The organism is Rufibacter glacialis, assembly GCF_008271745.1.
GTDB lineage: Bacteria > Bacteroidota > Bacteroidia > Cytophagales > Hymenobacteraceae > Nibribacter > Nibribacter glacialis.
On sequence record NZ_VKKZ01000001.1, the window covers coordinates 115344 to 173014 of the forward strand.

45 protein-coding genes and 1 pseudogene (2 of these 46 cut by a window edge) are annotated in these 57671 nt (G+C 51.8%); 25 read left to right on the forward strand and 21 right to left on the reverse strand.

Going from position 1 to position 57671, the window contains the following annotated elements; all coding sequences use genetic code 11:
- A protein-coding gene (locus FOE74_RS00505) for a TPM domain-containing protein (protein WP_149096653.1) crosses the window boundary here: on the forward strand, positions 1-209 show its final stretch. The gene continues 577 nt to the left of window position 1, outside the view; only the last 209 of its 786 coding nucleotides appear in the window; its start codon lies off the left edge, out of view; it ends in the stop codon at positions 207-209.
- Between the two features lie 556 nt (positions 210-765).
- Here FOE74_RS00505 and FOE74_RS00510 read toward each other — a convergent pair.
- The gene (locus FOE74_RS00510) at positions 766-2175 is read right to left on the reverse strand and encodes a hypothetical protein (protein WP_149096654.1); all 1410 of its coding nucleotides are present in this window, start codon (positions 2173-2175) and stop codon (positions 766-768) included.
- A 95-nt stretch (positions 2176-2270) separates the two neighbouring features.
- Between FOE74_RS00510 and rbfA the strand changes: the two genes are divergently transcribed.
- The 5 genes from rbfA (at position 2271) to FOE74_RS00535 (ending at position 9340) form a co-directional block, all read left to right on the forward strand.
- A complete protein-coding gene (gene rbfA, locus FOE74_RS00515) occupies positions 2271-2723 on the forward strand; it encodes a 30S ribosome-binding factor RbfA (protein WP_149096655.1) in 453 nt (150 codons plus the stop codon).
- Positions 2724-2777: 54 nt separating this feature from the next.
- Positions 2778-3590: a class I SAM-dependent methyltransferase gene (locus FOE74_RS00520; RefSeq protein WP_149096656.1), complete on the forward strand. Its 813-nt coding sequence runs from the start codon at positions 2778-2780 to the stop codon at positions 3588-3590.
- 731 nt (positions 3591-4321) lie between these two features.
- Positions 4322-4795, forward strand: coding sequence for a GNAT family N-acetyltransferase (locus FOE74_RS00525; protein ID WP_149096657.1), 474 nt, complete (start codon positions 4322-4324; stop codon positions 4793-4795).
- A gap of 155 nt (positions 4796-4950) precedes the next feature.
- Positions 4951-6174 carry an ABC transporter permease gene (locus FOE74_RS00530; RefSeq protein WP_149096658.1) on the forward strand — a complete coding sequence of 408 codons (1224 nt, stop codon included), beginning with the start codon at positions 4951-4953 and terminating at the stop codon, positions 6172-6174.
- Between the two features lie 229 nt (positions 6175-6403).
- The gene (locus FOE74_RS00535) at positions 6404-9340 is read left to right on the forward strand and encodes a DEAD/DEAH box helicase (RefSeq protein WP_149096659.1); all 2937 of its coding nucleotides are present in this window, start codon (positions 6404-6406) and stop codon (positions 9338-9340) included.
- A 110-nt stretch (positions 9341-9450) separates the two neighbouring features.
- Here FOE74_RS00535 and FOE74_RS00540 read toward each other — a convergent pair whose 3' ends face one another.
- From FOE74_RS00540 to FOE74_RS00550, 3 genes are all read right to left on the reverse strand, one after another.
- The gene (locus FOE74_RS00540) at positions 9451-11529 is read right to left on the reverse strand and encodes a glycoside hydrolase family 3 protein (protein WP_149096660.1); all 2079 of its coding nucleotides are present in this window, start codon (positions 11527-11529) and stop codon (positions 9451-9453) included.
- 28 nt (positions 11530-11557) lie between these two features.
- Positions 11558-12934 carry a M20 metallopeptidase family protein gene (locus FOE74_RS00545; protein WP_225840581.1) on the reverse strand — a complete coding sequence of 459 codons (1377 nt, stop codon included), beginning with the start codon at positions 12932-12934 and terminating at the stop codon, positions 11558-11560.
- 315 nt (positions 12935-13249) lie between these two features.
- Positions 13250-14431 carry a DcaP family trimeric outer membrane transporter gene (locus FOE74_RS00550; protein WP_149096661.1) on the reverse strand — a complete coding sequence of 394 codons (1182 nt, stop codon included), beginning with the start codon at positions 14429-14431 and terminating at the stop codon, positions 13250-13252.
- 572 nt (positions 14432-15003) lie between these two features.
- Between FOE74_RS00550 and FOE74_RS00555 the strand changes: the two genes are divergently transcribed.
- Positions 15004-15765, forward strand: coding sequence for an SDR family NAD(P)-dependent oxidoreductase (locus FOE74_RS00555; RefSeq protein WP_149096662.1), 762 nt, complete (start codon positions 15004-15006; stop codon positions 15763-15765).
- Between the two features lie 63 nt (positions 15766-15828).
- Here the strand turns inward: FOE74_RS00555 and FOE74_RS00560 are convergent, their stop codons facing one another.
- From FOE74_RS00560 to ureA, 6 genes are all read right to left on the reverse strand, one after another.
- Positions 15829-16482: an urease accessory protein UreD gene (locus FOE74_RS00560; RefSeq protein WP_262713736.1), complete on the reverse strand. Its 654-nt coding sequence runs from the start codon at positions 16480-16482 to the stop codon at positions 15829-15831.
- Positions 16483-16965: 483 nt separating this feature from the next.
- On the reverse strand, positions 16966-17655 hold the full coding sequence (locus tag FOE74_RS00565; protein WP_149096664.1) for an urease accessory protein UreF: 690 nt from the start codon (positions 17653-17655) through the stop codon (positions 16966-16968).
- A 369-nt stretch (positions 17656-18024) separates the two neighbouring features.
- A complete protein-coding gene (locus tag FOE74_RS00570; RefSeq protein WP_149096665.1) occupies positions 18025-18453 on the reverse strand; it encodes a hypothetical protein in 429 nt (142 codons plus the stop codon).
- A 332-nt stretch (positions 18454-18785) separates the two neighbouring features.
- Entirely contained in the window at positions 18786-20507 is a 1722-nt protein-coding gene (ureC, locus tag FOE74_RS00575) for an urease subunit alpha (protein ID WP_149096666.1), read from the reverse strand.
- Complete coding sequence (gene ureB, locus FOE74_RS00580; RefSeq protein ID WP_149096667.1) at positions 20504-20878, reverse strand: urease subunit beta; 375 nt, start codon at positions 20876-20878, stop codon at positions 20504-20506. Before ureB ends, ureC begins: the two co-directional genes overlap by 4 nt.
- Before the next feature lie 19 nt (positions 20879-20897).
- A complete protein-coding gene (gene ureA, locus FOE74_RS00585) occupies positions 20898-21200 on the reverse strand; it encodes an urease subunit gamma (protein ID WP_149096668.1) in 303 nt (100 codons plus the stop codon).
- A gap of 709 nt (positions 21201-21909) precedes the next feature.
- On the opposite strand from ureA, the gene FOE74_RS00590 reads away from it, so the two are divergent.
- Complete coding sequence (locus FOE74_RS00590; protein WP_149096669.1) at positions 21910-22419, forward strand: DUF421 domain-containing protein; 510 nt, start codon at positions 21910-21912, stop codon at positions 22417-22419.
- Positions 22420-22572: 153 nt separating this feature from the next.
- On the opposite strand, the gene FOE74_RS00595 is transcribed toward FOE74_RS00590, so the two are convergent.
- Both FOE74_RS00595 and FOE74_RS21660 read right to left on the reverse strand, forming a co-directional pair.
- On the reverse strand, positions 22573-23934 hold the full coding sequence (locus FOE74_RS00595; RefSeq protein ID WP_149096670.1) for an FAD-dependent oxidoreductase: 1362 nt from the start codon (positions 23932-23934) through the stop codon (positions 22573-22575).
- A 123-nt stretch (positions 23935-24057) separates the two neighbouring features.
- Positions 24058-24288: pseudogene (locus tag FOE74_RS21660) on the reverse strand (alcohol dehydrogenase catalytic domain-containing protein); the annotation flags it as partial.
- A gap of 529 nt (positions 24289-24817) precedes the next feature.
- Between FOE74_RS21660 and FOE74_RS00605 the strand changes: the two are divergent.
- The 12 genes from FOE74_RS00605 to FOE74_RS21345 all read left to right on the forward strand — a co-directional run bounded on the left by FOE74_RS00605 (position 24818) and on the right by FOE74_RS21345 (position 40133).
- The gene (locus FOE74_RS00605) at positions 24818-26518 is read left to right on the forward strand and encodes an arylsulfatase (RefSeq protein ID WP_149096671.1); all 1701 of its coding nucleotides are present in this window, start codon (positions 24818-24820) and stop codon (positions 26516-26518) included.
- A 12-nt stretch (positions 26519-26530) separates the two neighbouring features.
- The gene (locus tag FOE74_RS00610; protein ID WP_149096672.1) at positions 26531-27424 is read left to right on the forward strand and encodes a bile acid:sodium symporter family protein; all 894 of its coding nucleotides are present in this window, start codon (positions 26531-26533) and stop codon (positions 27422-27424) included.
- 62 nt (positions 27425-27486) lie between these two features.
- Entirely contained in the window at positions 27487-29253 is a 1767-nt protein-coding gene (locus FOE74_RS00615; RefSeq protein WP_149096673.1) for a SulP family inorganic anion transporter, read from the forward strand.
- A 191-nt stretch (positions 29254-29444) separates the two neighbouring features.
- Complete coding sequence (locus FOE74_RS00620; protein WP_149096674.1) at positions 29445-31217, forward strand: SulP family inorganic anion transporter; 1773 nt, start codon at positions 29445-29447, stop codon at positions 31215-31217.
- Between the two features lie 311 nt (positions 31218-31528).
- Positions 31529-32320 carry an SDR family oxidoreductase gene (locus FOE74_RS00625; protein WP_149096675.1) on the forward strand — a complete coding sequence of 264 codons (792 nt, stop codon included), beginning with the start codon at positions 31529-31531 and terminating at the stop codon, positions 32318-32320.
- Between the two features lie 60 nt (positions 32321-32380).
- Positions 32381-32947, forward strand: a complete 567-nt coding sequence (locus tag FOE74_RS00630; RefSeq protein ID WP_149096676.1) for an NADPH-dependent FMN reductase — start codon at positions 32381-32383, stop codon at positions 32945-32947.
- A gap of 157 nt (positions 32948-33104) precedes the next feature.
- Positions 33105-34568, forward strand: a complete 1464-nt coding sequence (locus tag FOE74_RS00635) for an MFS transporter (protein ID WP_149096677.1) — start codon at positions 33105-33107, stop codon at positions 34566-34568.
- A 42-nt stretch (positions 34569-34610) separates the two neighbouring features.
- The gene (locus tag FOE74_RS00640) at positions 34611-35771 is read left to right on the forward strand and encodes a M20 aminoacylase family protein (protein WP_149096678.1); all 1161 of its coding nucleotides are present in this window, start codon (positions 34611-34613) and stop codon (positions 35769-35771) included.
- A 569-nt stretch (positions 35772-36340) separates the two neighbouring features.
- Entirely contained in the window at positions 36341-38119 is a 1779-nt protein-coding gene (locus FOE74_RS00645) for a SulP family inorganic anion transporter (RefSeq protein WP_149096679.1), read from the forward strand.
- 135 nt (positions 38120-38254) lie between these two features.
- On the forward strand, positions 38255-38791 hold the full coding sequence (locus FOE74_RS00650) for a peptidase dimerization domain-containing protein (RefSeq protein ID WP_225840583.1): 537 nt from the start codon (positions 38255-38257) through the stop codon (positions 38789-38791).
- A 210-nt stretch (positions 38792-39001) separates the two neighbouring features.
- Positions 39002-39646 carry a trimeric intracellular cation channel family protein gene (locus tag FOE74_RS00655; protein WP_149096680.1) on the forward strand — a complete coding sequence of 215 codons (645 nt, stop codon included), beginning with the start codon at positions 39002-39004 and terminating at the stop codon, positions 39644-39646.
- A gap of 313 nt (positions 39647-39959) precedes the next feature.
- A complete protein-coding gene (locus FOE74_RS21345) occupies positions 39960-40133 on the forward strand; it encodes a hypothetical protein (RefSeq protein ID WP_188687144.1) in 174 nt (57 codons plus the stop codon).
- Here FOE74_RS21345 and FOE74_RS00660 read toward each other — a convergent pair.
- From FOE74_RS00660 to FOE74_RS00680, 5 genes are all read right to left on the reverse strand, one after another.
- A complete protein-coding gene (locus FOE74_RS00660) occupies positions 40092-41315 on the reverse strand; it encodes a porin (protein WP_149096681.1) in 1224 nt (407 codons plus the stop codon). The genes FOE74_RS21345 and FOE74_RS00660 overlap by 42 nt on opposite strands.
- 292 nt (positions 41316-41607) lie before the next feature.
- Positions 41608-43200 (reverse strand): hypothetical protein, encoded by a 1593-nt coding sequence (locus tag FOE74_RS00665; RefSeq protein ID WP_149096682.1) that lies wholly within the window; start codon positions 43198-43200, stop codon positions 41608-41610.
- Positions 43201-43849: 649 nt separating this feature from the next.
- Positions 43850-44479, reverse strand: a complete 630-nt coding sequence (locus FOE74_RS00670) for a DUF2939 domain-containing protein (RefSeq protein ID WP_149096683.1) — start codon at positions 44477-44479, stop codon at positions 43850-43852.
- A 239-nt stretch (positions 44480-44718) separates the two neighbouring features.
- Positions 44719-45378 (reverse strand): hypothetical protein, encoded by a 660-nt coding sequence (locus FOE74_RS00675; protein ID WP_149096684.1) that lies wholly within the window; start codon positions 45376-45378, stop codon positions 44719-44721.
- A gap of 110 nt (positions 45379-45488) precedes the next feature.
- Positions 45489-46166, reverse strand: a complete 678-nt coding sequence (locus FOE74_RS00680) for a hypothetical protein (RefSeq protein ID WP_149096685.1) — start codon at positions 46164-46166, stop codon at positions 45489-45491.
- Between the two features lie 102 nt (positions 46167-46268).
- On the opposite strand from FOE74_RS00680, the gene FOE74_RS00685 reads away from it, so the two are divergent.
- From FOE74_RS00685 to FOE74_RS00700, 4 genes are all read left to right on the forward strand, one after another.
- The gene (locus tag FOE74_RS00685; RefSeq protein ID WP_149096686.1) at positions 46269-46718 is read left to right on the forward strand and encodes an SRPBCC family protein; all 450 of its coding nucleotides are present in this window, start codon (positions 46269-46271) and stop codon (positions 46716-46718) included.
- Positions 46719-46896: 178 nt separating this feature from the next.
- Entirely contained in the window at positions 46897-48384 is a 1488-nt protein-coding gene (crtD, locus tag FOE74_RS00690) for a 1-hydroxycarotenoid 3,4-desaturase CrtD (RefSeq protein ID WP_149096687.1), read from the forward strand.
- Between the two features lie 175 nt (positions 48385-48559).
- Positions 48560-49972: a hypothetical protein gene (locus FOE74_RS00695; RefSeq protein WP_149096688.1), complete on the forward strand. Its 1413-nt coding sequence runs from the start codon at positions 48560-48562 to the stop codon at positions 49970-49972.
- A 236-nt stretch (positions 49973-50208) separates the two neighbouring features.
- Positions 50209-50820: a TetR/AcrR family transcriptional regulator gene (locus tag FOE74_RS00700; protein WP_149096689.1), complete on the forward strand. Its 612-nt coding sequence runs from the start codon at positions 50209-50211 to the stop codon at positions 50818-50820.
- Positions 50821-50888: 68 nt separating this feature from the next.
- Here FOE74_RS00700 and FOE74_RS00705 read toward each other — a convergent pair whose 3' ends face one another.
- Together FOE74_RS00705 and FOE74_RS00710 are read right to left on the reverse strand one after the other, a co-directional pair.
- Positions 50889-51131, reverse strand: a complete 243-nt coding sequence (locus FOE74_RS00705; RefSeq protein ID WP_149096690.1) for a DUF6952 family protein — start codon at positions 51129-51131, stop codon at positions 50889-50891.
- Between the two features lie 7 nt (positions 51132-51138).
- Positions 51139-51456 carry a thioredoxin family protein gene (locus FOE74_RS00710; protein ID WP_149096691.1) on the reverse strand — a complete coding sequence of 106 codons (318 nt, stop codon included), beginning with the start codon at positions 51454-51456 and terminating at the stop codon, positions 51139-51141.
- 205 nt (positions 51457-51661) lie between these two features.
- Here FOE74_RS00710 and FOE74_RS00715 point away from each other — a divergent pair, with 205 nt between their 5' ends.
- Complete coding sequence (locus FOE74_RS00715; RefSeq protein WP_149096692.1) at positions 51662-54379, forward strand: MG2 domain-containing protein; 2718 nt, start codon at positions 51662-51664, stop codon at positions 54377-54379.
- Positions 54380-54391: 12 nt separating this feature from the next.
- Here FOE74_RS00715 and FOE74_RS00720 read toward each other — a convergent pair whose 3' ends face one another.
- Positions 54392-55087, reverse strand: coding sequence for a hypothetical protein (locus FOE74_RS00720; RefSeq protein ID WP_149096693.1), 696 nt, complete (start codon positions 55085-55087; stop codon positions 54392-54394).
- Between the two features lie 321 nt (positions 55088-55408).
- Positions 55409-57671 carry the 3' portion of a M16 family metallopeptidase gene (locus FOE74_RS00725; protein ID WP_149096694.1) on the reverse strand. The gene runs 611 nt beyond the window's last position, so 2263 of the gene's 2874 nt are visible here — the last part of the coding sequence; its start codon lies beyond the right edge, outside the window; the stop codon is at positions 55409-55411.

Genomic DNA, 57671 nt, shown 5'->3' on the forward strand with positions numbered 1-57671 from the left:
TCATTAGTCGGCGCGGTGGTGGCGGAAGAGGTGGCCGCCGGGGCATGCGTACCCTGGGCGGACCTTTCTTCCCACCAGTGATCTTCGGGGACTTCTCCGGCGGACGCGGCATCTTTGGTGGCGGAGGGGGTGGCTTCGGCGGCGGAGGCGGTTTCGGAGGCTTCGGTGGCGGCGGCTTCGGTGGCGGCGGGGCTGGTTCCAGCTGGTAACAGCCCACCCAGATCAGCTTAGTTCACCTAAACATTCTCAAGCGTTTCAGGACTGTTTTACCAAAAACTGGCCTGAAACGCTTTTTTTCTTCCCTTTTCAGCTTTTTTTTTCTCAGCCCCAAGCAGCAAAGTTGTGAGCACTCCACTGATCTTCCTATGGCGCGGAAGCTATTTCCGTACCTCGCAATTTCTGGTTGGCAGGCGTCTTTGCTAGTACGTGTGGCTCTTTTCTTCCCTTGTTATCCCTTCCGTGGCGGCTTATCTTATAGGTGTTGGAGTTCTTCCCAGCCCCTGGAATTAGGTTTGCGATGTCATATTTAGAGGGGGAATGGCTTCTCAGGGTCAGACCGGCTGAAGGAATGGGGTAAAGGTAGGAATGCGTGGGAAGACAAGGCATGCCTTGTCTCTACGGGACCACCGCCACGGGGCTGATCTCGATCACCTTCCTGCCAATTTCTTCCTTTCCTACTACTTTCAATACCAGTAAATCACAAGGATAGAGATTATCAGATTTGTGCCTCTTTTTCAGAAAGCAAGCCTAAAACAGCCGCACTTCTTACCGGACGCGGCGGTAAAAGGGTCCGTTCTCTACCTTTTCATACCGCTGGAACACGGTGGGCAGCTTGTATTGCAGCTCAGGCATGAGGTTCTGCTGGTCTACAATATAGGTAGGAGGGTCTTTGCGCAAATCCTGCATGATGGTGAACAGGGCTTCATAATAGTTCAGTCGGCCAAAATAGGGTTTTGCTAAATCCCAGCGCAGGTACGGTGAGCCCAGGCTGTTTTGCTGGTAATAATTCAAATCGGGGCCTAAAACCAGTAACCGTTCCCCTTGTATCTGCCGGTATTTGGGGTGGTCTTTCACCTGCACCCGCTCCGGCTCAATCTGGAGGGCCGGATACACCAGCCCCAAGGGGTTGAACCGCATGGCCATCACGCCCGCCACCACCACTAGGAAAAGAAGTTCGGCTATCCAGAGGCGGTTCCCCCACCAACTGAACAGGAAGATCCCAAAGTAGGCGAGCAGGGGCAACAGCAGCACCAGGCCTTTCACAGAGCCATCGTGCCCACTAATGAGTACCAACACCACCACAATGGCCCAGATGAGCATAAACTGCAGGAACCGCGCCTGGTAGTTCAGCCCCAGCGTCACCAAGGGCAAACTCAGGAAAGACAGCACCAGAAAGCCCAGGGGCAGCGCGGCCACGGTCAACACCTGGCTCAGCGGCAGGCCAAAGTCAAAGGAAAACTGCCAGGACCACGTCAGGCCCAGCTCCAGGAACGGCCCCAACGAGTTCTGGTACAGGAAATAGGTCAGCAACACCGTAAACGGGAACACCAGCCCCGTGAGCATTAAGAGCGTGCTGCGGAAGGCCCCCGAGGCAAAATAGATGATGGCAAAGAAGCCCAGCACCAGAAACCACACCAGCGGCAGGTAGCATAGGGCAGCCAGCCCCAGCATGAAGCCCGCCTTGAACAGGCGGCCCGCGTTGGAGGCTTCTTTGGAGATGGCCGTGAGGCTGAATACCGCCAAGAGAACAAACGTGTGGCCCAGCAGCAGGGGAGAGAGCACATCCAACTCAAAGAAGATACTGCCAAACAGCAGGAACAGCAAGGCCGGCACGTAAGACTTGAAGGGGTGTACCTGGTTTCGGTTAAAAATAGAATTCAGCAAAAACGCCTGGTAGCCTATCAGAAACGTGGCCAGCAACCGGTGCGCCAGCACAGACCGGGGCGCCACCATATCCAGGAACCAGTACACCGCCGCAGAAAGCGGGGCCGTGGTGTCATACACATCTTGGTACAGCGTGAAACCCTGGTGCAGGCGCTCGCCAAGCAGCAGGTGGTGCAACTCAGAAAGCGTGGTAGGAAGCCCAAAAATGAGCAACGGAAGCCGGATGAGGAGAAACAGCAGTACCAACACCACCCACCTGGACGGAAACAAACTGCGGAAGAATCGTATCAAGCAATGCGCGGCTTAGCCTTCTCTCTGGCCCAATGGCAAAGAGGACGGCGGTTTGTGGGGTAAAAATGTGAAATTAATACGATATTTGCTGAACCATGGAAAGTAAACGCCAACAAAAATTCGCCCGCCTGATTCAAAAGGAACTTGCTGAGATCTTTCAGCGCGACGTTTCGCACTTGTTTCAGAGCAGCTATATATCCGTGAGCGGAGTAGCCGTATCACCAGATCTGGGCGTGGCCAAAGTACATTTGAGCCTGTTGCTCAACCCTAACGGGCGCGACATGCTCAATGAGATCAAGGTCCACACTAAGACCATTCGGCATGAACTGGCCAAGCGCATCAAGAACCAGGTGCGCGTGATTCCTGAGTTGATCTTTTATCTGGATGACACCGCTGAGTACGCCGCCAAGATGGACAAGATCATCGCCGGGCTGGACATTCCCTCAGAATCAAAGGAAGACCCTACCAACCCTTTCCGTACCGAGGAAGATTATTATTTATCTGATGAAGACGGAGAAGATACGGAGGAAGACGCCGAAGAGCGTTAATCTCAAGGGCCCTTTTCCACTTCCCGTCACGCAAGCCAGCCACTAGACCCACCCATGCAGTACGACCCCATCAAACGCGTTCTGGGGGAGGCGTTCAACAAGACGCCTTTCCTACGCAAGCTCTTCTACCACCTCCTAGACCTGCTTCTGCTGCGCACGTGGCACATCCACAAGGAACTGCGGGCCTGGGCCAAAGGCAAACGCCAGCAGCCCGTGCAGATCCTGGACGCCGGCTCAGGCTTTGGCCAATACAGCTACTACCTCTCTGGCATGAGCGACAAATGGCGCATTCTGGCCGTAGACGTGAAAGACGAGCAGATCGCTGACTGCGCCAACTTCTTCCAGAAGATTGGGCGCCACAACGTGATGTTCCGGAAGGAGGACCTGGTCACCTACCAGGAGCCGCAGCCTGCCTTTGACCTGGTGCTGTCTGTAGACGTGATGGAGCATATTCTGGAAGACGTGGAGGTGTTCAGGAACTTCCACGCCTCTATGCGGCCGGGTGGCATGCTGCTGATCTCCACCCCCTCAGACCAGGGCGGATCAGACGTGCACGGCGACGAGGAAAGCTCTTTCATTGAAGAGCACGTGCGTGATGGCTACAACATCCAGGAAATTCAGCAGAAACTGAAGAGCGCCGGCTTTAGCCGTACCCAGGCGCATTACTCCTACGGTACCCCAGGCAAAATCTCCTGGCGCCTGAGCATGAAATATCCTATTCTCATGTTGGGCACCACCAAGCTGTTCTTTCTTATTTTACCATTTTACTACCTATTGGTGTACCCGTTCTGCCTGGTGCTGAACTGGTTAGACACCCACGGCAAACACGCTACCGGCACGGGTCTGATTGTGAAAGCCTGGAAATAGAGGAAATCCCTTCAAACAAAAACGCTGGTTGCCCTTCATCTTTGGTAAAAATCAAGATAATGGACAGCCAGCGTTTTTTGTTACTTTACTTTCTGCCTTTGCTCTGGTTTGCTCCTGCAGGGAGAAGGAAGGTAGACCCAGCAACCTATTGCCATCCAAGACCTGGAGACGTGCTTTATTGGATAAACATGTGGCGACAAGCCCCGCAGATAGGTTGGCTATGATTTGGTGGCAACCTGTCAAAGAGATGATACCTACAGCGCCAACGGAACATTGACCACACGGCAGGGTCCCATAAAATGCAGCCGCCGCCAGCCTTTTACCTAGGCCGTTCCTTATTCGATAAAAACACTAAGCAATTAGTGATTGCCAGCCACACGTACGCCACGGCTGAAGAATCTAGCAGCCAGATAAAATATTATGCAGTTACCGCTCCTGGTTCCGGCTACGGCAGACTGATCTTTCTTCTGGAATAACGGTTAGCCACAAAGGGAAAGAAAACGGCATTGGAAGGCTGCAAATAGCTGCTCAGGCCTAGCGTAAAGGTATTTTCCAACCTCAGGCGCTCTCTTGGGGGCGCTGCACCAAAGAAGAGGAGAGAAGGTTTTAGAATTACCGCTAGCTTTAAAAAACCAGCCTCAGAACGGTCTCATTATTTGCACTTTGACAATCTCACAAGAACAGCTACCTTCACCGGAAAGATACTTGTCACCAGTAGCTATTCCATGCATATGATAGAGTTAGTCAGAACAGATTCAACCAATCATAATTTTGTAGAGCTTGTTTCCCTTTTAGACGCTGATCTTCACGTAAGGGACGGAGATGACCATTCGTTTTACGCCCAGTTTAATAAAATCAATGCCATAAGGCACGTGGTGGTAGCTTATGACAACCAATTGGCAGTAGGCTGCGGTGCCATTAAAGCGTATTCATCAGATACCTTGGAAGTAAAGCGCATGTTTGTGCTACCTGAGTTTCGGGGGCAGGGAATTGCCAGGATAGTTCTGGCAGAACTGGAGCAGTGGGCGGCAGAACTGGGCTATGCCTCCCTGATTCTGGAAACCGGCAAAGCACAGCCAGAGGCCATCACGCTGTACACCAAAAGCGGCTACCAGGTGATCCCCAACTTTGGGCAGTATGAGAACATAGAAAACAGCATCTGCATGCGCAAGCCCGTTGCCCAACGGGCCGCGAATGAACGATAAGCTTGGGATAACCTCTAAAAAGACGTAGATTCGGGCTTTCTTGGGCAGAAAACAGAACCCTTCTGCCTGAGAACAGTAAAGGTGACCTGAACGGGGAAAGCGAAATCTCCCCTCTGGCACCCTGGTCCATCCCTTATTCACTCATTCCCACGTAAATGAATGTTGCCCTTTTTATCGCCCGGCGGTACTTTTTCTCCAAGAAGAAGCGCAACATCATCAATATCATCTCCATCATTGCCATGATTGGCGTGGGGGTGGGCACCATGGCCCTCATTGTGGTGCTCTCGGTGTTCAACGGCCTGGAAGACCTGATACGGTCCCTGTACGGCAAGTTTGACCCTGAGATCAAGATCACCACCGTAGAGGGCAAGTCCTTTGAGACCAACGCCCAGCTTTTGGACCGCCTCCGGAAAACCCCGGGCGTGGCCTTGCTCACCGAGGTCATTGAAGACAACGCCCTGCTCCGCTACAATGACCGCCAGATGGTGGTGAAGGTGAAGGGCGTGAGCGACAACTTCTTCCAGCAGAACCAGATTGACTCCGCTATTGTGGACGGGGATTACCGCCTCATCCGCGACGGCAAGCAGTTTGCCCTCATTGGCCGCGGCGTGCAGTACCAACTCTCCATCAGGCCAGAGAACCCCTTTTCGCCGCTGCAGTTCCTGTACCCCAAGGCCGGCAAGAAAACCATCATCAACCCAGAGAACGCTTTCCGGCAGTTAGGTATCCAGGCGGGGGGCATCTTCGCCATTGAGCGCCAGTATGATGACCAGTACGTGTTTGTGCCCCTGGCCTTCGCCGAGGAACTGTTGAGCTACGGCAACAAACGCACGTCCCTTGAGATCAAGGCAAAACAGGCCAAAGACATTGACCAGGTCAAGGCCGCGCTGCAAGACGTACTAGGCCCGGGCTTCAAGGTGCAGAACAGCGAGGAGCAGCACGTGAGCCTGCTGCGCGCCGTGAAAGTAGAGAAGCTCTTCGTTTTTGTCACCTTCACCTTTGTGCTGCTCATTGCCTCCATCAACATTTTCTTCTCGCTCTCCATGCTGGTGCTGGACAAGCAGAAAGACATCGCCATTCTGTCGTCGTTGGGGGCAGACCCGGCCACCATCAGGCGGGTATTCCTGCTGGAAGGCGCCATTGTGGCCTTCTCAGGGGCTGTAGTGGGCCTGGTAGTGGGGTTCTCCATCTGCTGGTTGCAACAGACGTTCGGGTGGGTGTCTATGGGGATGAGCACCTCGGTGGTAGAGGCGTACCCGGTTCTCATGCGCCCCATTGATTTCCTGCTCACCGCCGTAGCCATTATCCTTATCACGCTGCTGGTGTCCATCAGGCCAGCCCGCAAAGCGGCGGCCCTCTCTATCAGAGAGAATCTGTAGACTGCTTTTCCGGCTTCTTTTCCATGAAATAGCCCTGGCGCAGGTGTACCCCGGTATACTACCTGTCTTTTGCTTTTTAAGCCAATTTTTGCGGTAGATTTTTAAAAAGTGGCAGGAAAACGCCCCTCTATATGTTAAATATTTCATTTTGAGGGAAATTTTATGTCATTTCCTTCGGTGAGAAAAAGATTTTGTTGTACTTTCAATATTGGGATAGGACGCATTGGCCATGAAAGTATACACCACACAGCCTTTTCAAATTATTTATTCTCTCTGTGAGCATGAATATCTAGGCTATTTGTTTCAGTCTTTTGTGGTGCAGGTCAACTCCAAGCGCCAGCTCACCCTCCAGCACCAGAACATCTCCACTAAAAACGCAGAAGAGTTCTCTTCCCGGCTCAATGAAACGGATTTCCAGCTCATTGAGCTCATGGACCAGATTCAGCAAGATGCGGTGCTCAAGAAGTTCTCGGTGAAGAAAACCACCCTCGCTGACTTCTTCTTCAAGACCTATGATCCCGTCAAGGGAGACAAGCCGCTTCAGGAGAACATTGAGCACTACGTGCAGAGCCGCATGGCCAGGATCATGGAGCTGCTGCAAGACAAGATGGTGTTTGTGATGGGCAAAGACGGTGAGCCTACCTGGAAGCGCCTTAAAATGGCCTCTGAGAAAGCCACCGTGCTGTTCCATTTCAGAAGGAACGATGACAACACCCACTATTTCCCCACCCTCAAATACAAAGGCGAAAAGCTGGAGTTCCAGTACCAGAATGCGGTGCTGGTGTGCAAAGAACCCGCGTGGCTGCTTCTGAATGATGTGCTCTATAGCTTTGAGAAGCAGGTAGACGGCAAGAAACTGCAACCCTTCCTCAACAAGAGGTTCATTGTGGTACCCCGAAACGTAGAGGAAAGCTATTACCGCAAGTTCGTGGCGCCTTTGGTAGAGCAGTTTGACGTGTATGCCAAAGGCTTCGAGATCAAGTCAGAGCGCTTTGTGCCGGAGCCGCAGCTGCAGTTCTCAGAACTGTTGGTCACGGAGCCCACCCCGGCCCTTTTTGCCACCGCCGGGGAAGACGATGAGGAAGAAATCACCCCGCCGTCTGAGGGCGACAAAATTGTTTTCCAGCTGAATTTCAAATACGGCACCTATACCGTAGGCACCCAGGAGTCCCGGAAGATCAGCGTGAGCGTTGAGAAAACCCCGGATTCTTACGTGTTCCACCGGCTGCACCGAGACCTGGACCGCGAAACCTTCTTCCTGCGCGAGCTTTCCAGCCGTGGCCTGGAGATCAGGAACGGCAAAGCGGTCATGGACAAGCACCAGGCGTTTGGGTGGCTCAACAGCTACGCCAGGGCTCTGGAAGAACTGGGCTTCACCCTCAAGCAGAGCCAGTCAGAGAAGAATTACTTTATTGGCGAGACCAGCGTGAACGTGGGCATCACGGAGACCAATGACTGGTTTGACATTTACGGCACCGTGCGGTTTGGCACTTATGAGATTCCCTTCATCAAGCTGCGCAACCACATCCTCACCAAACGCCGCGAGTATAAATTACCCAACGGCCAGATCGCTATTATTCCCGAGGAATGGTTTACTCAGTACCTGGAGCTGTTCGCCTTCTCTGAGGGTGATGACGAGTTGAAGCTGCGCAAGCACCACCTTTCTTTGGTGAGTGATCTGCAGAACGGCAACCTGGCGCACGTGACCATGAGCCGGAAGCTGGAGAAGCTGCGCGAATTTGAGGCCGTGGAAGACAAACCGTTGCCTGCCGGTTTCAAAGGGGAACTGCGGCCTTACCAGAAAGCAGGCTACAACTGGCTCCATTTTGTGCAGGAATACCACTTTGGCGGGTGCTTGGCAGATGACATGGGCCTGGGGAAAACCGTGCAGACGCTGGCCATGCTGCAGCACCGCAAAGAGAATGGCGCGCAGACAGCCTCGTTGCTGGTGATGCCTACCTCTTTGGTGTACAACTGGCTCGCCGAGGCCCAGAAATTCACGCCCCAACTGCGCATTCTCACCTACACCGGCACGTACCGGAACAAAAGCGTAGCGCAGTTCAAGCACTATGACCTGATTCTTACGTCTTATGGCATTGTGCGCCTTGACTCCGAGATTCTGAAGAAGTACATGTTTGACTACGTGATTCTGGATGAGAGCCAGGCCATCAAGAACCCCAACTCCAACACGTCTATCAGCATGCGGGAGCTCAAGTCTAAGCACCGGCTTATCTTGACGGGTACGCCTGTAGAAAACAGCACCCTGGATTTGTGGAGCCAGATGTCCTTCATTAACCCCGGGTTGCTGGGCACCCAGAACTTCTTCAAGAAGGAGTTCCTGCGGCCCATTGAGAAGCTGAAAGACGAACAGAAGACCAAGCGCCTGCACGCCCTCATCAAGCCCTTTATCCTGCGCCGGCACAAGAGCCAGGTAGCCAAAGAGCTGCCCGAGAAGATTGAGCACGTCACCTTCTGCAAGATGACCGAGGAGCAGGAGCACGCCTACGAGGAAACCAAGTCTTACTACCGCAACAAGATCCTGAAGAACATAGAGGAGCAGGGCACCGGCAAGTCGCAGTTCATGCTTTTGCAGGGCCTCATGAAGCTGCGGCAGATCGCCAATCACCCCCGCATGGCAGATCCCGCCTCAGAAGCGGAGTCTGGCAAACTGGGCGAAGTCCTGCGCCTGACCAGAAACGTGGTGAGTGAGGGCCACAAGGTGCTTATCTTCAGCCAGTTCGTAAAACATCTGGATATTGTGCGGGAAGCCCTGGATGAGCGCAAGATCAAATACGCCTACCTAGACGGTTCTACCAAAGACCGCCAGGCGCAGGTAGCCAATTTCCAGAACGACCCCAAGCTGCCGGTCTTCCTGATCTCCCTGAAAGCCGGCGGGGTGGGCCTCAACCTTACCGCCGCGGACTACGTCTTCATTCTGGACCCCTGGTGGAACCCCGCCGTAGAGGCCCAGGCCGTAGACCGGGCGCACCGTATTGGGCAGCAGAACACCGTCTTCACCTACAAGTTCATCACCAAGAACAGCGTAGAAGAGAAGATCCTGGCCCTGCAAGATAAGAAACTGCAAATGGTCTCTGACCTCATCTCCACTGACGAGGCCGTAATCAAGCGCCTCACCAAAGAAGACATAGAGAGCCTGTTGAGCTAGGCATTTTGCCCCTGTTTTTCAAGAAACAGGGGCAAAACACCCCATCATGAAGCCAGTGGTGTTACACTTACACGGAGTGCATATTAGGGAAGCCCAGCATAGAACCTGCGTTATTGTACCTGTTTATACCCTAGCCCTTCCCCGAACTTGAACAAAGCGTACCCATCGCCCTCTTTGTAGCCAGGCAAATCCTCTTTGTTGTTCTCCACGGCCTGCTGGCTGACGGGCGTAGTAAAGGGCATTTTACCGGTGGGGTTGGTTTTCCCGGTCACCACATCCAGCAGGGCTTCGGGTTCTACCCCAAAGGTGGCCATCACCCCTGTGAATCGGTTCCTGGTCTGGTCGTTATACACCTCGTCTATCACAAAAGGGTTGGCATAATTGATGACCAGTACGGTTGGTTTGCGGGCGGTGAGCGTATTTATGTAGTTCACATCCACGGCGCAGTTGGAAAGGTTGACCCGCAAAGGAGAATCATCAGAGGGGAAGAGTGGCCGGATGGTAGGTTTCACCCAGAGCAAGATCACATCTGCCTCTTGGGGGTTTGAGACAAAGGTTAGCCCCTCGTACTGCTTAGAATACACTTTCCCCGGCCCTGAGGTCATCTTACTATAGTTCTTGGCATATTCCTCAAAGTATACTTTAGAGTTTTTGGCCAGTGGCAAGGCAATTTTTTCATTGCGCAGCAGCACCACAGATTTGCGCTGGGCCTCTTTTCCAGCCTCCACAAATTCCTGCTTACCCACCACTTCTCCCGCCTTCGCCTCGTCTACGTACGGGTTCTCAAAAAGCCCCAGTTGAAATAGCTCCACCAACAGCAGCGTAACTGATTCGTCTACATACTTCATCGCCTCCGGATGCGCTTTCAGGGTTTTAAGAAGCTGGAAGGGATCTGCGTTGCCGGCAAACATGTTGGTGCCTGCCTCCAACGCCTTTATGTACCGCTGCTCAATGTTGAGGTTCTCTACTCCCCACGGCATAGATTCAATAGGACCCGTGTCAGAGTTGATGATTCCTTTGAAGCCCATTTGACCGCGTAAGACATCGCGCAAGAGGGCCTTGTTATAAGCATAGGCCACTTCCTCATACTTGGTGTCCTTTGGGAGCGAGTAATAGGGCATAATGGAAGACGTGCCAGCCCTGATGGCTGCCTGGAAAGGGCGCATATTTTCCTCCATCTGCCCCCCGGGGAAAACAGCAAACCGGCCATATCTGTAGTGCGGATCAAACCCCTTGTAAGCGGATCCTCCGCCCGGGTAGTGTTTGGTGGTCATGGCTACCGAATTCCGACCCAACCTGGAGCCCTGAAAACCTAGGGTGATGGCTGCGATGGATTGGGCAACATGGGCGGGATCTTCGCCGAAGGTGCCTTCAATGCGCTGCCAGCGGGGCTCGGTGGCCAGATCAGCCATGTACATGTACCCTTTGCGGATACCTACTGCCAACCATTCCTGCCGGGCCATATCCCCGAACCGGTGCACCATGGCAGAATCAGCCATGGCTCCCAGCCCAATTTCTGAGGGCCATTTAGAGAAGCCAACCGTAGTGGAACCCGTGGCGCCTAAGGCCCCGGTAGTGATGTGGTTACGGGGATTGGAAGCGAACAGCACCGGTATGCCCAGGCTATCGCTCTCCGCCAGCGCCTGTACCTTGTTGGCCCAACGGGCCATGGTGTCAGCGGGGGCGGTGGTGGTACGCCAGATAAAGTGCCGCATCTTGTGCTGCAGGATTCCTTTGGTAGTGCCTACCCTGTTCATGACCGGGAAGGGGAGTGGTTCACCGGTGAACTGGTTTTTGTCAATGACGATGTCCTGCTCATTGAACGCGCTGGTGATGGGTTTTGTCTGCCCGGAGGCTTCCAGCATAAACGCTTCATTGTACATAGCTATATCGGCAATCAGCAGCATGCCTACTTTCTCCTCCAATGACATCTTGCCAAGCAGGTCTCTGCTTCTTTCTGCCGGGGTTAACCGCCAATTCTCATAAGGGTCTAACTGGCCGTTCCGGTTGAGGTCTTTAAACTGTAGACCGTCTACCTCCAGCACTTTGGCAGAGCGGTACCCCAGGCTGGGCTGGGAAGTTTCGGCCTCGGCAACCGTCTCTGTCTGGGATTCTTTTTTGGCTTGACTGCAGGCCACCACCAAGGCAGCCATGACTGTCAAGAAAAGGAACGTCTCAATATTTTTCATAGGAGTTCAACCTTGGTCCCGCGGGAGGCTATTTATTCTTGTTCAGGTAGTCCAGCACGATTTGCACTTGGGCTTTCACCCCGTTTTGCAAGGCATTTTCATCCACCGTGAATTCAGGATTGTGGTTAGCTGCTCCTTTACCAATGCCAAGGGTCACAAAACTGACGGGAGCTATTTTGCCATAGTAGGAAAAATCTTCACTGGCCGTCATCATAGGGGCCTTAAAAATTTGTTCCTTCCCTAAAACAGCCGCCGCACTGTTCTGGACATGGGAATTGAGGGCAGGGTTGTTCTGGATGGCCGGATAGGCACGGATGTAGTCGAGTTTGTAGGTAGCCCCATAGGCCTTTGTGACGTTTTCGACAATTGCTTTTATCCTGGTTTCCACCAGTTTCCTGGTGTCTTCTGAGGTCGTGCGAATGGTTGCAGCCAATTCTGCTTTTGCTGGTATCACATTTGCAGAATTCCCCGCCTGAAAGATACCGATGGAGACTACTGTCATATCCCCCGGTGGCACATTCCGAGACACAATGGATTGTATTGCACTGACTATGGCAGCCCCTACTACGATCGGGTCAATTGATAAATGCGGACTGGAGCCATGCGAACCTTTCCCGATAATGGTCAGGTTGAAGAGGTCCTGGGCGGTTGAAGCAGCTCCGTTAGGCAAAATACCCACATGACCGGCAGGGAAATTGGGCAACACGTGCATTCCAAAAAAGGCCTCCACGTCCTTCAAAGCCCCTGAATTGACAATATCCAAAGCCCCTCCGGGTGGGGTCTCTTCTGCGTGCTGGAAAATAAAGTAGACGGTTCCATTTATCTGGTCCCGCATTTTAGAAAGGGTAGCGGCGGTACCCAGCAACATGGCGGTATGGGCGTCGTGGCCACAGGTGTGCGCCACCCCTTTCACTTTCGAGCTATAAGGCAAGCCTGTATCCTCCTGCATGGGCAAAGCGTCCATGTCTGCCCGGAAGGCTACAGTCTTCCCAGGATTGGCGCCTTTCAGCACTCCAATAACGCTTGTCTTAGCGGGTTTAATGATTTCTATATTGGGGATAGATTTGAGAACTTCCTCTACGTACTTGCTCGTTTGCTCTTCCTTGAAAGAGACTTCGGGGTTTTGGTGGATATGGCGTCTCCATTTGATGACGTCTTCTGCCGGGACATTCTTCGCCCAGGAGACACTGGGGACATTCTTAGGAGGGGTACTGGGTTGCTTCGTCTGGGCTTGGGGAGAAGTGTCTGTGTCTGTGTCAGCTTCTGTGTCTGTGTCAGTATCTGTCACCGTCTCTGTTTCGGATCCTGTCTTCGTGTCAGTCTCAGTCCGGGTGTCGGATTGACCGCAGGCCTGGAACATCCAGCCACCTAGCACGGTTGCAATGATAATCAGTGTCTTTCTCATAACCTTTATAGTTTACCATAAGATTTTAACATTGGGGATACTATATATACCACGTTGGTTTGAAACAGGATGAAGATTTTGCCTCTATTTCTCAATAATTACCAGATAAATAGCCCTTTCTTCTAATCAATGTCTCCCTTAAGGGGTAGGCACCAGGCAAAGGCATGGCTGGCAGGGCGGTAGGAACAGCTAGAAAATAAAGGAAGACAGGAGAGTGGCTGGAACATCCATCAGACAAACCTATAGGTAGCCTCTGGTCCATTGGCTTGTAGCAAGGGGGTTCAATACTGATGGTTGAATGGGAAATAGTTTCACCTAAGGCGCCCATTCCGGCACCTTCTCATAAAAGGCATGGGAGAAGCTGTATCTAAGCGAAAGCTGCACTTTAACAGCAGAAGAACTAAACCCATCACTGAAGTTATTCCTTTGCCCCCACTGCAATTCCGCGCCAGCCAAAAATTGGAAAAAAGGTTGGTACAGCACGTTGAAGAGGGCATAATGCCCCCTTTTGAAGGCATGGGCTGCCTGAGCATCTGAGTTGTAGATACGCACCCTGGAATAGCCCATGGTACTGCTCCAGGTCTTGTTCCATTTTTGCTCCAGGAAGGCGAACCCACCTACCACCGGTAAGGCAACTCCAACTATTGGAGTGGAGGGATTATCCAGGTTATTTTCAATACCAATGTCAAAAGAGGCATCGTTTAAATAGCTTTGAATGCCATTGCCATAAACCAATAACCCCTTGAAAAAGGTCTTACTCCCCAGCCGCTGGGTGGAACTGATGTTAAAACCCCACCCTATTTCATCTCCACTCAGGTCAATAGGGGAGTAGACTGTGTTTTCCCACCTGATCCATCTTAGTACACCGGCTAATTCAATATACCCGTTCTTGATTTTTCTACGGTATTCGGCGGTAAGGTCCGGCGCTTTGAACTCAGCCCTCACATTCTGCAGTTCAATTCGGTTGGCATAAATTCCCTGATCAGAAGTAGCGCCAGGCTGCTCCAATCCTATAGCCCATCTGCCTTGCTCCCTTATATGGGTATAACGCACCTGGATGGTACGGAGGAATGGCCGGCTGGAGGGCTCTCCGGCATCCAGTATGTTAAGGGCTATATCAGGATCAGTGAAGGTGCTTTCCGCTTGTCCCAGCATAAACCTACCCAGCTCTACATAGACGTTGGTGAGATGAAAGGTGGTTTGACCTACCTCTGGCCCTGATCCATAAAGGTCAAACTCAAACTTACCTCTCAGTTTGCCCAAGGGCGTCTGAGTCAAGCTATTGAATCCCAACTTGCTTTGCCGAACGCTGAAAAACATATTCCCATCTGGCGCAAACTGATTTTTATACTGGGGAAGTTTGGTCACCACCATGGCATCAAACCAGACAGGGTCCAGCTGGTGGAAATTATACCCTATATCTATCATGATGAAGCCATAGACTTCCAACCCCTTTTCCTGCTTCTGTTCCTGGGCTTCTGCATGGCTTACAGCCAAAAAAAAGAGAGCCAAGGGCAATACCTGACGAAAGTGGGGGCTGATTAAATAACTGAACAACTTCATCGGGGTAAGGATTTAAGCCAGCATCCGCTTCAGAGTTAGATAATCTACAGCCCATGCACACGGGTCATTCCGTCTTCTTACTTACAACCGTTTATATTTCCCCTTACTATCATCATATTCCATCCTACTATATACCCGGTTGACAGGAAACAGGATGAAAATATTTGCTCCTCACAAACCATTCTCTATTTAGCTTTCTTAGAAATGGATAGGTTACTTTCCTTTTCCTGCCGGGAATTGGTAACAAGTCTTCCTGCCAAAATTTTTTAAAGGTATCGGCTTTCTCCTATCATCTTCTAAGCCATCGCCTTGGCCTTTCTCAGGCCTTGCTTATAACCTGTTAGAGCCCTTGTCATCCTCTATCAAAATAACAAAGCCTTGGCGGTGGAGCTAGTTCCGTCCACCTTAAAACCACAAAAGTGTGATTTACAACGTTCCAGAAGAGGCCTCGTACCTAATAATCTAACTATGAGGCAATTATTACACTTACCTTAATGGGCTATGATATGAAAAGGTTGGAAAACAAGGTGGCCATCATCACGGGAGGTGCCGGCAGCATAGGCAAAGTCACCGCCCGGCTATTTTTAGACGAGGGAGCCAAAGTAATGCTGGTTGACCTGAAGGAAGACGCCTTACAACAGGCAGTAGAAGAGCTTGGCAGCGAAAACGTACAGTACAGCGCCGCTGATGTGTCCAGTTCAGAAGATGTGCAACGGTATGTAGAAGCAACTGTCAATGCTTTTGGCAAAATTGACGTGTTTTTCAACAATGCCGGCATAGAAGGGGTGGTGAAACCAATTACCGAATACCCTGAGGAGATGTTTGATAAGGTGATCGCCGTCAATGTGAAAGGAGCCTGGTTGGGCGCTAAGTACGTATTGGCCCAAATGAACGATGGCGGAAGTATCATCAACACCTCTTCAGTGGCGGGAATCAATGGTAGCCCTAATGTGAGCGCCTATATTACCAGTAAACATGCCGTGGTGGGGATTATGCGCGCGGTGGCGGTAGAGGCAGCTCCCCGAAAAATCCGGGTAAACTCAGTGCATCCCTCCCCGGTGGATAACCGGATGATGCGGTCTCTGGAGGAAGGCTTCGCGCCGGGCCAGGCCGAAGCAGCCAAAAAAGAACTGGAAAAAACCATCCCGCTGGGCAGATATGCTGACCCGGAGGAGATCGCAAAACTGGTTTTGTTTCTGGCCAGCGATGACAGCCAGTTTATCACCGGCACCACCCAGATAATAGACGGCGGACTAAGCGTGCAGTAAAGATTGCTCTTAGTGTTTTATTCCTTGCAAACTGACGGATCATCTTCTTTAACAGCCATTGACTTACGAAAGGGTAGTAGGCTCTAACATGACCTGCACCCGCTGAAAGCAGGCAAACAATTGCTCGCCGCCGTTGCCCAGGAGGCGGAGCACGAACCCATTGCCAGCAGTCTCAGACAGTCCGAAGCAAAGGCCTTTTTCTTCGCCTAACATCTCTCTGATCTTCTCCATGTAGGCATGGACGGATTTTCCCTTGGTATTCAGATACACAAGGGAACCTTGGTGTGTGTAGCCCTCCCACTGCCCAATAAGGCCCGGCGGTACCTGCTGCGGCTGAAGCAAGGTATGGTCTTTCAACAGCAGCTTCTGTTTATAATAAACCTCTGTCAGGTTCTGAAAATAAGTAAACAGGAACGCTTCGCCAGAATGTTTTCTGCCGCAGGTGATTATCTCGCTGAGCAACAATGTACAATCGTCTTGCAGGTAGGCAGTAGTATGGCTTTTGAACTTTGAATTCTGATGCGGCACCACAGGGTGGGGCACATAGCTGAAGGCGCTACCGGGTTCCAGCACAATCTCCAGCTTTTGGGTGGCGCCTGCCTGCATCTGAAACAGCCGCTGGTAGGCCTGCGATTGCAGTTGTACCCGGGCACCGGCTTCCACTTTGATAGAAATATCGTATTGGTCGTTATCCAGCATCCCCGGTGAGGAGCTCATGACCATCAGGTATAAGCCACTATCGGTTTTGTATTGCCCCACATTGGCGACCCGAAAAGGCCGAGTAAAGAACGTGTCTTTCAAAAAAGACTTTTCTTTTCTGAGACCGGCAACAATCGTCAATTGGCTAATCATTTCAGTAGGTTGAAGTTAGAAGTATCTTCTGGTAACTTGGGTTTATAATTCCAACCATTCCCGCGGCCAGGATAATGCTGACGCCTTCATGGATAGCCCTCTATTTCATACCAATGATTCTTTCTTTTGATAACAGGCAATTGCTGTCTGTAAACCCTGAACTTTCATTACTAAATATTCCCTTCGCCCTCCTGCTTCATCAGTTTTCAGCTTAGTTTTCACATTTTAACGTAAATCCACGCGGGAATGCCAAACCCAGTCTACCACCTTGATTTTCTAGAGTTCCTTTCATCCGCAACTGGTTAAAGCTTATCAGAAGACAGATGGTTTTGGGTGAATTTCTCTAAATCACGACATATACAGCCGCGAGTAGAGGTGCTCATGTTGCATACAATGGATATCAAACCCAATGTTGCAGATGCCCACCGCCCCCCTCTCCAGACCAAGCGTTTCCTGCACCAATTGATGAAACAGCGGGTGAAGCTGATATAGAATATTCTGCCCCTCCACCTGCCCCAGCGGAATCAATTTCACACAGTTGGTGACCATGCTAACAGCCGCGTTATAGTAGAAGGCCAACAAAGCTTCTTCGGCAGGAATATGCATAAGACAAGCATACAGGCCATAAACAATGCAGTAGTGCCCGGCAGCTTCCTTTTGCAGGATTGCTTCATGGTACTTCTGTACCAGTGGGTGTTCGGTTTGTCGGTTAAAGATTTTAAGGAGCCTGCCCCCCATTTTTATACTTGCCTGCCTGATTTCCCGGGCGCTCTTCAGTGCCGTGCATTCCTGGTCTAACAGAATTACTTCAGACACCTCACCACCAGCCGCTGCGTCATACGCCAGTCTAACAAAAGCTGCATCATTGTACTTGATATTATTGGTCAGCATGCTTTTTATATACCCTTCTGCCGAAGCCGCATCATTTACGGTGCCTTTTTGGATATATGTTTCCAAACCGTTGGAATGGGAGAAACCACCAATGGGCAAGGTAGGGTCAGAGAGATGCAACAGGCTGATGAGGTAGTGGTTTTCCATGCAATTGTTTTGAAGGCCAGCTTATTATCCCATATAAATGGAAGTACCACCGTATTCCTGCGGCTCAACATCTAACTGAGACTGGTTTGCCCGTTACTTTTCCTCCTTGACAGGAGAAATACCTTTTACCAATAATCACCCATAAGGGTCTATGCAAGGCCCTAGCACTGAACCTACCTGCATAGACAAGGGAAAGGTGGGTTGTCTATTTTTAAGCAGAAATAGCCCCTGAAAAAGGGTGGGGTACTGCCTTGGCGCTTACCTTATCACCGCCCGCTAGAATCTGAGGCTGAAAACTTGCCAGTACCATCAATTGGCACTCGTTCTACTATCCTTTAGGTTGGCTTTTAACCTGTACCAATACCCCTCTCAGAAGCGCTTGCCTATGCCTATTCCCACGGAAAAGGTGTTGTAGGCATCTTTGCGGGCATCATAGAAGATGGTTGGGGCTACATCCCAATGCGACCCCAGTTCCAGTTCATACTCCAGGCCACCACGGATCACAAACAGGTTCTCTTCTTTTTCAAATTCCACGCCCGGGCCGGCCAACAGAACCAATCCTTTCCAGGGTTTCCAGAGTACATCCAGGGTAAGCAAAACAGGAGTTTCTTTTTCAATAAAGGTGCCCTCTCTATCCTCCACTTCAAAACTGATCAGCTCTAAATCATTGTGGGAGCCTATTCCCCACTTCTCATTAAACCAGTACTCCAGGTCTAGGCCAACAGAAGGAACAATGAGCAGTTCTTTCCCATCTGAGGTCTCGGTCCCTATGTAGGTATGGTATAACACTGCGCTCATCCTAAAAGGCTTGAACGCATGTGTTTCTGGCTCTTGGGTACGGTTCAGGGATTGCTCCTGTGCAACTACATTTACTGACGAGAGTAGGCAGGCCACTACAACCAGAGAAGTGGTCATTTTCAGGTAAAGATTCATGCCGTACATGGTGATTTACAATTAGAAGGTAATGGATGCCTGCAGTTATAAAGCCATTCCAGCCAGCCGAACGTGAAGCATAGCAATAAACCGTATGGTAAACTGCCTATCTATAACCATGTATTGGGGGAAGAAAGGAGGGTCTTAGAAATGCTTTTCTCCTGGCTTAAAAAGGGAAGTAGTAACAAATGCCACCATCAGAAAACAAAATAGCGTTGCGCCATTGGCAGCACATGGGCAGGTTCACAGGTAACCAGTTCCCCGTCTACCCGAACCTGGAAAGTCTCAGGGTCCACGTCTATATTGGGCGTAGCACCGTTATGGATCATGTGTTTTTTGTAAATATTGCGGCACCCATATACGGGAAGGATCATTTTTTTCAGGCCATACCTTTCTGCAATCCCCTTTTCAATGGATATTTTGGACACAAAGGTGGCACAGATATCAGGCAAGGCTCCTCCAAATGCGCCAAAGGTGCGCCTAAAAAGAACGGGCTGTGGGGTGGTGATCGTGGCATTAGGATCTCCAATTCCGCCCCCGGCAATCATTCCCCCTTTGATAATCATTTCGGGCTTCACGCCAAACAGAGCCGGCTTCCATAGTACAATGTCCGCCAATTTTCCCGGCTCCAATGATCCCACGTAGTCTGCTATGCCGTGGGTGATGGCCGGGTTGATGGTGTATTTAGAGATATAGCGCTTGACCCTGAAATTGTCGTTGTTATTCTCCTTATCTTCTTCCAAGGGGCCCCGCTGCTTTTTCATGCTGTCTGCCACCTGCCAGGTCCTGATCACTACTTCGCCCACCCGGCCCATGGCCTGTGAGTCTGAACTGGTCATGCTCAGCACGCCCAGGTCGTGCAGCACGTCTTCGGCGGCCACTGTTTCAGGTCTGATGCGTGAATCGGCAAAAGCTACGTCTTCAGGAATCTCTTTGCTTAGATGGTGGCAAACCATCAGCATGTCCAGGTGTTCGTCTATGGTGTTTACTGTAAAGGGCAGGGTTGGATTGGTGGAGGCGGGTAGCACGTTCGGGAACATCGCCGATTTAAGGATATCGGGCGCATGTCCTCCGCCGGCCCCTTCGGTATGGAACATATGGATTACCCGCCCGTTGATGGCGCTGATGGTGTCCTCCAGAAAGCCGGCCTCATTCAGGCTGTCGGCGTGAAGGGCCACCTGTACGTCAAATTTATCGGCTACTATCAAAGCGGCATCCAGCACGGCAGGGGTGGCGCCCCAATCCTCGTGCACTTTCAACCCCAGGGCACCAGCTTCAATCTGCTCTTCCAGAGGACCAGTGGCGGAACTGCTTCCCTTGCCCAGGAACCCAAAATTCAGGGGGAAGGCTTCCACTGATTTGATCATCTTTTCCAGGTTCCAGGAGCCCGGGGTTACTGAACTGGCCGTAGAGCCGCTTGCGGTGCCTACGCCGCCGCCAATCATAGTGGTGATTCCACTGAACAACGCATGGTCAATCTGATCAGTTGCTATAAAATGCACATGGGTATCAATGCCGCCCGCCGTTGCTATCAAGCCGGTTCCATCGTGTACTTCAGTGGCAGCACCTATGATCATATCGGGCTCTACCCCATCAATGGTATCTGGGTTACCGGCCTTCCCTATGTGGACAATCTTCCCGTTCCGGATGCCAATGTCTGCCTTGATGATGCCCCAGTGGTCAATAATAATGACTCCCGTTATGGCCAGGTCCAGGACACTTTCGCTGCGCATGGCGTTGGAGGATTGCGCCATCCCGTCACGGATGGTTTTGCCGCCCCCAAACCTATTTTCATCGCCGTACACACAAAGGTCTTTTTCTATTTCGATAATCAGTTCAGTATCGGCTAACCGTACCTTGTCGCCTACGGTAGGCCCGAACAACTGGGCATATCTTACTTTATCTATGGGCAGGCTCATATCGCTTCGTTTTTGAAATCCTTTTCTTCCAGCCGTTTCATTGCTGCTGCTTTGCTTCTTTCCAGCACCGTATCGCCGCCCACCAGATTATTGATCCCGAAAACCCGCCGGGCACCGCCAATAGACACCAGATCTACTTCCTTTTCCTCACCTGGCTCAAAACGCACCGCTGTGCCGGCTGCCACATTTAGGCGCATGCCAAAAGCCTTGCCCCGGTTGAAACGCATTTGCCGGTTTATTTCAAAAAAGTGACAATGTGACCCCACCTGCACCGGGCGGTCGCCGGTATTCACCACGGTGATCGATACCACAGGCCGCCCTACATTACAGATGATCTCTCCTTTTCCTATAAAGAATTCCCCAGGTATCATATCAAGTATTTTTATGGTGTCAGCGGATAGGGTTCAGGACCGGTATGAGCTTGGTTCCATCAGGGAAGGTGGCTTCTACGTGCACTTCCTTCACCATTTCCGGAATACCCTCCATCACGTCTTCCCTGGTTAATAAAGAAGCCCCGTATTGCATCAGTTCGGCCACCGTTTTTCCTTCCCGGGCCCCTTCTATCAAGCGGTTGCTGATAAAGGCAATAGACTCAGGGTAGTTGAGCTTGATGCCCCGCTCTTTCCTTTTTATCGCTATTTCACCTACCATGTACAGCAGCAACTTTTCTGTTTCTCTTGGGGATAAGTGCATATTCAAAGACCTGTTAGTGTTACAAAAGCCAGTGCAAACCAATATCTATTTATAGCGAAAGGAGCGATACTCCTATTCTACAACGTTTTGCTTCTTTAAAACGTTACTTTTAGTCTTTCATAAACACAATTTCAAAACATTATTTTCTTACCAGCCTTTCTTTGCCACCGTAGAATAGAGGGGAAGCAAACCACCTTTAAGCTATAGGCCGGGCCAGTTGCTTTGACACCAGCAATAGACAGAGCTGCAAATGATACTGAAAGTGGTTTTAAGTTGGAAGAAAGGCCGTTGGGCTGTAGACCTATAGCAGGAGCATTGGTTGGGATTGTGTTTTCAGCTGCGGCTGGTGATGCCACCCAGGAACTGGGCGGTAGTGATTATGAGGGCAATTTTTAAAATCAATGTAAAACCGTCAGGACCATGCTTTATTGCACAGGATACTAGGTTATCCTTACCTACTGGTCTAGGCTTGATTGAACTCCGTCTTCCTACCAGCCACTAACCTCTTCCCCTTACCAGGTGTATGCGTGGCCGTCAAAGAGCAAGGATTTTGGGTGTGTTTTTAAAAAATTGCCTATGAAACGGCTGCCCATGCAGGAAAGAAATAAACAGAAGCCTGTGTCCAGTTAAGAATAAGAGACCATTACTTCCAGCGGCCTTTCCAAATGAAAGAAAAAATCCAGGGTTCAGATTATTTAATGTAACCAAAATGCAGTCTTTACAAGAGCTACTAGAAAGCGCGGTGGGCATAGGGGCAGATAAACTTTCGGTTTTGCATATTCTGGTGCGCAGCTTGTTGATTTATATCATTGGGATTGCCTTGGTCCGGCTTGGGAAGAAGCGATTCTTAGGGAAGATATCTGCCTTTGATACCGTCCTTGCCATTATCATAGGGTCTTTACTGAGCCGTGCCATCACTGATTCTGATTATTTCCTGCACATTTTGGCGGCTTGCCTTCTGTTAATCCTCCTGCACCGGGTCTTTTCTTTGGTTGCGGCCTATTCAGATGATTTTGGGGCTTTGATCAAGGGAAACGATAGGGTGATTCTAAGAAACGGTGAACTGTTACACGATGCCATGAAGAAAAGTAACCTAAGCGAACAAGACGTAATTCAGTCGCTTCGTCTCAATGGCAATACAGATGACGTGAGCAAAATTAGAATAGCCCGCATAGAGCGGAACGGCGATATAAGCGTAATCATGAAAGAAGAAAACTGATTCTTTCACGAATTTGAATTCCATGTTGCCATATAGTTGCTGGAGGACTGTTTGCCTTCTGGGACACCACATTGACATTGGAAATGCCTGGCTTTTGCCAACTAAGGAAAGATGCATTAGCATGGCCTGACTTTCAGTGGTTTTGCTTTGGTTTTAAATCTGAGCATACAGATCGTTGAAGGCTTCTGCCATGGACGGGTGCGTGTAAATGGTATCCCTAACCTCCTTGTAATCCAGTCCGCAGTTGATGGCCACCTGAATGGTATTGATCATTTCGTTTGCCCCGGTACAAAACAGGGTGCAACCTAAAATCTTATTAGTTTTCGTGTCCACCACAGTTTTTAACAAACCGCTGGTGTCGCCATCTATCCTTGCCCTTACCACACTGGCGGCCGGAAGCTTGGCTACTTTAATCTCATAACCTTTTTCAAGGGCCTCTCGCTCCCGCAAACCAATATGCGCTAAGGGAGGTGTAATAAAAACCGACGAAGCGACCAGTTTTCGCTGCTCAACTGAGGTATACTTTGCCTCTGACAACTGGTCCCGAATGATCCGAAAATCATCTAAGGAAATATAGGTAAACTGGGGACCACCGTTGATATCACCCATTGCCCATATATTAGGGACATTCGTTTTAAGCGACGCATCTACCTCGATATAACCTTTTTTATCTGTTTTGATACCAGCGGCTTCCAGGTTGAGGCCCTCTGTCATTGGTTTTCTGCCGGTAGCTACCAGGAGAGCCGAGGCCTCTAAGAAGACCGTTTCCCCAGTCTCCTTTTTATACTCAACCCGCACTTTATCATGGTCTGTGTTCTCTATTTTTTGAACGGTGGCCGCCGTAACGATATTTATTTTTCTGCCTGTCAACACTTTAAAAACTTCCTCTGCCACATCCTTATCTTCTTTAGGCAAAAATTCCTCAGCGCTGTCCAGTACCGTTACCTCTGCGCCGAACTTGGCATACATATCGGCAAACTCTAACCCAATAAATCCCCCGCCAATGATGACCAGCTTTTCAGGCAGCCTGGACTGCTCCAGCAAAGAAATACTGGTGTAAACATTTTTGACAGTGTCTATCCCTGGTATGGGCGGTACAAAAGGTTTAGAGCCCGTGTTGATAAAAATCCGGTCGGCCGTGATTCGTTTTTCCTCCTTACTCTCCCCGATTTTTACCAACACCTCATTGGGAGAAACAAAAGAGGCCTTTCCTGTAATAACGGCTGCCGCAGGCAACTCTTCAATTTTCTCGTAATTAAGCTCCCTGAGAAAAGAAGTCAGATCATTTTTCAGACCGTAGGCCTTTTGATAAGGCACCTTTTCTTCGGCCTTTTTTATCAATGTTTTTGTAGGAATGCAGGCTACATTGATACAAGACCCTCCATACATTTTATTGGACATTTCAACAAGGGCCACCTGTTGCCCTTTTTTAGCCAGCCAGGCAGCCAGGGTTTTCCCTCCTTTGCCAAACCCAATGATCAGGTTGTCGTAATGTGGCTCTATATTTTTTCCCATTAGCTGAGGGTTTTAGCATAAGGGCTGTAAAGACAAGTTTGACCTTGCTATCTAAGCTGCAATTAGGATGCTCATCAGATGATTTCTAAAGCAACAAAGGGGAAGTGTTTTATTGACTTATCTTTACGATTGGTTTAATCGCTTCACCGATTCTGGACTCCTCAAAAGACTTTGTTGATGTCTGGTAAAGCATTCCAAACATTCCTCACAGTAGGAGTAAGAAAGAATCACATGCTTCCCAAGTTGCACAGTCATAACACCCGAATCAACCTTTTCTATGTTTACTGCCCCTTCGTGACCCAGTACAGCCAGAAATGGGGTTCCTCTCCATTGATTGATTGATTCTGCATCAGTACGACAAACCGTTTCACTACGATTTTAACGAGAGGATTTTAACGAGAGGATTTTAACGAGAACTTCGTCAGCCGCGAGTTCCGGTTATTCCACTTCTTCAATTTCCACTGGCTCACCTTCGGTGGTTATTGCCACTACCTGGAGCTTCACCTTACCCCCCCCAGATTTGTTGTTTTAATACGATTGTTTATTAATTAAATACGTTTATCCATTAAATACGTTAGTGTAAGAACCTAACCACATTTATCTCTTTTCCCAAAAAGGGATAACCCAGAGAAAATTTGACAGCTTAGCTATTTTGATTGTAGTTGTTGGTCCGCGGTGTTGACAAAGCAAGATCACCAGTAGTATGCCTTTGTTTGAGACCATACATCAAAGGCATGAATTCTCAGAGGCATGAATTCATAGAAGAAAGGCAAAAACAGTAAATCCTATAGCGATTGGGTGAGGTCACCGGAGTATAAGGATGTAAGATCCGCTGATAAGAAAAAGGGGATTTCAATTTAAAGTTTAACTATACCTACTTCATATGAATAGTCAGCGGCAACTCAATTTCCTGCTCATAGTGGTAGATGACATGGGGTATTCAGATTGCCAACCGTTTGGTGGCGAAATCAGGACCCCACATATTCAGGAGTTGGCAGACCACGGTGTCCGGTTCCGGAATTTCCATACCTCCTCCCTTTGCGCCCCCACCCGGGCTATGTTACTATCAGGTTGTGATAACCATGACGCCGGATTGGGTAACATGCCCACCGCCCATGCCACCAACCAATACATGCAGCCCGGCTATGAAGGGTTCCTGAACAGCGACATCCAAACCATTCCTGAGATTTTAAAAGAAGCCGGGTACCATACCTACATGGCGGGTAAGTGGCATTTGGGCGAACAGAAAGGCCGGCGGCCCCATTCCCGGGGCTTTGAACGGACGTTTTCTTTCTTGGGCGGTGGCGCCAGCCACTTTAATGACCAAAGGCCCTTGAGCCCCTTTGAGCAGCCGCACACCAAATACTCTGAAGACGGGAAAACGGTCAAGAACCTGCCTGCCGATTTTTATTCCTCCAATTACTACACAGATAAAATGATACAATACGTGTCAGAGCAGGAGGACGATAATCCCTTTTTTGGCTATCTGGCCTTTACCGCCCCCCATGACCCCTTGCATGTACCAGATGAATGGCTAACTAAATACGAAGGCGTCTATGATGGTGGGTATGATATGATCCAGGAAAAACGCCTGCAACAGATGAAGAAGCTTGGCCTGATCCCCGATGAACTTACCCGCAACCAAGGTAGTGGCCTATTCCAAAAGTGGGAGGAGTTAACGGTCGAAGAACGCAGGGAGGCAGCCCGCAAAATGGAAATCTATGCCGCTATGATAGAAAACCTGGACTGGAATCTGGGGCGCCTGTTTGCCCATCTGAAAGAAAGAAACCAGTTTGATGACACCATTATCTTCTTTCTCTCTGACAACGGGGCCAACCCCAAAGATCCCACATTCTATACCCCCAATACCAAAGAATCGCTTGCGAAGGAATATGACAACCGCCTGGAGAACTACGGGAAGATCAATTCCTTTATTTCCATAGGCGGCGGCTGGGCAGAGACGGCCAACACCCCTTTGTCTTACTTTAAGGTAACCACCTATGAAGGAGGCACCCAAACGCCCCTCATTGTTTCCGGGCACCGGGTACATAGGCGGGGAGTGGTCACAGATGAAACGCTGCATGTCACCGACATTTTGCCCACCATTTTAGACTATGCCAATATATCTTATACGCCCGCGGAAAAAGGCCTGAAACCCCTCTATGGCACCTCCCTGAAACCTTATCTGCAGGAAGAAACAAAACAACACGTGCGAAACGCGTTTGATGTACTCTGTTTTGAGATAACTGAATGCAAAGCCGTGCTGAAAGGCGACTGGAAACTCATCTTCATGCCGCCCCCCTATGGGAAGGGCGACGAATGGCATCTATACAACCTGAAAGAAGACCTGAAGGAGGAAAACAATGTGGCCAGCCAGTTTCCTGAAAAATTCAAGGAGCTGAAAGCAGATTGGGAAGCCTACGCGCTTTCCGTTGGCTATATAGAATCCAACGGCGAGTCAGCGCTGCAGAAATTAGGGTTTGAGGAATTTTTCCGCTTCGGCCCAAGAAACCGGATGGGGAAAAATGTAAAGAAGAAGGGTGCCGGGTCAAAAAAAGCTGCGCCAACAGGCTTAGGCGATTAAACCTCTCAAAGTATGTTTGCCATCTTAATCAAGATATCAGGAATTGCCTTGCCGGTCTTTGTTTTCCTGACAATGCTCAACGTAGGCTTGACCCAAAAGCCGAGCGACATCCTGGTCTGCCTTAGAAACAAGAAGTTTGGGATACGCATGTTGATAGCCAACTTCATTTTAGCACCCGCTCTTATGTGGGGCATGCTGCAGCTCTTTCCCATTGACCCTTACCTTGGTGTGGGCCTTACTATATTCGGGATCAGCGCCGGCGCCCCTTTCCTGATTAAACTCACGCAGCTCTCAGAGCACGACCTGGAACTGGGGGCCAGTACCATGATCACCCTTATCCTTGGCACCATCATTCTAGTACCGCTTCTGTTGCCCCTGGTTCTGCCGGAAATAGAGATCGACGGCTTTATGCTGGCCTGGACCCTGGTGAAGCAGTTGATATTCCCCATGGTGCTGGGGTGGTTGCTTGTAAAGTTCCTGCCTAAGATAATGGAATTCGCCCAGCCCTGGGTAGCTAAAATAGGCAACTGGGCTTTATACCTCATGTTGTTTGCCACCTTAGTGGGCTACTTTCCAGAATTGAAAGAGATTATGGGGCAAGGGGCCCTGCTCATTGCCCTCGCCTATATTCTGGGTGCTTTCGGGATTGGGTACCTGATGGGAGGGCATGACAACGAAGACCATCTGGAGGACATAGGGGCCCTAGGTACGGCCCAGCGGAATACCGCCGCCAGCATGATCATTGCGGCTCAGAATTTCAGCGGGCACCCAGAGGTGCTGGTGTTGATTACGGTTGCCAACGCCCTGGGAATTGCCATGTTGATTGGGATTGCCAAATATTTATCAAAGGATAATAAAGTGGAAATCGTGTTTCCCAAAAGGAAACTGGTGCACCCAAATTCCTGACGGGCTTTCATCCTCCTTAAAGAAAGCAAGCAACAGCCTTACCAAATAAAGCTTTGTCTCGCATGCATTCAGAACCGGAAAATAGGAACCAGGAAGAGGAAGGGAAAACCCCGGAAGATACCCTTCCAGGAGAGGTGGAACTGCGGAAAACGGTAAAAGCCCTCATTCGCAAACTTCCATCAGGCTCTTCCCTCAAAGACGACGCCAACGCAGGGCTGACAGGCGCTATGAACAGGATCCCGGACGGCATGGCTTGCGGACTGTTGGCGGGGGTCAGCCCCATTATGGGCCTGTTTGCGGCCGTTTGGGGAAGCATTGTTGGCGGGGTCTTCAACAGCTCCAAGCTGATGATTATATCCACCACCAGTGCATCTGCTTTTCTGCTGTACCAGCTCTCCCAAACTTATCCGGAAGAGGTACGGCCGGACGCCCTGATTTTGCTGGTGTTGCTCTCCGGGGCCATCATGATTCTGATGGGCCTCTTGAAGCTGGGCAACCTGGTGCGGTTTGTTTCCTATTCCGTCATGATCGGTTTTTTAGCCGGCATCTCCATTCTCGCCATCTTAAGCCAGTTGCCCACTGTTTTTGGCTTTCCTGTGGAAGGCTCCAATAAGATTCTGCAAACGGTGGATCTGTTTAAGAACATCCACCTTACCAATTGGCATTCGTTAGTCCCAGGGGTGGTCACGATTCTCCTCATGCTACTGCTGCCTAGAACGCCCTTGGGCAACAAATCAGCCATCGTGGCCATTGCTCTGCCCTCTCTTTTCATTTTCTTCATGGGGTGGACCGACGTGGAGGTGGTGCGCAATGTGGGGGAAATCCCCTCTGGGTTGCCCCCGCTCCGGCTACCGGATTTTTCCCTGCTAGAGCCGACCCTTTTTAGCGGAGCACTTTCCCTGGCCTTGATTATCATAATTCAGGCGGCCGGGGTCAGCCAAAGCGTTCCCAATCCGGGGGGCTCCCGGTCCAACACCTCCAAGGACTTTATTAGCCAGGGCATCGCCAACTTATCCTCCGGTATTACCGGCGGCATAAGCGTAGGCGGTTCACTGGGTGCCACTTCTATCAACATCGTTTCGGGGGCCCGCAGCCGGTGGGCGGGGATTATTTCTGGCTTGTTGGTGCTGGCGCTGGTCTTGCTACTGCCCAATCTGGTGGGGCAGGTGGCCATGCCAGTGCTGGCCGCCGTCATGATCTTCGCCATGGCCAGCTCTTTGAAATTCAAGGAAAACAAACAGATATGGAATGCCGGGTGGGCCTCCCGAATCGGGCTTTTCTCTACCTTCCTGGTTACCCTGTTCCTGCCCATTCAAAATGCAGTCCTGACAGGCGTCCTTATTTCCTTTATCCTCTATTTTTTCACCTCGTCCCGCTTGGTAAAACTGCACCGAAGACAGCTTTTACAGGATGGCCGCTTTGAGGAAATAGACGTGCCCGCGGAGATAGAAAACAAGGAAGTCCACATTTTCGCAGTGGAAGGCGACCTGCATTTTGCCGGGGCCCGGATACTGGAGAACCAATGGCCGAAAATAACGCCGGAAACGAAGCATCCGGTCATTATTCTGGAACTGAGAGGCCGCAACAACATAGGGGCTACACTGACGGAAGTGCTGGAGAGTTTTTATGAAAGAATCAAAAAGGCCGATGGCCGGTTTTACATCACCGAACTAAGCAATGACAGTTATGATTCCTTCCGGACTCAGGCAGACACCGCGGTTTTAAGGGGAATCAAGATGAGGAAGAAAGAATCCGTTGTGGGGGAAAGTACCCTGCAAGCGGTTTCAGATGCACAGGAATGGCTTAGCAATGGCATGCCCGATGATTAGGATATCTATTTAACCTAAGTTCTGTTTTCTGGCCTGCTCTTCTTGCCACCGCTTATAGGTCACACTCGTTTCTGGCTCTTCTGAGGCAGTAATAACGGCTTAGCGGTCAAAGAAATTTACTACTCTCCCAAAGGATTACCAAGCATTCACCTGGATGGAAGCAGAACAGTACACCAAACCCTATCTTTCGCATGAAAACTTATCCAGAAAACAGCAACGGAGGGATTAAGGGAAAACCTGCGGAGGATACCTTGCCGGGCGAGGTGGAACTGAAGCATACGGTGGAAGTTGTCCGGGGCAAGAAACCGAAGGGCTCTTCCCTTAAAGACGATGCCAACGCGGGGCTGACAGTCGCTATGAACGAAATTCCGGACGGGATGGCGTGCGGGCTGTTGGCGGGGGTAAGCCCTATCATGGGCCTCTTCGCCTCCATTTGTGGCTGCTTAGTGGGGGGGATTTTCAACAGCTCCAAGCTGATGGTGGTTTCCACCACCAGCGCGGCCGCTTTTCTGCTGTACCAGCTCACGCAAACCTATCCGGAGGCGCAACGGCCAGACGCCCTGGTTTTGCTGGTGTTGCTCTCCGGGGGCATCATGATTCTAATGGGGCTCCTGAAGCTGGGCAACCTGGTGCGGTTCGTTTCCTATTCCGTCATGATTGGCTTCTTGGCCGGCATTTCCATCCTCACCATCTTAAGTCAGTTGCCTACCCTTTTTGCCATCCCTGCCGAAGGCTCCAACAAAGTACTGCAAACGGTGAACCTGGTCCAACAGATTGATCAGACCAACTGGCATGCCCTGGTCCCGGGCCTGGTAACCATTGTTTTCATGTTGCTGCTGCCTAAGACTCCTCTGGGCAATAAAGCGGCCATCGTGGCCATTGCGCTGCCCTCGCTTTTCGTATTCTTCATGAAGTGGACGGACGTGGAGGTGGTGAGCGACGTAGGGGAAATCCCTTCAGGGCTGCCTCCGCTCCAAATGCCCGACTTTTCCCTCTTGGAGCCGGCCCTTTTCAGCGGAGCTCTTTCTCTGGCTTTGATTACATTGATCCAGGCGGCCGGGGTCAGCCAGAGCGTGCCCAACCCGGATGGTTCCCGTTCCAACACCTCCAAGGACTTTATCAGCCAGGGCATCGCCAATCTTTCATCTTCCACCTTTGGCGGAATTGGCGTGGGGGGCTCACTGGGCTCTACTTCGTTGAACATCGTTTCGGAGGCTCGGAGCCGGTGGGCGGGAATTTTTGCGGGCGTGCTGGTGCTGGCACTGGTCTTGCTGCTGCCCGGCCTGGTAGGGCAGGTGGCCATGCCGGTGCTGGCCGCCGTGATGATTTTTGCCATGGCCAGTTCCCTGAAGATGGAGGAAAACAAACAGGTATGGAACGCCGGGTGGGCCTCCCGGATTGGCCTGGTCTGCACCTTTTTTATTACCTTATTTTTACCGGTGCAGTACGCCGTCTTGGTGGGGGTGCTCCTTTCCTTTATCCTTTATTTCTTCACGTCGTCAAGATTGGTGAAACTGCACAGAAGGCAGCTGTTGCAGGATGGCCTTTTTGAGGAGATTGACGTGCCCGCGGAGATAGAAAACAAGGCGGTCCATATTTTTGCGGTGGATGGCGACCTGCATTTTGCCGGGGCCCGGATGCTGGAAAACCAATGGCCAAAACTGGATCCCCAGTCCCAGCACCCGGTTATTATCCTGGAATTGAGAGGCCGCAACAACATAGGCGCCACACTCACAGAAGTGATTGAGAATTTCTATGAAAGAATCCAAAAGGCGCAAGGCCGGTTTTATATCACCGAGCTAGGTGAGAACAGTTATGATTCGTTTCGTGCCCAGGCCAACACCGCGGTTTTAAGGGGAATCCATATGAGAAAGAAAGAACCCATCATTGGGAAAAGTACCCGAATAGCAGTAGTAGAGGCCCAAGAATGGCTTGCCAGCGGCGCTCCTGTAGATTCAACTTGATAAAACCCACCTTTAAGCAGCCTCATTTTCAGCCCAAAGCCCCTCATTAAAACGGCAGCCGAGCAACCTGTACTCTGAATCATCGTTTTTATAATATGATCTAAGTGAGTACTTTTTGCATTTATCTAAAATAACTCTATCCCCTCAAGTTATTCAGTGCATCAGGGTTAAAGGCCAAGAAAAGGCAGGGAATTTTCCAAAACAGGTCAAAAAGACGATTCATTCTCCATTCTTAAAAAGACAGATACGGGTCCGCCACTGGCGGGGCAGGCATGCGGAGTTTCTGATTTGTGACTTAAAGTATCACCACCATGAAAAAGCTAGAAAACAAAGTGATCGCCATCACCGGGGCCGCTATGGGGCTGGGGTTGGCTACGGCAATAGAAGCGGCGCAACAAGGTGCCCAATTGGCGTTGGTTGACTACAATGAAAAAGCATTGGAGGAAGCGAAGCAATTCATTTTAAAAGACTACCCTGACACCAAGGTGACCACCGTGGTAGCCGATGTCTCAAAAGAGGAGGAAGTAAAAAAATACGTGGAGGAAACGGTGAAGGCCTTTGGCCGCATTGACGGCTTTTACAATAACGCCGGTATTGAAGGCAAGCAAGCCCCCATGACAGAGTATGATGTGGAGGTGTTCAAGAAAGTGATTGGCATTAACCTGATGGGGGTGTATTACGGCATGCGGTATATCCTTCCCATCATGCAAAAGCAGGAATACGGACGCATTGTGAACGTAGCGTCAGTGGGCGGTATCAGAGGCGTTATGAACCAAACCCCTTATGTCGCCAGCAAACATGCCGTTTCGGGTATGACCAAAAACGCGGCCTTGGAGTTTGGCAGGCACGGCATTACCACCAATGCCATTGCCCCAGGCGCCATTCTAACACCCATGGTGGCCGAAGCCTTCAAGCAGGTGAACCCAGATGATCCGCAGGCAGCAGAAACGGAATATGCCCAAGCCAACCCTACTAAACGCTTAGGGTTACCCGAGGAAGTGGCCAAAGTGGTGGTCTTTCTATTAAGTGAAGACGCGTCATATGTCAACGGGCAGACCATTGCCATTGACGGCGGCGAGTCCAATAGTTATGGCTTTGTGTAACAGGTACCACCTGGGCAAGAAATTGAAAAATGCACCCTAAACGAAACAGAACCCAAAAGCATGGAAACGTACAGAATTGCCGTATTTGTAGGAAGCCTTCGCAAAGAATCTTACAACCTGAAGACCGCGAAAGTGCTCATGGCCCTTGCCCCTGATTCCTTGTCACTGGACCTGGTCAGAATTGCAGACCTCCCCATGTTCAATGAAGACCTGGAAGACAATCCGCCGCAGGAATGGCTGGACCTCCGGGAGCAAATCCAGGCTGCTGATGGCCTTCTCTTCCTGACCCCAGAGTATAACCGTTCAGTACCCGGCGCCTTGAAGAACGCGCTTGATATTGGCTCCCGCCCTTATGGCAAGAATTCGTGGAACGGGAAACCAGGGGCAGTGGTGAGTGTTTCCATTGGGAACATCAGCGGATTTGGCGCCAACCATCACCTGCGCCAATCGCTGGTTTTTGTAAACGTACCCACCATGGCGCAGCCGGAAGCTTACTTAGGCGACGCCGCCGCTTTATTTGACGAGGCCGGTAACCTCACCAATGACTCTACCAAAGAGTTTCTGCGAACCTTTATGGAGGCCTACGGGAAGTGGGTTGCCACAAACGCAAAACAGCGGACCGCCTGAAACAGACAAAGTCTCAGGAACAGGTCTCCTGATTTCTAAAGACTGTGCAGGGCAGCCAACGCTTCTCGGAAGGAAAGACAGGAGGCAGCAACGCCGCGCTTTCCTGGCTTTGTGATGTTACCAAGTGACTCGCACCCCTTACTTAAATTAGCCTAGAATGAAGGCAGCACAGTACCAAGGGACCGACAAATTGCTGTTTGGGATTATCCTGGGTGTCCTGGCCTTTTGGCTGTTTGCCCAGACAATCTTGAACATTAATGTGGTGATGGCCAAAGACCTTCAGATGGAAACGGCCACCATGAGTATTGCGGTATCCATCACGGCCTTGTTCTCAGGGATTTTCACCGTGGTCATGGGCGGACTGGCTGATAGTTTAGGCAGGATGAAAATCATCAAGATAGGGTTTGTCTTCAGCATCATAGGTTCATTGCTTGTAGGCATTACGCCTGCGGGGGCAATGGCGGCGCCTGTGCTCATTACCGGACGCATCCTGCAAGGTTTGTCTGGAGCCTGCATTATGCCGGCAAGCCTGGCGATGCTGAAAGCTTATTGGGAAGGAGCGGCCCGCCAACGCGCCATAAGCTTTTGGTCCATGGGCACCTGGGGCGGCTCTGGTTTCTGTTCCCTCTTTGGGGGGTTAATGGCGGGAAATGTAGGATGGCGGTATATCTTCTTTGCCTCTGCACTTGTCTCACTTATTGGAATGTGGATGGTACGAGGTACCCCCGAAAGTAAGGCGCCGCCGTCAGGAGGTAAGAAGAAACGGGATGTGGCCGGCATTGTCACCTTTATGGTGGTGATGATTGCCCTCCAGGTATTGGTAACCCAGGGAAGCAACCTGGGTTGGACAAGTGCGGTATCCCTCCTTTTATTAGCCACGGTCATTGTATCTGGTATCGCCTTCTTTCGCATTGAGAAAGGCAAGGAGTCAGCGTTCATTGATTTCAAACTCTTCAAAAACGCCACCTATACTGGGGCCACTATATCCAACTTCCTGCTGAATGGCGTTGCTGGGATGCTGATTGTCTCCCTTATGCTGCTCCAGGTGGGAGGTGGCCTTTCTGCCCAAACGGCCGGCCTCCTCACCTTGGGTTACGCCATTTCCATTGTGGCTTTTATTCGCATAGGGGAAAAACTGCTGCAGCGTTTTGGCCCAAGAAAACCAATGCTCTGGGGCTGTATCATTGTCGGGGTTTCCATTTCCCTTCTCTTGCCTACCAACGTGATGACGGACACCTACAAGATCCTGGCCGTTATCGCCTATACCTTGTTTGGCGTGGGCCTGGCCTTTTATGCCACGCCTTCCACAGATGCAGCCCTATCCAACTTGCCAGAGGCGCAGACAGGGGCCGGTTCCGGTATTTATAAAATGGCGTCTTTTCTGGGCGCAGCATTCGGGGTGGCTATTTCCGCCGGGATTTTCGTGGGGCTCAGCTCCATTGATACGCCTAGCAGCATCCTTGATAAAGTCATCAGCTTCTCTGGCAGGCAAGACAATATCGCCATTCGACAGGCCGCTATGATAGCGCTTCTCTTTAACCTCTTCCTGGTCATAGTGGCCATTATTTCCATTATGAAAACGATACCAAAACAGGAGGAGGAATTACAGCGGTCTACCTAAAAATGCAGGCCAAAGGCACTCAAACTTCTTACATAAAAAGCCATGAAAACGACCATTCTGGAGGGCACTAAGGCTTTCCAACAGGAAATGAAACAGTGGATGGATCATATGCATCAAAATCCCGAATTGGCATTAGAGGAAAAGGCAACCGCTGAATATATAGCAGAAAAAGTAAAGTCCTTTGGTTTTGAGGTTGCTGAAGGTATAGGTAAAACAGGTATTGTGGCCTCCATGACCGTGGGAGAAAACAAAAAATCAATTGGCCTTCGGGCCGATTTTGATGCACTCCCCATCCAGGAAGTGAACAACCTGGATTACAAAAGCAAGGTGGAGGGCAAAGCGCACCTTTGTGGGCATGATGGCCATACCACCATGCTGCTAGGCGCCGCTAAATACCTATCCCAATCCAAAAACTTCAACGGCACGGTCCGGCTCATTTTCCAGCCCGCCGAGGAAACCATGCAAGGTGGCCCGGCCATGATACAGGATGGCTTGTTTGAAAAGTTTCCGGTGGACGCTGTCTACGGCATGCACAACATGCCGGGGCTAGAAATAGGCAAACTTTATTTCAGGGAAGGCAAAATGATGGCCGCTGTTGATAATTGGGAAATTGCGTTAACCGGAAAAGGAAGCCACGGTTCCATGCCCGAGTTGGGGATAGACCCAATTGTATGCGGGGCGTCGTTGGTAATGGCTTTGCAAACCATTGTCTCCCGCAATGTGTCGCCGTGGCAGAATTCAGTGGTTACAGTGGGTGCCTTCCTCTCCGGGAACGCCGGCAACGCGGTCCCTCAAGATGCCATATTACGCTTAAGCATCAGAAATATGGATGCTACCCTGCGGGAACAAGTGTTGGATAGGGTACGGTCTATTACCAAGGCACAAGCAGAGGCATTCAATTGCCAATATGAGATAAAGGAAGGTATTCCGGGAGCCGTGTTGGTAAATACCCCCGAAAATACGCATTGGGCGGCAAAGGTGGCCCGGGATGTTTTTGGGGAGGAAAAAGTGGTAGAGACACTGCATCCCTATATGGGCAGCGAGGACTTCGCCTTCATGCTCCAAAAAAAGCAGGGCACCTATTGCATGTTAGGCAACGGTGATACCCCTATGGTGCATCATCCGGAGTATATTTTCAACCAGGAAATTTTGCCAATTGGGGCAGCCTACTGGGTTGGTTTAACAGAGGCCTATTTGCAATAGATATGAAAAGGAAGCCCCTGTTCTCCGGGGCTAGTCTCTTGCTCAGAATAATTTGCTCTACATCAAAGGCCCCTGAATTGTGCCCCGGCACCAGCCGCCTGGTAGCTAGGAAGAAAATTACCAACCGCCAGACCAGGCCATAAACTCCTGTCTGCCAGCGGGCATTCTGCCTTAATGGGCAGTTTTCCTGCCAAGTAGCAAAAAGCCTTTCAAAGCGTTCCGCACCCACGTTGTTATAAACCCTTTTCCGTTAAACTTATTCCTTACGTTCTAAGCCATCGCTGACCTTGAGAGGAGAAGCCCTCACACCTTTGCGCAGCGGCACCTACCGTTTTTGGGTGAACAGCAGGAAGGCCTCCCCACCTGGAAAGGGACTGAAATGGACCAGAAACTTAATTGGACCTAACCCCTCTGCCCATCCCTGTTTTGGGGAAAAGACGAGACATCAGAATAAAGGCGGAAAAACAGAATAAAGAAACCAATCACCAGATGGGGAAAGCAGGGGAAGCGCCGGTCCTTTGCTCTTATTGGCCCCTCCACAGGGGCCTAATTTAAATCAGGTTTTGAGTATGGAAAATCCGACCGCTGAAGACAAGGCCACTACCCCAGATGATGAGTTTCACCTGCCCGGGCTCTCCGTTCTGCGCGATGCAGTGCAGAACGTGGCCATGAAGGTACCGCCCCGAAACAAACTCCAGCAGGATGGCATTGCCGGCATGACCACCGCCGTCAGCAGCCTGCCAGATGGCATGGCGAACGGCCTGTTAGCGGGTGTGAATCCCATTTACGGGCTGTATTCCTGCATTGCGGGCCCCGTGGTAGGCGGGCTTTTCTCCAGTACCCAGTTGATGATGATAACCGCCACCAGTGCTTCGGCCATCATGGCAGGACAGACCATCGCTGCTCTGCCTGCTGGGGAACGGGAGAAGGTATTCTTCCTGCTGGTGACCCTGATTGGCGTTTTTCAAGCGGTACTGGGGCTGTTGGGCCTGGGGCGCCTGACGCGGTTCGTCTCTTTCTCAGTGATGATTGGTTTCCTGACTGGCATCTCCGTTTTGCTCATCATGAGCCAATTGCCCACTGCTACCGGCTATGAGCCTCCCAAAGGGAACAGCCTTCTCCAAACGTATGAATTATTAAGGCATTTAGACCAGGTGCATCTGCCTACGGTGGCCATGGCGGCACTCACCCTGTTGCTGGCCATTATCCTGCAGAGGACTCCTCTTAAGAAATTTTTCGCCCTGATTGCCATTGCCATTCCTTCGCTGCTGGTCTTTATCTTCCAGCTGGAAGGGGTGAAGATAGTGCAGGACCTAGGCGATATCAGTGGCAGCACTCCCGGCTTTGCCGTGCCCTCTTTTTCTGAAATCAGTTTTGAGGTCATCACCGGGGCAGTGGCGGTGGCCCTCGTCATTCTCATTCAGGGGGCCGGGGTTAGCCAAAGCGTGCCCAACCGAGACGGGGCCGGAACCAGCACTTCCCGAGACTTCATCGCGCAGGGGGCCGCCAATATCACCTGCGGGTTCTTCCGGGGCTTGCCGGTAGGCGGGTCATTGGGTACCACGGCCATCAATGTGCTGGCCCGGGCGCAGACCAGATGGGCCTGTATTTTCTCTGGGCTTTCCATGGCTATTATGGTGTTAGGGTTGTCTGGCATAGTGGCCCATACCGCCATGCCTTCTTTGGGGGCCATGCTCATTTTGGCCGGTACCCGGAGCCTCAAACTCTCTGATATCGTTTCTACCTGGAATTCAGGCTGGAAATCATGGCCTTCTTTTCTGGCTGCGGGCGTCACGTTTGGCGCTACCCTGGTACTCCCCATCCCCACCGCGGTAGGAATAGGCGTGCTCCTTTCGGCCTTCCTGTTTGTCACGCGTACCTCCACAGAGATTACCCTGGTGGAGCTTAGAAAGCGCCCTGATGGGCATATAGAGGAACACAGCCCCCCTAAAACCCTGAAAGGAAACCAGGTAACGGTCCTGAATGTGTACGGCAACTTGTTCTACGCCGGGGCCAGAACCTTAGAGCATCTGTTACCCAAACCAGGAGCAGATATCCAGAACCCCGTGGTGATTCTGCGCCTGCGCGGCCGTACCAGCCTAGGCTCCACCCTGGTTTCTGTTCTGGCCAACTATGCCGCTCAATTGAAAGGCGCCAAGGGCAAACTCTACCTCACGGGAGTCAGCGAGCAAGTAAATCGGGAAATCATGCGTTCCCGCATGTTACGCATGAACGGGCCGGTAAAGGCATTTAAAGTAACCCCTGTTCTTGGAGCCTCTACCCATAACGCGGTGGTAGATGCCGAAGCCTGGCTGATAGAAGGCGAAGGAGGAACCCTTAAGCAGTAGGGCTATTTCCAGACCCTGAATAGAACATAGTCAACTCTCTTCCAATTCTTTATGAAGCCCTCTTATTTCCAGGCAGCTCGTACATACAGAAACGGGGCTGGCCTCTTGGCCCATTGGTTTACTAACTTTTAGGTGATGGAAATTCATCAGACTAAATCCTTTACGGTTGCCATGGACGGCTTTCTGGACCAGCTGCTTCCTGAACTGGAAGACATCTACAAAGACCTTTACCAGCACCCGGAGTTGTCTATGGAGAAATCGGCCAAGATGATTGGCCCCGTCACCATGGCGGTGACCACTACTTTGCGCCTGCAGACCATTGTCTCGCGGGAGGTGGCGCCCATAGAAAACGCCGTGCTCACGATTGGGTCTTTACAGGCGGGCACCGAAGAAAACATCATCTTGGAAGAGGCCACCCTGAACCTTAATATCCGCACGTTCAAGGAAGAGGTAGGGGATCAGATTCTCTCTGCCGTGAAACGCATCTGCTGCGCGGAATGTGCGGCTTCCAATGCCCCAGAGACCCTGAGTTTACGGAACTCTCCAGTTACCCGCCCACGGAGAATGATGTCCACGCGATGGCCAGAGTTTCATAAGCCTTTTCCGCCCAGTTTGGCGAAAAGGCTTATGAAACCAAACCCGCGTCTGGCAGCGAGGATTTCAGCCTTTTAGGCCGAAGCTGGAACGTGTCTTCTGGTTTGGGGGCGGTACTGACCCAGCCCTGTTCCAGGAAGCGAAAAAGAATAACCAGCTGAAAACCATTCCCAGTAACCATTCCCCTAACTTTGCACTGGTATTCCACCCAACCTTGAAAACCGGCCTGCCGCCCATGCTAACCGCCGCCGCTGTCTGGTTCAAGTAGGGTGCCTTAGCTGATGTAAAATGGAGAGACTACATTTCCTGTATTATGTGCTGGACCTGGCAGGTACGTTTGCCTTCGCCATCAGTGGAGCAACGGCTGCCCGGAAACGCAACCTGGATTTGTTCGGGATTTGCGCCCTTGCCTTTACCGTCGCCTGTGGCGGAGGGATTATCCGGGACCTGTGCATTGGGGCCATTCCTCCCGCCGGGTTAACGAACTGGCAATATCTGGCGGCCTCGCTCTTCGCTTCAGCGCTAACGGTCCATTTCTTTCCCCTGGTGCAGCGGCTCAAACGTCCTGTGTTATTTTTTGACTCGGTAGGCTTAGCCTTGTTTGCTGTGACCGGCGCAGAAAAAGCGCTGCACTTTGGCCATAATGGACAGGTAGCTGTTATGCTGGGGATTACCACGGCGGTAGGGGGCGGGGTGATCCGTGATGTTTTACTGAACCGGGTGCCCGTCATTATGGAGAAAGAGATTTATGCCTCAGCGGCTCTTCTGGGGGCGGTAGTGGTAGTGGTGGGCAATCAACTGCCTTGGGTAACCGCTAATTGGGCAGCGGTAACGGCGTTACTCTTATGTTTTACCTTGCGGATATTAGCCCTTTATTTCCACTGGAACCTGCCCACCCCAGGCAGCAGAAAAACCGACCAGGACTCTGATTAGCCAATTTGACCTACGGCAGCGGACTGGTCATTTTCAATTCTTTTGGCTTAGAAAGCGATGGAGTGGAAGCGGAAGTTTCGCTACCTGATTACATGGCTTTGGCCTTGCGTTAACAGGTGATTTTTTATACCTCTCCCTCTTCCGCCCGCGGACCGGAGACCGCCTTTTGGGACTCCTTTCCCAAAACCAAGCCTAAAGCAGAAAAGGCATTGCGACGTTACCCTGTAGTGCCGCAATGCCTTTTCAAAAAAGCCTTCATAGAACGAGTAGGACACAGCGCCTTTGCCAAAGGCGCCTCCCCAACAGATAACCGTTGCCCTTCAAAACCCTCTTCGGTCAGAACGCCCACAGCCTGGACCCAATCGCCCGGCCTCTCGTGAGTGACCACCCCACCAACGGCAGGGAAAAAGATGGCCTTCCCTGGTTTCTGGGTACCCGAGTGCAGTTAAAAGACATTGACAAAATAAAGCACGCCCACTGCAAATAAGTGTAGCTTCTGATTGGGGTTGGTATTGGCCACTGCGTTATGGTACCGGGAAGTGTTGTAGAAATAATTGGCAAACAATCTCATATCCTGGCTGCCCACAGGCTTAAATTCCAGACCCGCCCAATAACCTATATTCTCTCTGAAATCGTCCCCGATTTCGCTGTTTTTGCGGAGACTCGCCGTCTCGTAAAAGCCTTTGGCGGTGATGAACCACTTGGGCACAAACTCATAATCTACCCTAAGCACCGCCGTCTTGTAATTGATGTCCTGTAGAAAAGTCGGGGCAAAAATTGGGAAAGGAGCCAGGTAGTTGTTGACGGCGGGTGACCCGATATTGGGGTAGTCCACGCTCATGTAGGCGCTCTGTAAATCAAGGTAGGCGTTAAACCTGTCTAGCACCAACTTGTTCCCGATAGCCACCCCATGGTCTGTTTTACCCTTGGCAAACTGCGCAATATTATAGCTGTAAAAGGTCTGCCATTTTTTATCTAACAGGTTCCCCTGCCAGGAAACATATAAACCTAGGGGTGTTTTTGACGGCCTCAACCCGTTTCTAGCGTAACCAGTAGAATTGAAAACAGTATTGAAGTCCTGGTTGTACGTGTTGTGCACCTGCAGTTGGAAGGAGTGGTTTGGGGTAACCTGGTAACCTATCTCCATTGCCAGTAGGAACAGGTTCAATTGCTTGTTCACAAAATCAGTATACTGGTATTCAAAAGTGGGATTCGTATCAAACTCCCAGCTGCCCACATTTGCCGCTTGCTTACCTGCTGTCAGGTGCCACTTCTTCTCGTTACCAAAACGATATGTGATGTTCGCGTGGTCCACCGCACTTGGCGCATTATCTAAGCTGTTCGGGGCAAAGCTTCTATTCAGCCGGTATCTTATGCGGAAACTTAGGTCCTGAATAATGTCTCCGGTTAACTCAATCCGTGCTTCATTCATTTTAACCGCCCCCTGGTCAGAAGAGCCACGGGGGTACTCTACTGAGCTTCGAAACAGAAAGTTCAGATCTATTCTTTCGCTTAAATTCAGTAATTGGCTTGTTGAAGGTTGTTGCGTGACTGGGTTGTTACTGGAGCTGGTGCTATCCATCGCACTCTTCCTGATTTCATTGTTCTGAGCAAATGAAGCCTGTGCTATAAGCAGCTGAGCTATAAAAAAAAGATAATACTTTTTCATAAAGATAATTTTAGAGGAACATCCATAAAGCTGTAAACCTGCTGCATGATACCTTAACCCTGAATTGCAGATCAAACAGTAGGGAAAGCCGAAATTGGAGTTCGCTACCGTTGCTATTCTATTCCTATTCTGCCAATGATCGTCTGATCCATGGCCTTATTCTCCTGACCTGTTGTCCATTGCTTTTGCTTTTCATGTAGTCAAAAATTCCCCTTGATAAGCAGAGGAATAATTTGGTTCACCTGCTATAGATTTAACAAAAATGCCCCTAATTCAGCTGGGAAGGGCAAATTTATTTTAAATTTTGATTTCCTGCTTCAGCAAAGGTGAGAAAGGTGATGCTGGTGGCAGGCAGTTGCACCTGTCCGGCTTTGACCCCTTTTCCCTGGAAACCAGGCAGTTCATCATTCGCTCCCAGTTTCAGTTCTTGCCCGTTCAACTGTACCGTGGTGCCCTGTAACTCCGTGGAGGTAAGGGTGTATTGCTCAGCGTTGGAAGGAATGGTGATGGGAGCCGTTGCTTGGTTGGTGTTGATGACCAGGAGCGTGATGCCCCCCGGGCGCCCTTTCATGTTATGGGCAAACAAATAAACGCCGGGTGCTCCTGTGCCTGCATCATACACCTCTGTGCCCATGAACCGGTTCCAGAGCAAAGCGGCCCAGTAATTGGGCTTGGGCAAATGGGTGTCCTGGTCGATCAGGCTGTACTCGCTGGCCACCAGGGTATTGTGCATGATCACCTTCAACCCCTTTTGCGCCAAAGTCCCTAACTGGTATAAATAGCGAAAGCAATCCAGGTAGGTGGCGGCGTAGGGGTCGCCGCCTGCTGCGGCCTGGGCAGTCTCCGTGATCCAGATGGGTTTGCCGGGCAGGTATTTGTCCCGCTTCCCGATGTGGTAATCGGCCGCGACATCGATCTTGTGGAACCAGGCCGAATCAAGCGCATTTTCCGGTTTTATAGACAGAGGCCCGCTGCGCGTTATGCGCATGGAAATAGCCCCGTAATAATGATAGGTAAAAACATCAAAGACCGGTTTAGGCGTTGCGGTCATCATCTGGTCAATGGTAAGGATCCTCATACCGGTCTCTTTCAAATCTATGCCCGGAAGACCCTCCAGGGCATTTCCCGGACCAAGTACCAACATGTCAGGCACCTCTTTACTGGCCCAGGCATTAAAAACGGCTACATCTTTGGCAAAGGTGCCGGCCCCATAGGTAGAATCCATTTCTCCTGCTATCAGCGGTACATTGGGCTCATTGAAAAGCTCGGCGGCGGCAATTTTGCCACCCAGACTTTTGGTATAGTTTACTATTTTCTGGGCTTCTTTTGGCGTCCAAATGCCCTGGTTATCCCTCACCCCATTCGATACAGCAAAGGAAGTAACCAGTTGGCCGTCTGTTGCCTTGAGAAAGTCGATAACCCCTTTCCACTGGCTGCGGGTCAGCAGGTTTACAAACCCTTCCGGTGCTTTTGCCATGGCAGGTTGGTCATTGTCCTGGAAATACGTTGCGTTTGCCCAGGAGCCACTTACCCGCACATAAGCAGGCGCCAGCCCGTTGGCCAGGATCCGCAATCTTTTATCGGCCAGATTAATCGGGTCCAGCTTCCGGTACATCTGGGGGCTCTTCTCAGAACCGCCGTAGGAGGAGATTGCTTCGGTCGGCAAGCTTTCCATCATTTTATACGGCTTCCAGAACTCGCCCCCCACCACTTCCACCATCTCCACATTATAGGATTGGTACCGTTCGTCTACGCTGCCAATGCGTTTCATCTGCTGGGGATTGACGGTGAGGGCGCTGCCGTTCTTGTTGCCAGTTTCATTGTTTCCTGCGGTTTTGTTGGTGTCCCCGGAATTACAGGCCCCCAGAACCAATAGGCTAGCCATAAATAAGAGTGGGGTGAATTTTGAGAATTCCATGTCCTTTTAGATTTACGGGTTAAATACTCCTTGATGAAGTTTGTTTTTCGTCTGGCCATTAGTCTACCGGCCATCATACCTTCTTTTGATGGGGAGGGATAGCCTTTTAAGGAACCTATGCTGGTTTGCTGGGTGATAAGAGGCTGCCTGCGGGGATCAGGCTTGTTCCTATGTTTCTGTAGGCTGAGGAGTGAGATAGAGATAACAGGCAGATCGGCTATGCTCATAGCCGGGCGAGTAGGGCCGAAGCGCTCAGTAGCCCTTATACCCAGGCTACTGGCCGGAGAAACCAGTGTGCAGTAGGGGGAATGACTGACTGATATGGATCGCTGCTCTTTCTTTGTAAAAAAACAAGATCGTATTTGCATTTACGCGACTAAACGCCTCAGGTTAGCGCTTTTCTGAACCTGAATTGGGCCTACTGGGGTTTTTGGACGGGTTATTTTGAATTTAGAAGGCATTCATAAGCAGGAAAGCTCAGGTTTACCTACTCCTTCTCCCTTGCACCGGCGCCAATAAAAAAGGAGTGCCGCTAGTAAGCAGCACTCCTTTTCTGAAAGAGACGTTTTTAACCTGATTTACAGAAAACAGCCTTGAAAGGAAGCAGACCTTTAGGCTATTGCCCTTCGCCCTGCTCTTTGTTCTTTTTGCCAATGGAGATCAGCTTGGGCAGCACCTCCGCGAAGTTCTCTACGCCCACTACCTGCCAGTAATCTTCCTTCTGCAGCATGCGCAGCTCCACTACCATAGACTCACTGCTGTTAACAGGGCGCACCTTCAGCCCTACTAGGGAAATGGAGTCCTGGCGATTAACGTGGTCAATGCCTTCAAACTCCAGGTTGGGAAGCATTTTGGGGTTGATCAGTTTACCTATGGGCAGCAGTTTCACCACGTCCGCCACCTCTGGCACCTTCTGGCCGGAGACGGTCTCTACGCTTTGGATCAACTGGTTACGAACCGAGGAAGTAAGCTGCTTTTTGGCTTTCAGGCCTCTCCTGAGCAGGTTGGCTGCCCCCTGTAATTCTTGGGGCAACAGGTCAATGGCCATGTTCTGGCTCTGCTCCACCAAGCTGGCCGAGGTGCGTTTGAAGTCCACGTACTTTTCCAACCGGGCCATGTCTTTGGCTTCCAGGGCCGCCCTGATCTCTACCAATGAGGCCTCTGGGCCCGTCTTAGCCCGGTTATAGAACCAATAACCGCCGGCGCAAAGGGCCACCACTACCAAAAGGAGAAGTACTTTTTTCATTTCGTCTTGTATGATTTTATCTGGAATATGCTGTCTTTCCTACGCCCTTTTCTATTAGAACAGGCTAGTAATATTACTAAAAAGATTCCAGATAAAAATCATAGGGGAGAAGCTGGTCTTTGCCCTGTACCTGAGGAGGTACGTTTTGCCTCCCTTTTCCAAAAAACAGGAAAAAAATAACCCCGGAACCCTAGTATTGCTTGCCAGAGCCCCAAGGTGAAAGGTCTGCCTCTATTGGGCTAATCCTTTATTTTAGAGTAGGGGAATTTTTTGGAAGCCTTGCGCATGATGGTGGTCACAATGGTGTTGGTGTCGCTGCCCAGGCTCCGGGACAGGCTTTTCTCGTATTTCCAGAGCAGTTCGCCGGAGGCGCCGTCATGGATGCTGATGGCGGTCTTACCGGAGTTGGTAGCGCCGTAGAAACCCACCGCTAAGCCTAGGGCCAGGGAGGCCCCGTCAGACATGGGCTTGTCGGTGCTGAAGGTGCCGGAGATAATGCCGTCTACTCCCAGCACTTTGGCCAGCTCTACCGGCGTAAAGGTCTTGATGTTCTCTTCATTGATGTTGTTCTTGAGCAGGAGGGCATTGGTGGTGGCCGCGTCCTGGAAAGACACGGTGTAGTCATCTTTGCTGCTCACTTTCAGAAAATAGGTCTGAAGCGCGCTTTGCACCGCCAGCCCTTCGTTTTTCTCCATTTCCTTGATGCGCTCAGGCGTCATGGACTTCATCTGGTTGGGCCGCAGCCCAATGCGGGCGTCAAAGGGCAGGATGGCGACTACCTTGTGTTGCTTGGCCAGCGTTTCAAAAGCCGGGTTGGTGTAGATTTCCTTGGTTTGGGCAGAAACCGCTCCGCTCAAGCCTAATATCAGGAATACCAGTAGTAAAGAGAAAGCTTTCATTAAGAGGTCTTTTTTAAATGAACGTCGGAAACGAAAAGCAAGGGGGCACTAGCGTAGATGAGGCTATTATATATAAGTTTTGGTATGTAGATTGAGTATAGAAGAACCGCTTAGTGGCTTTGTTTAGCATAGGGTATCTTTCTGGCTGCTTTTCGGGTGATGGCTTTCACAATGTGGTGGGTATCGCTGCCCAGGCCCCTGGAAAGCATCTTGTCATAACTCCACAGCAAATCACCCGAGGCACCGTCATAGATCCGCATCATGGTGTTGCCTGTATTGGTGGGGCCAATGCCGCCTACATACGGCGTGTATAAAAGCGTATAAGCGGCATAGAGGGCTGCCACGGCCGTGGAAACAGGTTTGTCAGTGGTGAGCGAGCCCACCAGTACAGCATCTACCCCCAGCATCTGGGCCAGTTCGGCGGCAGGTATGCGGCTGATTTCCTCTGGCTGAAGGTCATGTTCCTTCAGGATAGCGTTGGTCACGTTCACGTCCTGCACGGCAATGGCCCGCCCCGTTTTAGCTACCTTTTTCAAAAAATGGATCTGAAACGCGCTTTGCACCGCCCGCCCGTGACTCAGTTCCAGGTCATACAGCTGCTCTGGGGTTAACTGGCGCATCTGGTTCGGCCGAAGGCCCACCTGCACATCAAACGGCAAGACCGCAATGGTCTTATGGTGCTGGGCGGCGGCCACAAAAGCCGGGCTGGTGTACAAGTCGCGGGAAGGGGTACAGCTGCCTAACCCCCATACGGCCAGGGCCATGAAAACCGAAAAAGCACTTCTCATTTCGTTTATAGCGTTCGTTTATGCCTTGTTTTCCTACTTTCCCCTGAAAAGGGCAACATCTGCCCGCCTATCAGGTTATCTATCCAGACCATTTGCCCCGGCATGAAACTCCATCTCCAGATACCAGTGGCCCAACCTTACCAGGTTGTGTTGGAAGGTTTTACAGTAGACCTGTTCAAGGCCCTTTCACCCCCATTCCCCCGGCTAAAAATTTTACGGTTTGACGGCAGTTTCCCCGGTGACCGGGTAGAGATCGCGTTGCAGATTGGCCCCGTCCGGCAGAGATGGACCAGCCTCATCACGGAGCGCGAAGTGCGGGAACAGGAGGCTTGGTTTGTGGACGAAGGGCAGGAACTGCCCGCCCCGCTTACCTATTGGCGGCACAAGCACCTTATCACCCAACACAACGGGCACAGCATCATCCATGAACTCATTGAGTACCGCACCAGATTCCGTGCCCTGGACCTGTTGCTGTACCCCGTGATGTCTGCGGTTTTTGGCCAGAGAAAGGCCGTGTACCAGCGGTTCTTCGGGAAACCAAACGGGTTTTAAAGCTATTTCAGCAGGAACAGGCGGTAAACGAGCCTTATCCCAGACGTTCTTCGCGTTTTTAGGCTGTTTCAGCAGAAACAGGGCGTAAACGAACCTGGCTTTGGCCTCTTGCCCCAAACTTTTCACGGGCGGCTGGGTTATGATCAGGAAAAAAAGCAGAAACTGCGTAGATTGACCCATGGCAAAAGCAGTAGTGATTGGTTCAGGGATTGGCGGCATAGCGGCGGCCATCAGGCTGGCGGTGAAAGGATACGCGGTCACGGTGCTGGAAGCCAACGCCTCCTTTGGCGGAAAGATGACGCAATTCACCCTGCCGGGCGATTACCGCTTTGATGCCGGTCCTTCTCTGTTCACACTGCCGCAGCTGGTAGACGACCTGTTCACCCTGGCGGGCCGCACCCCGAAAGACTATTTCCGTTACCAGCGCCTGCCCGTTGTGACCCAGTATTTCTGGCCCGACGGCACCCGCCTCACCGCCCATGCCTCCGCGGAGGCCTTTGCCCGGGAAGTGGAAACTAAACTAGGCGTGCCGCAGGACCAGTTGCAGCGCCACCTGCAGAAAGCGGCCCGGCTGTACCAGGCCACCGCCCACACGTTCCTGCACAAATCGCTGCACAAACTAGGCACCTACCTGAGTACAGATGTGCTGAAGACCCTTCCGGCCGTGCCGGAACTGGGCTTGACTACCACCATGCACGCCGCCAATGCCCGTGCCTTCTCAGACCCGCGCCTGGTGCAGCTGCTGGACCGCTACGCCACCTACAACGGCTCAGACCCTTATCAGGCCCCCGGCACGCTCAACCTGATTCCGCACCTGGAGTTCAACATAGGCGCTTTTTACCCCGAGGGCGGCATCTACGCCATTGCCCAAAGCCTGGTGCGGCTAGGGGAGGAGCTGGGCGTGGAGTTCAGGTACCAGGAGCCCGTGCAGGAAATCCTAACCCAGGGCAGCCAAGCCACCGGCGTAAAGACCGCGCAGGGTACTTACCTCGCCGACGTGGTGGTGAGCAACATGGATGTGGTGCCCACCTACCGGAAGCTGCTGCCCCGGCAGCCGGCCCCTGAGAAAACGCTGCGGCAACCGCGCAGCAGTTCGGCGTTGATCTATTATTGGGGCATCTCCCGCGCCTTTCCTGAACTGGACCTGCACAACATCTTCTTCAGCCAAGACTACCAACAGGAATTTGAGCACATCTTCCAGAAAGGAACCGTTAGTGATGACCCCACCGTGTATGTGAACATCACCTCCAAATGCACGCCCGCAGATGCGCCCCCGGGGCACGAGAATTGGTTTGTGATGGTAAACGTGCCGCACAACGCCGGGCAGGACTGGGACCAGCTCATTCAACAGACCCGGCAAAGCGTGCTTCGGAAAGTAAGTCAGGCGCTGGACGTAGACCTGGAGGCGCTCATCACCGCCGAGAAAGTCTGGGACCCGCGGGGCATAGAGGCTGACACGTCTTCCTTTGCCGGGGCCTTGTACGGCAGTTCCTCCAACAACCGGATGGCAGCTTTCCTGCGCCACCCCAATTTCACAGGCAGCCTGAAAGGACTGTACTTTGTGGGCGGCAGCGTGCACCCCGGCGGCGGTATTCCCCTATGCCTACTCTCCGCGAAGATTGCTTCTGATCTGGTTCCGGCCGTTGCCGCGGGCGCTTCGGCTTAGTTGCTGTCGGCGTGGAGCCCATCTCTTTTATTTCTGACACCAAGGTTTCAGGCCTGTTTTGGTAAAGATGGGCTTGAAACGGAGGCGGTTTTCAGAAGGCAATTGCTGTTCTTTGCAGACCTGTCCTCTCTGGACATCGGTCTAACCCATCCTCTGCTACACAGTGCCAGAAAGAATGTCTTTTGCTGCTTCCGTTCGTCAGGCCTTGCCTGTGGTGTTGCCGTTTATGGCTTTGCTGGTGGGGCTCACCTGGTACGTGCAGGGCAACGGCTTTTTCTGGGACAGCATCCTGCTGGCGTCTAAATATGGGCAGTGGTATTACCACACCCGTTTCTCTACGCTGTTTGTGCCCGCAGACCTGGCCGGGTATCCGCCGCTGTTTGGGATGTACCTGGCGGCCGGATGGCATCTGTTTGGGAAGACCCTGCCGGTGAGCCATTTTCTCATGCTGCCTTTCCTGCTGGGCCTGGTGTGGCAGGTGTATCTGCTGGCTAGGCATTTCTTACCACCTTCCGGGGTATGGGTAGGTCTGTTGCTCGTATTTCTAGACCCTACGGTATTGGCCCAGGCTGCCCAGGTGGCGCCAGATATAGTGCTGCTGTTCCTGTACCTGCTCTGCCTGAACGCCCTTCTGCAACACCGTCCCTTTCTTTCATCTATTGGGCTGGTGTTGATGGCCGTGCACACCCCCAGAAGCCAACTCCTGCTGGGGGCGGTGTTTCTTACCTATCTGCTGTTAAGTTGGCTGGAAGAGGGCAGTCTCACTTTCTCCAAAATACGCCGGAAATTGCTGCCTTTTCTGCCCGCCGCTTTGGTGCTCCTGGCTTGGCTGGGGCTGCACTACCAGCATTTTGGGTGGGTGGGGTTTTCCCGTTCCTCGGCGTGGGGAAGCTATGCGGCCTGGGCCAGCCCCGTAGAAATCCTGCGCAACCTGGTCCTCATCTGCTGGCGCCTGCTTGATTTTGGTCGGGTCTCGCTGTGGCTCACGGCGGGCGTGCTGCTGTGGACTTCCCGGAAGAACCTGACTCTCTCTACCCGGCAGCTGCTTATCCTGCTGCTGGTGCCGTTGGCGGTGCTTAGCCTGGTGCTGGTCTGGTTCACCAACCCCATCGGGCACCGGTACTGGTTGGTGGTGTATGTAGCCTTGGGGCTGCTGGTGGCGCATCTGGTGCAGCAGATTTCGCGGCCACGGCGGCTTTTGGTTGTTCTGGTCTTGGTGGGCAGCCTGGCAAGCGGCCATTTCTGGGTATATCCAGAGAAAATAGCCAAGGGCTGGGACGCCAGCCTCGCGCATCTGCCTTATTTCAAATTGCGCCACCAGATGCTTTCTTACCTGGACCAGCAGAAGATCCCCTGGCAGGAGGTGGGAAGTGATTTCCCCAACCTGGCTTCGCCGGCAGAAACGGACCTGACCGCTGACCACCGCCGCTTCCCCGCCAAAGACTTGAAAACCCAGCGGTACATCTTCTACTCCAACGTGTTCAACGGCTTTACAGACCAGGAACTCACCGCGCTGCAACAAGAGTGGGTGGTGGTGCAGGAACTGAAAGAAGGCTTGGTTTACGTACGCCTGTATGGCAAAAAATAAGTACCTTTACTTTTTTTGCAGCTGTTGGCTTGCTGGTACCAGAGGGCTTGGTGAAGTTCCTTCCCAAACAAGCCATTTATCTGCAGAGAACCTTTTTACCTTGTTTTGCATTACCTGCTAAGGCATAAATGTCTGCCTGTACAAAGGTGGCTTGGCATTTGTATAGCTAGGGTTAGCTTCACTTCTGACAAAAAACCGGGCACCTTCACGTATCATTATTTGACCTCCCATTCAGAATGACTTTTAAACAAACCGTTTTGCAGGAACTGCTCACCCTTATCAGGCAAGAGGGCCTTTCCCACTTAAATGAGCATGAAATCATTAACCGGGTTGATATCTCTTCTGCCACCTTCAGGGAATTCTTCAAAGGGGGCATGGAAGACGTGGTCACCCAGGTGGTGGAGTTTGATTTAGATTGCCGGAAAAAAGAGCATGAACTGCTGTTTGCCAAGGAGCCCAGCCCCTTGCGGCGTCTGCTGCTGGTAGTAGAGCAAGGATTGACAACCCTACGCATGAGCCAACCCACCGTGTTGATGGAGATCCAGCAGAAGTACCCCACGGCCTGGGCTCTTTACTGGGCCCACTCTAATGAATACTCGTCTTACTTGCTGTATGACCTCTTAAACCAGGGCGTGCTGCAACGGGAACTTCGGCAGGACCTCAACATTCAGCTGGTGACCAAGATCATGATGGAGCAGCTCTCCATGATCGTGAACCCGAATACTTTTCCGCCAGACAGGTTTGACGTGGCCGAGGTCTTCCGCAGCGTTTTCCTGTACTACATACGGGGCATCTGCACCGAGGAAGGCATGAAGAAGGCGGAAGAGTTTTTTGCTTCTATGAGATAAAACACCAAAAAAAAGCCTGCCAATCTACATCGGCAGGCTTTTTTCATTACGTGGAGTTCCAGCAGAAACTAGCTGATGGAAACCCTTACCTTCTGGGTGAATTCCCGCAGGGCGGTCTTAAAGTCTGCGTTGTGGTCTTGCATGTGGTTCAGGATCCAGATGGCCCCAAACACATGGGTGAGTTGCTCTCCTTCGTCGGCGCCTTCAATCTCAAAGGCCGGCGTCTCTTCATTGATCAGTTGCTCTTCCGCCTCGCGCAGAGCCTCAATGGTCTGGGTTTCCACCAGTTTCTTGATAGCAGGTATTTTCATGGGAGTATTAGGCTAATTTACGAACCATTTCTAGCACAAAGTCTTCTTTGCTGGTGGCGGCACCTTCTACCAAAGCCCCATTCTTGAACACCGCAAAGTAAGGCAGGTTGGTTACCCCGGCCAGTTTGCGGGCCTCGGGGCTTACCTCGGCGTTCACGTCTACGAAGGCCACGTCCTGGAATTCCTCATTGGCGGCCATGCGCTTGAACTTAGGCGAGAACAACCGGCAGTTGCCACACCAATCCGCGAAGTATTTCACTACCACGCGCTCGTTGTTCTTCAACACGTCTTGAAAGTCTGTATCGGTTGCTTGAATGATAGCCATATGTATATTTCCTCTTTTAAGCGGTAAAACATGTGTTACGATGCCGCAAAGATAACGTTTCTGGGCCGTTTTTCAGAAAACAAGCCAAAAGGTGCACATTACCTTTCAAAATAAACCTGAGGGCGTTAAATTACGCAATCTCCCCAAAGCGCTCCCTGGCCGTGGCCGCTGGTGGCTTTGGCAGACCTTACCTACCTTGTTCTCCATGCCTTTCCGCCGCTTCCCTAAATTCTTTCTTCTGTCTCTTCTGGCCCTCACGGGGCTGCTGGCAGCCTTTGTCTCACCGGCCTGGCAGCAGAATGACGTCATCAACCGGGTGGTGGCCAAGCTGACCACGCTGCACAACAAGTATCCCCAAGAGAAAGTGTACCTGCACCTGGACAAACCTTATTATGCCGCCGGCGAAGACATCTGGTTCAAAGCCTACCTGGTGAACGCCCACAGCCACCAGCCCAGTGAGCTGAACAAAGTGCTGTACGTGGAGCTGATCACCCCAGAGAACACCTTCTACCGCACCACCGCCATACGGTTAGACAAAGGCAAGGGCCACGGCGACTTCGCTTTGCCAGATGACATTCCCGAAGGCACGTACCGCCTGCGGGCCTTCACCAGCTGGATGCAGAACTTTGACGAGGCCTTTGTCTTCCACCAGAATATCACCATCTGGAGTCCCCGCAAAAACGACCTGGTCACGTCCACGGCCTTCACCTTCAAACCCCAGTCGGGTGGGGACTCGGTGCTGGTGAACCTGCGCCTCCTGAACTACCAGAACAAGCCCCTGGGCCAAACCTCGTTTTCGTACACCACCAATTTTGACAAGCGGACCACGCCTAAAAAAGTAACCACCGCCGCTGATGGCAAAGCCTTGCTTCGGCTGTTCCTGCCCCGGGAGGAAACCACCACCCCCAAAATCATTCTCACCTTTGAACAGGAAAGCGGCAGCCTGACCCGCACCGTGGCCGTTCCTGCGCCGCAGGAGAAACTAGATGTGCAGTTCTTCCCGGAGGGTGGGCATCTGGTAAGTGGTCTTTGGAACCTGCTGGGCTTAAAGGCGGTAGACGCCAACGGACTGGGAAAAGATGTGCAAGGGGCCATCTACGACGGCCAGGGCCAGAAAGTAGCTGATTTCAAGAGCCAGCGGTTTGGCATGGGCCGGGTAGGCTTTGTGCCAGATCCCAACAAGAAGTACACCGCCCGTATAAGTTCTCCCAAAGGCATTGCCCAGGAGTTCCCCTTGCCGGTTCCAGAGAAGAAAGGCTTCATTCTATCCATAGACCCTAAGAACCTAGACAATTTCCGGGTGAAGTTCTACAGCCTGGGCTTTGGCCAGGACAGCGTAGGCAAACCCAAGGCGCTGCATCTGGTGGCGCAGGTACGGGGCGAGGTACTCTACGCCGCCTCCAGCCCCACCGCCCGTGAGGTCTTTCAGGTAGACGTGCCCAAAAACAAGTTCCCTTCCGGTCTGGTGCAATTCACGGTCTTCTCAGAAACGGGTGAGCCATTGGCCGAGCGCCTGGTCTTCGTGAACCATGCGCCGCAGGTACAGCTTACCCTTACCCCAGACAAACCCACCTATAAACCGCGCGAGAAAGTAACCTTGCAGGTACAGGCCAAAGACGAAACAGGCGCTCCCGTAGCCGGGAACTTCTCCCTGGCCATCACCGATCAAAAGGCTGTGACCCCGGCGCCCCATGCGGCCAACCTGGTGTCTTACCTGCTCCTGAGTTCAGACCTGAAAGGCCACGTGGAAGACCCGTCTTACTATTTTAGTGCGGCCACCCCAGAGGTTGCCACCGCCCTTGATAACCTGTTGCTGACCCAGGGCTGGCGCCGGTTTGTCTGGAAAGACCTTCTCCAGGACAAGTTCCCGCAGCTCAATTTCCTGGCCGAAAGAGATTTGTACATTAGCGGCACGCTCTCCAAGATCACCGGCCAGCCAGATGCCTACGCAGAGATCATGCTCATGAACCATAATAACCCCATGAGCGCGATCAAACTACAGACCGATGACCAGGGCAAGTTCAAGTTCAGCCTGGCCAGCTTCCCAGACACCTCTTCCATCATGGTGCAGGCCGCCAAAGGGGCAGCTATGGCGCTGCTGACGCTGGACAACAACCTGCCCCAGATTCAGGCTTTCCCGCAGGTGCCCTATGAGCCGGTTCCCGCCCCGTATTCCAATGAGGTGTGGGCGTACCTGCAACGCAACCGCGAGCAGTTGAAGTTAGACCAATACTCCGGAAAAAGCGGTATCCTGTTACGGCAAGTAGACGTGCGGGGCAAGAAGAAGGAAGAAGAATACAAACCCGCTGCCGGTAGCCTGCACGGCACCCCAGACCGCGTAGTGAAGGGCTCTGAACTGACTCCGGGAATGGACATCATGCAAGCCTTGCAAGGCAGGGTGGCCGGCCTGCAAGTAACCAACGGGCAAATAAGCATGCGGGGCGGAGGTTCACCGCTGTTCCTGCTAGATGGCAGCCCCGTAGACGCTTCCTTCATCCAATCCATCAACACGAACCAGGTAGAGGCTATTGAGATCCTCAAGCCGGGGGCTTCTTCAGCTATGTATGGCTCCAGGGGCGGAAACGGGGTGGTGGCCATTGTCATGAAGAAAGGGGGCAGCAAGGAAAACACCCCGGGAGGAATGTCCAAGATGCCTGGGATGGCCACCTACCAGGGAGTGTACTTCCAGAAAGCCCGCGAATTCTACCAGCCGCGTTATGACCAGCCAGACAACAGCAACGTGGTAATGCCTGATCTACGGACCACCGTGTACTGGAACCCCAAAATACAGACAGACGCCGCCGGCAAAGCCGAGATCACGTTTTTCGCCGCCGATCAGAAAACCACCTACCGGGCCATAATGGAAGGCATGACCACCACTGGCAAACTAGGCCACCTCACCACTATGTTCCACGTGAAGTAAGGGAGCTTGTCCTTACCTTTTGGCCGTTGAGTCTGGGGTTTTGCTGAACAGTTTGCCCCGCCGGGAAGGCTTGGTCTTGAGGGTGATCTGCTCAATGAGCTTCTCCCTGGGGAAAGAGATCTTCCAGACGCCTCTTAGCTGGCCTTCGGCAAATCCATCGGGTTTGCCCTGCGCCGAGAATACCCGCAGTTGGTCCAGGGAGGTGGCGGTATAGTCCAGCAGGCTGGGTTCATCACAGCTGGCGCAGTTGCGGCGCCGGATCTCTATAGGCCGCTGGTACTGAACCACGCCTTCGCGCACCTGCAATTCCGCGCTGGCCTTGGATTGGGCCTCAGAAGAGGAGCCTTGGGCCTGCCGTTGGTAAGCCTGGGCTTCGGCCTCAGAGGCGAAAGAGGTACGGGTAAGGGTGGCGTTGTAACGCTGCAGGATGCTGCTGACGGTGGGCAGTTTATCGGGTTGGGCTACAAACAAGGCTTGGGCCTGGGGCTGGCCTTCGGCTAGCTGCAGAAAAGCGCCCTCCACCAGCCTGATGATGGTGTCGCCGGCCAGAATGGCTTGCTTTTCCATGTCTTCCTGGGTGATCCGCTTTACCTTGTGGCGCTCGGCCTCCACGGCCATCTCTTTGCCGCGCTCCAGTTTCTCCGGCTCACAGCCAAAGGCCAACAGACTGAGGCTCAGCCAAACCAGGTATATTTTCTTTGTATGCATGTGGTGTATCATTGCTATGGGCACTTATGTGCTTTTGATACGGCAAAGATGGCGTTTAACCCCTTGATTCACAAAAAGAGCCCCAAACCAGCTGGTTTCCATCGGGATACGACTAGGCTAGACGGGATGATTTCTGGCTCTTTTCTGTAAAACAGCCGCAAATCAGAGGTTCTTGCGAAGCCCCTTGAGCCTCCCGCAGCCAAGCTTTCTCCAGGTCTGGCAGGAAGCGGATTATAGCCTCTTTTTAGCAAAAGGATCTAAAAACAATAGCCCGCTACCTGAGCAGCGGGCTATTGCAAGAACTAAGGTTGATGGGGGCTGCTATTTATTCTCCAGCACTACCGGCTCGCCTAATCCAAGGTCTTTAAGACCGGCCAATTGGGTTTTAGCGTCACCTACCACCACATACACCATCTTGTTAGGATCAATGTAGTTGTTGATGAGACTCTTGGCCTGGGCATAACTCAGGTTCTGGATAGCCGACTCATTCTGTTTCAGGTAATCCAGGGGCAGGTTGTAGGTGTTGATAGTCTCTAAAAGACTCACCAAGCTGCCCAGGGTCTCGTAATTCAAGGCAGTCTCTTTGATCAAAGCGCCTTTGGTGGTAGCTAAATCCTGTTCGGTGTAGCTGGTGCCGTAGGTCTTCAGGATCTCATCCAATGTCTGCAGCGACTCCTTGGTCACGTTGGTACGCACGCTGGACGAGGCCGCGAACATACCAGGCGCGGTAGGCCTGCGGGAGAAGCCGGAACCGGCACCGTAGGTATAGCCTTTCTGCAGACGCAGCACGTTGAAAAGGGTAGAGGCAGACCCCGCGCCCAGTTTGTGGTTGATGGCCTGTAAAGCGGCATAGTCTGGAGAGCCTACCGGCACGGCTAAGTACCCGGCATAGATCACCGACTGTTTGGCCTCGGGCTGGTCAATGAAGTAAAGACGGGCGGCTGGTTTGGCCGTAGCGGTGACCGGTGTGGGCAAGGCTACATTTTTGGCCGCCCATTTCTGCTCCAGGCCGGCCAAGGCTTTGGCTACCTCAGCTTGTTTCACGGCCCCGGCTACCTGGAAGCTTGCTATACTAGGAGAGAAGTTCTTCTGGTAGTAGTCTTTCAGGTCTTGCAGGGTAATGCCTTGTACGGTCTCGGTGGTACCGGCGGTAGGGTAGGCAAAGCGGCTTCCGTCGCCGTACAGCACCTTGTTGAAGGCCAGGGAGGCCACGGCCATAGGATTGGCCTGGGTTTGCCTGATCTGTGTCAGGGCAGCTTGCTTCGCTTTGGCAAAAGCGGCTTCGTCCCAACGGGGCTCCAGCAGAATCTCTTCTACCAGCTTCATGACCTGTGGGAAGTTGCGGGCCAGCGTATTGCCGGAGATGGTGATGTTCTCAGACGAGGAGCTCACGTTGATGAAGGCGCCCAGTTGCCCGATGGCTTCTTCCAGTTGCTGCGGCGTCTTGTTCTTGGTGCCTTCCATGAGCATGGCATCTACCAGGGCGGCGGTGCCGATCTTAGAAGGGGCGTCTAATTGCATGCCGCCTTTGAGCTGGATGCTGAACTGCACCAACGGCAGCTCATTCTGCTCAATGCCGTACACTTTCAGGCCGTTCTTCAGTTGCGAAGTCCAGATAGCAGGCGGAGTGAACTTGAAGTTGTTGCTCAGCTCGGGCATCTTGCTACGGTCTATCTTAGACGGCGTTTTGGCAAACGTGGTAGGCTCCGTGCCTGTGTTGGCACCTTCGGCCCCGGCCACTACCTTCTCTTCCACCACTTCGGCTTTCACGGCGCCTTTCACCGCCAGTTCTTCCTGGCCTTTGGGCACGAAGCTGGTCATGACGTAGGGTTTGCCTTTGATGTACTTGCGGTACACATTCATGATGTCTTGCGCAGTCACAGCCTGAGTCATGGCAATGTCTTTCTTAGCAAAGCCCGGGTCGCCGGCAAACTCATTGTACTGCGCCAACTGGAATGCTTTGTTCAGCAGGCTGGAGATGCCGTTGTACAAAGCAGTCTCCTGCCGGATTTTCAGGCGCTCCAACTCTTTCTCGTTTACACCATCCTTCTCGAACTTGTCAAAGGCGGCAAAGACGGCTGCCTGCACGTCATCCAGGTCTTTTTTGTCAAAGGCCCGAACCCGTACCCGGAACGTACCGGCAATCTCCGCGGAGCTTTGGCCCGCCGAGGCACCTGGCGCCAGTTTCTTCTCTTCTACAATAATGCGTTCAAAAGGAGAGTTCTTGCCATCTGAGAGCAGGCTGCCCAGCATACTCAAAGCATATGAGTCTTTGTGGTACTGCTCTACCGTGGGGTACACCATGGTCAACTCAGGCAAGTTGGCAAAGTTATCCACGTGGAAAACCGACTTGGTGGTGGCCAGTTTCACAGGCTGCGGGGTCAGTTTCTTTACCTCGGGCTTGGTTTTCAGCTCGCCAAAATACTTCGCGATCAGCTTCTTAGCATCTGCTGACTCAAAGTCACCGGTCAATACCAGGGTAGCGTTGCTGGCTCCGTACCATTGTTCATAAAACTCCTTTACATCTGCCAGGGTAGCATTCTGTAAGTCTTCTAGGGAGCCGATGACTTCCCAGTTATAGGGG

What these genes read in the sequence shown, in the direction of transcription:
- rbfA (WP_149096655.1), top strand. Translation starts at nt 2,271, where the DNA reads ATGGAAAGTAAACGCCAACAAAAATTCGCCCGCCTGATTCAAAAGGAA.
- FOE74_RS00520 (WP_149096656.1), top strand. Translation starts at nt 2,778, where the DNA reads ATGCAGTACGACCCCATCAAACGCGTTCTGGGGGAGGCGTTCAACAAG.
- FOE74_RS00525 (WP_149096657.1), top strand. Translation starts at nt 4,322, where the DNA reads ATGATAGAGTTAGTCAGAACAGATTCAACCAATCATAATTTTGTAGAG.
- FOE74_RS00530 (WP_149096658.1), top strand. Translation starts at nt 4,951, where the DNA reads ATGAATGTTGCCCTTTTTATCGCCCGGCGGTACTTTTTCTCCAAGAAG.
- FOE74_RS00535 (WP_149096659.1), top strand. Translation starts at nt 6,404, where the DNA reads ATGAAAGTATACACCACACAGCCTTTTCAAATTATTTATTCTCTCTGT.
- FOE74_RS00540 (WP_149096660.1), bottom strand. Translation starts at nt 11,529, where the DNA reads ATGAAAAATATTGAGACGTTCCTTTTCTTGACAGTCATGGCTGCCTTG.
- FOE74_RS00545 (WP_225840581.1), bottom strand. Translation starts at nt 12,934, where the DNA reads ATGAGAAAGACACTGATTATCATTGCAACCGTGCTAGGTGGCTGGATG.
- FOE74_RS00555 (WP_149096662.1), top strand. Translation starts at nt 15,004, where the DNA reads ATGAAAAGGTTGGAAAACAAGGTGGCCATCATCACGGGAGGTGCCGGC.
- FOE74_RS00560 (WP_262713736.1), bottom strand. Translation starts at nt 16,482, where the DNA reads ATGAGCTCCTCACCGGGGATGCTGGATAACGACCAATACGATATTTCT.
- FOE74_RS00565 (WP_149096664.1), bottom strand. Translation starts at nt 17,655, where the DNA reads ATGGAAAACCACTACCTCATCAGCCTGTTGCATCTCTCTGACCCTACC.
- FOE74_RS00570 (WP_149096665.1), bottom strand. Translation starts at nt 18,453, where the DNA reads ATGAGCGCAGTGTTATACCATACCTACATAGGGACCGAGACCTCAGAT.
- ureC (WP_149096666.1), bottom strand. Translation starts at nt 20,507, where the DNA reads ATGAGCCTGCCCATAGATAAAGTAAGATATGCCCAGTTGTTCGGGCCT.
- ureB (WP_149096667.1), bottom strand. Translation starts at nt 20,878, where the DNA reads ATGATACCTGGGGAATTCTTTATAGGAAAAGGAGAGATCATCTGTAAT.
- ureA (WP_149096668.1), bottom strand. Translation starts at nt 21,200, where the DNA reads ATGCACTTATCCCCAAGAGAAACAGAAAAGTTGCTGCTGTACATGGTA.
- FOE74_RS00590 (WP_149096669.1), top strand. Translation starts at nt 21,910, where the DNA reads ATGCAGTCTTTACAAGAGCTACTAGAAAGCGCGGTGGGCATAGGGGCA.
- FOE74_RS00595 (WP_149096670.1), bottom strand. Translation starts at nt 23,934, where the DNA reads ATGGGAAAAAATATAGAGCCACATTACGACAACCTGATCATTGGGTTT.
- FOE74_RS00605 (WP_149096671.1), top strand. Translation starts at nt 24,818, where the DNA reads ATGAATAGTCAGCGGCAACTCAATTTCCTGCTCATAGTGGTAGATGAC.
- FOE74_RS00610 (WP_149096672.1), top strand. Translation starts at nt 26,531, where the DNA reads ATGTTTGCCATCTTAATCAAGATATCAGGAATTGCCTTGCCGGTCTTT.
- FOE74_RS00615 (WP_149096673.1), top strand. Translation starts at nt 27,487, where the DNA reads ATGCATTCAGAACCGGAAAATAGGAACCAGGAAGAGGAAGGGAAAACC.
- FOE74_RS00620 (WP_149096674.1), top strand. Translation starts at nt 29,445, where the DNA reads ATGAAAACTTATCCAGAAAACAGCAACGGAGGGATTAAGGGAAAACCT.
- FOE74_RS00625 (WP_149096675.1), top strand. Translation starts at nt 31,529, where the DNA reads ATGAAAAAGCTAGAAAACAAAGTGATCGCCATCACCGGGGCCGCTATG.
- FOE74_RS00630 (WP_149096676.1), top strand. Translation starts at nt 32,381, where the DNA reads ATGGAAACGTACAGAATTGCCGTATTTGTAGGAAGCCTTCGCAAAGAA.
- FOE74_RS00635 (WP_149096677.1), top strand. Translation starts at nt 33,105, where the DNA reads ATGAAGGCAGCACAGTACCAAGGGACCGACAAATTGCTGTTTGGGATT.
- FOE74_RS00640 (WP_149096678.1), top strand. Translation starts at nt 34,611, where the DNA reads ATGAAAACGACCATTCTGGAGGGCACTAAGGCTTTCCAACAGGAAATG.
- FOE74_RS00645 (WP_149096679.1), top strand. Translation starts at nt 36,341, where the DNA reads ATGGAAAATCCGACCGCTGAAGACAAGGCCACTACCCCAGATGATGAG.
- FOE74_RS00650 (WP_225840583.1), top strand. Translation starts at nt 38,255, where the DNA reads ATGGAAATTCATCAGACTAAATCCTTTACGGTTGCCATGGACGGCTTT.
- FOE74_RS00655 (WP_149096680.1), top strand. Translation starts at nt 39,002, where the DNA reads ATGGAGAGACTACATTTCCTGTATTATGTGCTGGACCTGGCAGGTACG.
- FOE74_RS00660 (WP_149096681.1), bottom strand. Translation starts at nt 41,315, where the DNA reads ATGAAAAAGTATTATCTTTTTTTTATAGCTCAGCTGCTTATAGCACAG.
- FOE74_RS00665 (WP_149096682.1), bottom strand. Translation starts at nt 43,200, where the DNA reads ATGGCTAGCCTATTGGTTCTGGGGGCCTGTAATTCCGGGGACACCAAC.
- FOE74_RS00670 (WP_149096683.1), bottom strand. Translation starts at nt 44,479, where the DNA reads ATGAAAAAAGTACTTCTCCTTTTGGTAGTGGTGGCCCTTTGCGCCGGC.
- FOE74_RS00675 (WP_149096684.1), bottom strand. Translation starts at nt 45,378, where the DNA reads ATGAAAGCTTTCTCTTTACTACTGGTATTCCTGATATTAGGCTTGAGC.
- FOE74_RS00680 (WP_149096685.1), bottom strand. Translation starts at nt 46,166, where the DNA reads ATGAGAAGTGCTTTTTCGGTTTTCATGGCCCTGGCCGTATGGGGGTTA.
- FOE74_RS00685 (WP_149096686.1), top strand. Translation starts at nt 46,269, where the DNA reads ATGAAACTCCATCTCCAGATACCAGTGGCCCAACCTTACCAGGTTGTG.
- crtD (WP_149096687.1), top strand. Translation starts at nt 46,897, where the DNA reads ATGGCAAAAGCAGTAGTGATTGGTTCAGGGATTGGCGGCATAGCGGCG.
- FOE74_RS00695 (WP_149096688.1), top strand. Translation starts at nt 48,560, where the DNA reads ATGTCTTTTGCTGCTTCCGTTCGTCAGGCCTTGCCTGTGGTGTTGCCG.
- FOE74_RS00700 (WP_149096689.1), top strand. Translation starts at nt 50,209, where the DNA reads ATGACTTTTAAACAAACCGTTTTGCAGGAACTGCTCACCCTTATCAGG.
- FOE74_RS00705 (WP_149096690.1), bottom strand. Translation starts at nt 51,131, where the DNA reads ATGAAAATACCTGCTATCAAGAAACTGGTGGAAACCCAGACCATTGAG.
- FOE74_RS00710 (WP_149096691.1), bottom strand. Translation starts at nt 51,456, where the DNA reads ATGGCTATCATTCAAGCAACCGATACAGACTTTCAAGACGTGTTGAAG.
- FOE74_RS00715 (WP_149096692.1), top strand. Translation starts at nt 51,662, where the DNA reads ATGCCTTTCCGCCGCTTCCCTAAATTCTTTCTTCTGTCTCTTCTGGCC.
- FOE74_RS00720 (WP_149096693.1), bottom strand. Translation starts at nt 55,087, where the DNA reads ATGCATACAAAGAAAATATACCTGGTTTGGCTGAGCCTCAGTCTGTTG.